50 protein-coding genes and 1 other annotated feature (2 of these 51 cut by a window edge) are annotated in these 57,671 nt (G+C 36.6%); of the genes, 6 read left to right on the top strand and 44 right to left on the bottom strand.

Annotated features, from left to right (window positions below; translation table 11 throughout):
* The 11 genes from CBF31_RS00855 to CBF31_RS00805 all read right to left on the bottom strand — a co-directional run.
* Positions 1 to 619, bottom strand: the 5' portion of a protein-coding gene (locus CBF31_RS00855) for a nucleoside hydrolase (RefSeq protein ID WP_126830018.1). It extends 305 nt beyond the left edge of the window; the window shows 619 of its 924 coding nt (coding positions 1–619); it begins with the start codon at positions 617 to 619; its stop codon lies beyond the left edge, outside the window.
* A gap of 676 nt (positions 620 to 1,295) precedes the next feature.
* Positions 1,296 to 3,023, bottom strand: coding sequence for an ABC transporter permease/substrate binding protein (locus CBF31_RS00850; RefSeq protein ID WP_126830016.1), 1,728 nt, complete (start codon positions 3,021 to 3,023; stop codon positions 1,296 to 1,298).
* Complete coding sequence (locus tag CBF31_RS00845) at positions 3,016 to 4,242, bottom strand: quaternary amine ABC transporter ATP-binding protein (protein ID WP_126830014.1); 1,227 nt, start codon at positions 4,240 to 4,242, stop codon at positions 3,016 to 3,018. The genes CBF31_RS00850 and CBF31_RS00845 overlap by 8 nt, the downstream gene beginning before the upstream one ends.
* A 129-nt stretch (positions 4,243 to 4,371) precedes the next feature.
* Positions 4,372 to 5,016 (bottom strand): GntR family transcriptional regulator, encoded by a 645-nt coding sequence (locus CBF31_RS00840; protein WP_126830012.1) that lies wholly within the window; start codon positions 5,014 to 5,016, stop codon positions 4,372 to 4,374.
* A 58-nt stretch (positions 5,017 to 5,074) separates the two neighbouring features.
* On the bottom strand, positions 5,075 to 5,215 hold the full coding sequence (locus CBF31_RS10990) for a hypothetical protein (RefSeq protein ID WP_170167829.1): 141 nt from the start codon (positions 5,213 to 5,215) through the stop codon (positions 5,075 to 5,077).
* A 55-nt stretch (positions 5,216 to 5,270) separates the two neighbouring features.
* The gene (locus CBF31_RS00835; protein ID WP_126830010.1) at positions 5,271 to 7,070 is read right to left on the bottom strand and encodes an ABC transporter ATP-binding protein/permease; all 1,800 of its coding nucleotides are present in this window, start codon (positions 7,068 to 7,070) and stop codon (positions 5,271 to 5,273) included.
* Positions 7,070 to 9,013, bottom strand: a complete 1,944-nt coding sequence (locus CBF31_RS00830; RefSeq protein WP_126830008.1) for an ABC transporter ATP-binding protein/permease — start codon at positions 9,011 to 9,013, stop codon at positions 7,070 to 7,072. Before CBF31_RS00830 ends, CBF31_RS00835 begins: the two co-directional genes overlap by 1 nt.
* 74 nt (positions 9,014 to 9,087) lie before the next feature.
* Positions 9,088 to 10,269 (bottom strand): sensor histidine kinase, encoded by a 1,182-nt coding sequence (locus CBF31_RS00825; RefSeq protein WP_126830006.1) that lies wholly within the window; start codon positions 10,267 to 10,269, stop codon positions 9,088 to 9,090.
* Positions 10,262 to 10,951, bottom strand: a complete 690-nt coding sequence (locus CBF31_RS00820) for a response regulator transcription factor (protein ID WP_126830004.1) — start codon at positions 10,949 to 10,951, stop codon at positions 10,262 to 10,264. The genes CBF31_RS00825 and CBF31_RS00820 overlap by 8 nt, the downstream gene beginning before the upstream one ends.
* 78 nt (positions 10,952 to 11,029) lie before the next feature.
* Positions 11,030 to 11,599 (bottom strand): helix-turn-helix domain-containing protein, encoded by a 570-nt coding sequence (locus tag CBF31_RS00815; protein ID WP_126830002.1) that lies wholly within the window; start codon positions 11,597 to 11,599, stop codon positions 11,030 to 11,032.
* A 459-nt stretch (positions 11,600 to 12,058) separates the two neighbouring features.
* A complete protein-coding gene (locus tag CBF31_RS00805; protein ID WP_126829999.1) occupies positions 12,059 to 12,787 on the bottom strand; it encodes a TerC family protein in 729 nt (242 codons plus the stop codon).
* A gap of 167 nt (positions 12,788 to 12,954) precedes the next feature.
* Between CBF31_RS00805 and CBF31_RS11165 the strand changes: the two genes are divergently transcribed.
* The gene (locus CBF31_RS11165; RefSeq protein ID WP_245977894.1) at positions 12,955 to 13,626 is read left to right on the top strand and encodes a YdeI/OmpD-associated family protein; all 672 of its coding nucleotides are present in this window, start codon (positions 12,955 to 12,957) and stop codon (positions 13,624 to 13,626) included.
* A gap of 45 nt (positions 13,627 to 13,671) precedes the next feature.
* On the opposite strand, the gene CBF31_RS00795 is transcribed toward CBF31_RS11165, so the two are convergent.
* From CBF31_RS00795 to CBF31_RS00790, 3 genes are all read right to left on the bottom strand, one after another.
* A complete protein-coding gene (locus CBF31_RS00795; RefSeq protein ID WP_126829995.1) occupies positions 13,672 to 14,778 on the bottom strand; it encodes a linear amide C-N hydrolase in 1,107 nt (368 codons plus the stop codon).
* A gap of 157 nt (positions 14,779 to 14,935) precedes the next feature.
* Positions 14,936 to 15,079: a hypothetical protein gene (locus CBF31_RS10985; protein ID WP_170167828.1), complete on the bottom strand. Its 144-nt coding sequence runs from the start codon at positions 15,077 to 15,079 to the stop codon at positions 14,936 to 14,938.
* Positions 15,063 to 16,361, bottom strand: coding sequence for a Y-family DNA polymerase (locus CBF31_RS00790; protein ID WP_126829993.1), 1,299 nt, complete (start codon positions 16,359 to 16,361; stop codon positions 15,063 to 15,065). Before CBF31_RS00790 ends, CBF31_RS10985 begins: the two co-directional genes overlap by 17 nt.
* Before the next feature lie 242 nt (positions 16,362 to 16,603).
* On the opposite strand from CBF31_RS00790, the gene CBF31_RS00785 reads away from it, so the two are divergent.
* Positions 16,604 to 17,014, top strand: a complete 411-nt coding sequence (locus CBF31_RS00785; RefSeq protein ID WP_126829991.1) for a helix-turn-helix domain-containing protein — start codon at positions 16,604 to 16,606, stop codon at positions 17,012 to 17,014.
* A 35-nt stretch (positions 17,015 to 17,049) separates the two neighbouring features.
* On the opposite strand, the gene CBF31_RS00780 is transcribed toward CBF31_RS00785, so the two are convergent.
* From CBF31_RS00780 to tyrP, 8 genes are all read right to left on the bottom strand, one after another.
* On the bottom strand, positions 17,050 to 17,454 hold the full coding sequence (locus CBF31_RS00780) for a hypothetical protein (protein ID WP_126829989.1): 405 nt from the start codon (positions 17,452 to 17,454) through the stop codon (positions 17,050 to 17,052).
* Positions 17,438 to 17,653, bottom strand: coding sequence for a helix-turn-helix transcriptional regulator (locus tag CBF31_RS00775; RefSeq protein WP_126829987.1), 216 nt, complete (start codon positions 17,651 to 17,653; stop codon positions 17,438 to 17,440). Before CBF31_RS00775 ends, CBF31_RS00780 begins: the two co-directional genes overlap by 17 nt.
* Before the next feature lie 108 nt (positions 17,654 to 17,761).
* Positions 17,762 to 18,214: an aminoglycoside 6'-N-acetyltransferase gene (gene aac(6') / locus CBF31_RS00770; protein ID WP_126829985.1), complete on the bottom strand. Its 453-nt coding sequence runs from the start codon at positions 18,212 to 18,214 to the stop codon at positions 17,762 to 17,764.
* Positions 18,215 to 18,242: 28 nt separating this feature from the next.
* Positions 18,243 to 18,890 (bottom strand): hypothetical protein, encoded by a 648-nt coding sequence (locus CBF31_RS00765; protein ID WP_126829983.1) that lies wholly within the window; start codon positions 18,888 to 18,890, stop codon positions 18,243 to 18,245.
* A 92-nt stretch (positions 18,891 to 18,982) separates the two neighbouring features.
* Entirely contained in the window at positions 18,983 to 19,315 is a 333-nt protein-coding gene (locus CBF31_RS00760) for a YerC/YecD family TrpR-related protein (protein ID WP_126829981.1), read from the bottom strand.
* Between the two features lie 19 nt (positions 19,316 to 19,334).
* The gene (gene nhaC / locus CBF31_RS00755) at positions 19,335 to 20,705 is read right to left on the bottom strand and encodes a Na+/H+ antiporter NhaC (protein WP_126829979.1); all 1,371 of its coding nucleotides are present in this window, start codon (positions 20,703 to 20,705) and stop codon (positions 19,335 to 19,337) included.
* A 91-nt stretch (positions 20,706 to 20,796) separates the two neighbouring features.
* Positions 20,797 to 22,677 carry a tyrosine decarboxylase gene (gene tdc, locus CBF31_RS00750; protein WP_126829977.1) on the bottom strand — a complete coding sequence of 627 codons (1,881 nt, stop codon included), beginning with the start codon at positions 22,675 to 22,677 and terminating at the stop codon, positions 20,797 to 20,799.
* 35 nt (positions 22,678 to 22,712) lie between these two features.
* Positions 22,713 to 24,110, bottom strand: a complete 1,398-nt coding sequence (gene tyrP / locus CBF31_RS00745; RefSeq protein ID WP_126829975.1) for a tyrosine-tyramine antiporter — start codon at positions 24,108 to 24,110, stop codon at positions 22,713 to 22,715.
* Positions 24,111 to 24,491: 381 nt separating this feature from the next.
* Positions 24,492 to 24,700: a binding site (T-box leader), on the top strand.
* Positions 24,701 to 24,760: 60 nt separating this feature from the next.
* On the opposite strand from tyrP, the gene tyrS reads away from it, so the two are divergent.
* On the top strand, positions 24,761 to 26,023 hold the full coding sequence (gene tyrS / locus CBF31_RS00740; RefSeq protein WP_126829972.1) for a tyrosine--tRNA ligase: 1,263 nt from the start codon (positions 24,761 to 24,763) through the stop codon (positions 26,021 to 26,023).
* Between the two features lie 101 nt (positions 26,024 to 26,124).
* On the opposite strand, the gene CBF31_RS00735 is transcribed toward tyrS, so the two are convergent.
* The 11 genes from CBF31_RS00735 to CBF31_RS00685 form a co-directional block, all read right to left on the bottom strand.
* A complete protein-coding gene (locus CBF31_RS00735) occupies positions 26,125 to 26,295 on the bottom strand; it encodes a transposase (protein ID WP_126829970.1) in 171 nt (56 codons plus the stop codon).
* Between the two features lie 99 nt (positions 26,296 to 26,394).
* Positions 26,395 to 28,941, bottom strand: coding sequence for a peptidoglycan recognition protein family protein (locus CBF31_RS00730; protein ID WP_126829968.1), 2,547 nt, complete (start codon positions 28,939 to 28,941; stop codon positions 26,395 to 26,397).
* A 121-nt stretch (positions 28,942 to 29,062) separates the two neighbouring features.
* Positions 29,063 to 30,961, bottom strand: coding sequence for a ferrous iron transport protein B (feoB, locus tag CBF31_RS00725; RefSeq protein WP_126829966.1), 1,899 nt, complete (start codon positions 30,959 to 30,961; stop codon positions 29,063 to 29,065).
* Positions 30,962 to 30,964: 3 nt separating this feature from the next.
* Entirely contained in the window at positions 30,965 to 31,195 is a 231-nt protein-coding gene (locus CBF31_RS00720; RefSeq protein ID WP_126829964.1) for a FeoA family protein, read from the bottom strand.
* Positions 31,196 to 31,336: 141 nt separating this feature from the next.
* Positions 31,337 to 33,166: a hypothetical protein gene (locus CBF31_RS00715; RefSeq protein ID WP_126829962.1), complete on the bottom strand. Its 1,830-nt coding sequence runs from the start codon at positions 33,164 to 33,166 to the stop codon at positions 31,337 to 31,339.
* Positions 33,167 to 33,243: 77 nt separating this feature from the next.
* Positions 33,244 to 33,927, bottom strand: coding sequence for a GntR family transcriptional regulator (locus CBF31_RS00710; RefSeq protein ID WP_245977914.1), 684 nt, complete (start codon positions 33,925 to 33,927; stop codon positions 33,244 to 33,246).
* 191 nt (positions 33,928 to 34,118) lie between these two features.
* A complete protein-coding gene (gene addA / locus CBF31_RS00705) occupies positions 34,119 to 37,913 on the bottom strand; it encodes a helicase-exonuclease AddAB subunit AddA (protein WP_126829958.1) in 3,795 nt (1,264 codons plus the stop codon).
* Entirely contained in the window at positions 37,894 to 41,469 is a 3,576-nt protein-coding gene (locus CBF31_RS00700) for a PD-(D/E)XK nuclease family protein (protein ID WP_126829956.1), read from the bottom strand. The genes addA and CBF31_RS00700 overlap by 20 nt, the downstream gene beginning before the upstream one ends.
* Before the next feature lie 112 nt (positions 41,470 to 41,581).
* Complete coding sequence (lepB, locus tag CBF31_RS00695; RefSeq protein ID WP_126831153.1) at positions 41,582 to 42,157, bottom strand: signal peptidase I; 576 nt, start codon at positions 42,155 to 42,157, stop codon at positions 41,582 to 41,584.
* Between the two features lie 278 nt (positions 42,158 to 42,435).
* Positions 42,436 to 44,433: a transketolase gene (gene tkt / locus CBF31_RS00690; protein ID WP_126829955.1), complete on the bottom strand. Its 1,998-nt coding sequence runs from the start codon at positions 44,431 to 44,433 to the stop codon at positions 42,436 to 42,438.
* Between the two features lie 110 nt (positions 44,434 to 44,543).
* Complete coding sequence (locus CBF31_RS00685; RefSeq protein WP_126829953.1) at positions 44,544 to 44,795, bottom strand: DUF896 family protein; 252 nt, start codon at positions 44,793 to 44,795, stop codon at positions 44,544 to 44,546.
* A 146-nt stretch (positions 44,796 to 44,941) separates the two neighbouring features.
* Between CBF31_RS00685 and lexA the strand changes: the two genes are divergently transcribed.
* Entirely contained in the window at positions 44,942 to 45,562 is a 621-nt protein-coding gene (gene lexA, locus CBF31_RS00680) for a transcriptional repressor LexA (protein WP_126829951.1), read from the top strand.
* A gap of 38 nt (positions 45,563 to 45,600) precedes the next feature.
* Here lexA and buk read toward each other — a convergent pair whose 3' ends face one another.
* From buk to lpdA, 7 genes are all read right to left on the bottom strand, one after another.
* Positions 45,601 to 46,671 (bottom strand): butyrate kinase, encoded by a 1,071-nt coding sequence (gene buk, locus CBF31_RS00675; RefSeq protein WP_126829950.1) that lies wholly within the window; start codon positions 46,669 to 46,671, stop codon positions 45,601 to 45,603.
* Between the two features lie 12 nt (positions 46,672 to 46,683).
* Complete coding sequence (locus CBF31_RS00670; protein WP_126829948.1) at positions 46,684 to 47,589, bottom strand: bifunctional enoyl-CoA hydratase/phosphate acetyltransferase; 906 nt, start codon at positions 47,587 to 47,589, stop codon at positions 46,684 to 46,686.
* Positions 47,590 to 47,608: 19 nt separating this feature from the next.
* Entirely contained in the window at positions 47,609 to 48,874 is a 1,266-nt protein-coding gene (locus tag CBF31_RS00665) for a dihydrolipoamide acetyltransferase family protein (RefSeq protein WP_126829946.1), read from the bottom strand.
* Positions 48,875 to 48,900: 26 nt separating this feature from the next.
* Positions 48,901 to 49,878, bottom strand: a complete 978-nt coding sequence (locus CBF31_RS00660) for an alpha-ketoacid dehydrogenase subunit beta (protein WP_126829944.1) — start codon at positions 49,876 to 49,878, stop codon at positions 48,901 to 48,903.
* Between the two features lies 1 nt (position 49,879).
* Complete coding sequence (gene pdhA, locus CBF31_RS00655) at positions 49,880 to 50,989, bottom strand: pyruvate dehydrogenase (acetyl-transferring) E1 component subunit alpha (protein ID WP_126829941.1); 1,110 nt, start codon at positions 50,987 to 50,989, stop codon at positions 49,880 to 49,882.
* A gap of 33 nt (positions 50,990 to 51,022) precedes the next feature.
* Positions 51,023 to 52,063, bottom strand: coding sequence for a PTS sugar transporter subunit IIC (locus tag CBF31_RS00650; RefSeq protein ID WP_126829939.1), 1,041 nt, complete (start codon positions 52,061 to 52,063; stop codon positions 51,023 to 51,025).
* A 66-nt stretch (positions 52,064 to 52,129) separates the two neighbouring features.
* On the bottom strand, positions 52,130 to 53,536 hold the full coding sequence (lpdA, locus tag CBF31_RS00645; protein ID WP_126829937.1) for a dihydrolipoyl dehydrogenase: 1,407 nt from the start codon (positions 53,534 to 53,536) through the stop codon (positions 52,130 to 52,132).
* A gap of 230 nt (positions 53,537 to 53,766) precedes the next feature.
* Between lpdA and CBF31_RS00640 the strand changes: the two genes are divergently transcribed.
* Positions 53,767 to 54,654 carry a LysR family transcriptional regulator gene (locus CBF31_RS00640; RefSeq protein ID WP_126829935.1) on the top strand — a complete coding sequence of 296 codons (888 nt, stop codon included), beginning with the start codon at positions 53,767 to 53,769 and terminating at the stop codon, positions 54,652 to 54,654.
* A 114-nt stretch (positions 54,655 to 54,768) separates the two neighbouring features.
* On the top strand, positions 54,769 to 54,993 hold the full coding sequence (locus CBF31_RS00635; protein WP_126829933.1) for a hypothetical protein: 225 nt from the start codon (positions 54,769 to 54,771) through the stop codon (positions 54,991 to 54,993).
* A gap of 41 nt (positions 54,994 to 55,034) precedes the next feature.
* Here CBF31_RS00635 and CBF31_RS00630 read toward each other — a convergent pair whose 3' ends face one another.
* The 4 genes from CBF31_RS00630 to lgt all read right to left on the bottom strand — a co-directional run.
* Positions 55,035 to 56,024, bottom strand: a complete 990-nt coding sequence (locus CBF31_RS00630) for a nucleoid-associated protein (RefSeq protein WP_126829931.1) — start codon at positions 56,022 to 56,024, stop codon at positions 55,035 to 55,037.
* Between the two features lie 70 nt (positions 56,025 to 56,094).
* Complete coding sequence (locus CBF31_RS00625) at positions 56,095 to 57,102, bottom strand: NAD(P)H-dependent glycerol-3-phosphate dehydrogenase (RefSeq protein WP_126829929.1); 1,008 nt, start codon at positions 57,100 to 57,102, stop codon at positions 56,095 to 56,097.
* Between the two features lie 168 nt (positions 57,103 to 57,270).
* A complete protein-coding gene (locus tag CBF31_RS11160; protein ID WP_245977893.1) occupies positions 57,271 to 57,429 on the bottom strand; it encodes an HAD hydrolase-like protein in 159 nt (52 codons plus the stop codon).
* A protein-coding gene (gene lgt / locus CBF31_RS00615; RefSeq protein WP_170167875.1) for a prolipoprotein diacylglyceryl transferase crosses the window boundary here: on the bottom strand, positions 57,426 to 57,671 show its final stretch. Its footprint extends 573 nt past the window's final position; the window shows 246 of its 819 coding nt (coding positions 574–819); its start codon lies beyond the right edge, outside the window; the stop codon is at positions 57,426 to 57,428. The genes CBF31_RS11160 and lgt overlap by 4 nt, the downstream gene beginning before the upstream one ends.

Here is a 57,671-nt window from a genome sequence, read left to right as displayed (position 1 = left end):
CTGGACCTGTTGTTGTAAATGCAGATATAACATTTTTACCTGGGAACTGAACTAGTGGGACACCAGAATCCATCAAAACACGTGCGGCTGCAACGTCTTGCCCAGAATTAAATGATTTGTTATCATGCCAATCATAGCTTAAACCACCTAACCATAAAATAACAATTCGATCAACAATTGTTGGGTCTAACAAAATCGCTGATGCTAGATTTGTTGCAGCTGCAATTCCAACAACATATAATGGGTTTTCTTCATTATAGTTTTTTGAACGTTCAACTAAATCTCTAGCAGCTTCTGAATCAACTGGTGTTTTTTCATCTGTTAAAAATTTTGTTGAGCCTCTGAATGTCACATCGTTATATCTTTCTTCTCTCATTAATTTATAGCAATTAAATATCTCTTGATAACTTCTTTCCATACCATCTTCTGGACTTTCTGAATGATGATTAAAAAAAGGTGCCGCATAAACCGCTTTCAAATCTAGTTTTTCATCTGATTGAATTAAATAAGCTAATGCAAACTGATCATCTATTTCATTATAGGTATCTGTATCAATCACCACATCTACTCTTCCTTTTGGTTTTTCTAAACGTCTAATAATTTTTGCATTGTCTATCATAACAGCCTCCTAAATTGTTTTTTTACAACTTTACACCCATATAATACAACTATATCCAATAAATGTAAACGCTTTATTTTATAATGTTGTAAAAAAACAACTATTTTAGTATTTTTATTGGTGAAAAACATCTTTCAGATAAAAAAAATCCCCACTACTTTTTTTGGGACTGAACCCTTAAAATGAGACAGTAATAAAAACACACAGGCAATATTTTGTTTGTCGCTAATTGTTTAAGCGAGTATTTCACCATTAAATAAGCCCATAATACTCGATAAATATATTAGTACAGCTCTTGATCCAGCGATAATAAGTGCTTCTGGCTACGCCAAAGTAATCACATAACCATGTGATAGATAATTTAATATTAAAAGCATTAACTAATTTTACAAACGCTTCTTTCTTCACAGCCTTTCCAATTCCTTGTATTTTTTTAAACTTCAATCTCCTGTCTTAAATACTTATTTTCTTAACGTAATTGTTCTTGTGGACTGAGTTCTTCTCAACCTTTGCCATAACTCTATTGTTTTCCAATCTTTTGTGAGAATCGGTAAGATTCTCCATTTAGGTACTATTTTTTTCATAGCAAAAAACACCTCCATTTTCTTCATTTCACATGAATTCAACGGAGGTGTTTTTATATTTATCTCAGTCTACGGGATCAGTTCCCAAATAACTAAGCTTTTTTCCAGCTCTCTACAAGTTCTTGATGATTGTCTATCCAGTGGCGAGCTGCTTCCACCGGTTTTTCACCTTTTTCAATAGCTAGCATAACCGACTCAATATCAGCTAACTCCCAATTAAAATTATCCAAGACTTGATACACTTCCGGACTATCTTTTTCTAATCCTTTACGTACCATCGTCTTAATACTTTCATCACCACCCATAGTTCCTTTTGGATCTTCTAAGTATTTCAAATCATATCTAGAGAACATCCAGTGAGGTGACCAGCCTGTAATGACGATTTCTTCTTTATTTTTAATCGCTTTTGCTAGTTCCGTTGTCATCGCTCCATTTGAGGATGACATCAGATTCCAATCTGATAAATTAGCATATTCAGCCATTGTCTCTTCAGCTGCCGCTACCACGCCGGCACCCGGTTCTATCCCAACAATTTGCTGATTCCCTTCAGTTGTTAGCTCATCAATTGAGTTAACATCCATGTAACTCGGAACAACTAATCCCAAGCGCGCACCACCATCTAAGTTAGGACCCAAGTCATCTAACTCGTCCTTAAATTTATCATATTGAGAGCCGTGAGTTCCTGGTAACCAAGCCGCTACCATTCCATCAGCTTCACCGTTGGCGACAGCTTCCCACATAATCGCACTATCAAGTGGTGTCATTTTCACATCGTATCCCATGTCTTTTAACACTTCAGATACAACAGTTGTTGAGGCAATTTCTGTATCCCACTCAACATAGGCTAGTGTCACTTCTTGTTTCTTCTTACTTACAAAAGATGATAGGGTTGCACCACCTATAGCAAAGATAACGACTAAAGCTAGTAAACGAGTTAAAATTTTCTTTTTCTTACTAGCTATATCACTTGTTGCACGACGTTCTTTTGGATTTAAATGTTGCGTAAAGCGATCCATAATAATAGCCAATATAACAAGCGCTAAGCCATTTACAAAACCATTTCCAACTTGTGACCGTTGAACTGCTGAAAGGACGCCTTGACCTAAACCTGGGGCTCCTATCATCGATGCAATAACAACCATCGACAAGGCTAACATGATAGTTTGGTTAATCCCTGCCAAAATTGTACTTTTAGCAAGTGGTAATTCTAATTTAAACAACTTTTGTTTACCCGTACTACCAAAAGAATCTGATGCTTCAACTAATTCAGTTGGTACTTGTCTAATCCCAAGATTTGTCATTCTGACCGTTGGGGGCAAAGCAAAAATTACTGATGCAAAAACACCTGGAACCATCCCAATTCCGAAGAAAGCAACGGCTGGAATTAGGTAAACGAAACCTGGCATGGTTTGCATGAAATCTAAGATTGGTGTGATAATGCTCTGTGCCTTATCACTTTTTGCCATTAAGACCCCTAGTGGCACCCCAATAATAATTGAGACTAAACTTGAGATAATAACTAATGTTACGGTACTCATTAATTCTGACCATAACCCTTGATTATAAATAAATAATAAGCCTAACAACGTAAAACTCGTTAAACCTATTTTACGTTTAGAAATAACATAGGCAACGACTGTTAAAATAGCAATCATTACTAGCGGTGGAACAAAGAGCAACGAATTCGTCATTAGTTCCATTACCCATTGACCTGATTTTTGTAAAACTGAAAATAAACCTGAAAATGTATTCGTTAACCAATCTGTTGCAGTCGTAACCCATTCTGCAACCGGAATAGGCGATTGTAAAATATTAAACATTTGCAACACCTCCCGCTTCCTCTACTGACACGTCAGCATCGTGATCTGTATCAGTTAAAGCACCAATAACACTCCCTCTGATAACCACTCCAATCAAACGATCTTCGTCATCAACTACAGCTAACGGAGTTGGTGAATCATAAATCAAATCAAACATATCTGTTATTAGTGTGTCTGGATGAACTTTTTTAACATTTTTATCAATGACTTCTTTAATAGTTAAATTATTTTTTCTAGCATCACGTGCTGACTCTGCCGTCAAACTACCTTTTAATTTACGTTTACGATCAACTGCTAAAAGCATACTCACTTCTTCTTTACGCATTCTTTGTAAAGCAACATTTGGTCCATCAATTTCAACATTCGTTGTTAAAGCCGGCACCATAATATTTTGAGCTGTTAGGACTTTAGAGCGATCAACATCTTCAACAAATTCACGAACAAATTCATTAGCAGGGTTTGTAAGTATTTCTTCCCCTGTTCCAATTTGCATGATTTGACCATCCTTCATTAAGGCAATACGGTCACCAATTCTTAATGCCTCATTTAAATCATGAGTAATAAAGATAATTGTTTTTTGGACTTTTGCTTGTAACTCAATCAATTCATCTTGCATTTCACGACGAATCAAAGGGTCTAACGCAGAAAATGCTTCATCCATTAATAAAATTTCTGGATCGTTAGCTAGAGCACGAGCCAACCCAACTCGTTGTTGCATTCCGCCTGATAATTGATCAGGATATTGATTTTTAAACGATAGTAACCCTGAGTTATCTAGCGCCTTCTCCGCCTTAGCAGTTCGCTCCGCTTTAGGAACATCACGTACTTCTAACCCATATTCGGTATTTTCCAAAATCGTTCTGTGGGGAAATAAACCAAAGTTTTGAAATACCATGTTGATTTTATGACGACGCACATCACGTAACATGTCTTTATTCATTTTAGAAACATCTTCACCATCAATATATATGTGTCCTGATGATGGTTCAATTAAACGATTCAACAATCTGATTAGTGTGGATTTACCACTTCCTGACAGACCCATGATAACGAATATTTCTCCTTCTTCAACTTCGAAGCTGGCATCATACACTCCCACTGTTGCACCAGTTGCATCCATAATGTCATCTTTACTCTTATTTTCTTTAACCATCGCTAACGCTTGTTGACTTTTTTTACCAAAAACTTTCGTTAGATTCTCCACTTTTACTTTACTCAAAAAAACACCCCTCTTAAAACTTACTTCTGATTTCTAAAAATCAAAGTGACCATTCAACCGTAACATTGTATGGTCACTTGTGTCAAAAGAAAAAGACTTGTAAAAACCGCTACAAGTCTTAGGTTTGGTTTATTCATTTGGATAAAAGTAACTGGTCATGCGTTGTAAGGCGCTTTCATCTCCGACAAAATAAATTGTATCATTTTCTTTGATTCTAGCATACGGTCCCGGCGAGACTAACAGTTCTGTCCCTGTTTGAATGGCTACAATCGTCGCACCTGTTTCTTGCCAAATATTCAATTCCACGATGCTTTTTTCAATCAGCACAGCTTCTGAATTGATGACTAGCTCATACGGGGCAAAGGGTAATATATGGTGAACTTTACTTGTTTGACTAACAAGGTCATTTAATAATTTAGAAAAATGGTTTAACTCTTCTTTTTGTCGAGATACACTTTTCAAAATATCTATTTTTACTTCCTGAACCGACTGAACATCTTTATATTTATCGACAAATCGTTGGGCATTTTCACGAGAGGCCACATAAGAACCACTCCCATGACGAACTTCCATGATATCCAAATCAACCAGGACATTGATGGCTTTACGAGCAGTCTCAGGCGATACATTAAAATTACTAGCTAACGTTGATCGGGCATGTATTTTTTCTCCAAATTTATAGCGATTTTCAACAATTCTTTCTGCTATTTCTAACGCTACTTGTTGATACTTTGGAAAGGCTACATGTTTTTTTCCATTATTTTTCTCTTCCATTATCCGCACATTTCCTTTATCTTTCTGTCATCATTTCGAAATTTATTGTATCACTATTTTAAAAACAAAAAAAGCCAAACATAATGGGGACTGAGTTCTTCACGACCTTTGCCATAATCTCACATGTTGTTTTACCTTCTAATTTCATTTTAATAGTCGCTTCTTTTACTTCAACTGCATAAGTTACTCTTTTTTTCATAGCAAAAACACCTCCATTTTCTTCATTTTACATGAATTCAACGGGGGTGTTTTCCTTATTCTCTTAAATCCATAAGCAATTGCGCTTGTTTGGGTACTTTTTTCATTAGCCAACTGATTATTAAAACTGTCCCTGCCGTCACGGCTATGATACTCAACAGTTGTGACAGACTTAGCATCAGTGGGATATTGAACCCTTTACTAATGGCATAACACCCTACAAGACTTAGACTGGTTAAGACTACTGTCCCTAATGTTAAGATAACATTTTCCCAGTCTATTATCCTTGATAGCAAAGCTCTATTAAATCCTAAAGCAGCTAAGATACTCAGCGTTTTCTTTCGTGTTGCTTGAAGTTTCATCATCATGACACTGACTAAAAATAAACACACGAGTAAAACTAAACCTGTTATCACTAAAAATAATGATTTCAACTTAGCAAAGGACGCTAACATTGCTTTTACTTCTTCAACTGCCATCTCTGGCTTTAACTTCTTAGCCATTAAGTCCTTGTAGACATGAGGTAAACTATCAAATTGTGTCACCTCAAATGAAACGGCGTACCATTTTTCATTTTTTAATGCCTTATAATAAGCTATCTCACTATCAGAACTCAGGTAAATATCATCATAACCTGCGTTATAAATGCCACTTACCTTATAAGACTCTGTCTGATTATTTACAGTTAATTTTAAGGTCTCACCAATCAATTCGTTAATTTTAGGTGCAAACTGTTTGGCTAAAGTCCCACTAAGGGCCACTTCATTTTGACCTTTTTTAGGCATTCTCCCATAAGAAAACCCTTCTTTTGATTTTGCCATTGGGTATTTTTCGGCAAGTTTTACTGTTTTACCTTGAGACTCTAATCTTAAGTTTTTCAAGACATACTGCTTGTATACCGTATCCAATCGTGGGTCTTTTTTCAATTCGCTGATAACCTTATCTGTTGCCCCGTCTTTCTTATTAAGATAACCATTTGCTAGAGCTTCATTTTTATCTTTAAACTTAGCGATAGAATTATCTACCACACCTCCTGCTGACAGAGCAAGCATAATACAGGTACTAGCAATCGCGAAACATAACGCTAATAAAGCATAATGACTTAGCCCTACTTTGACTTCCTTCGCCGCCAATTTAGCAGTATTAACCTTTGGATAATCTGTTAAACGAAACGTGGGCGCCTCATGTTGAACGGTTTTGTCCATAGCCCTTGCCACAATGAGTTTGTGCTCTTGAATAGTTAAGACCTCATCTGCGTACTCACAAACCTCTGGATCGTGGGTGATTAAAATAACTAATCTCGTCTTCGCTATCTCTTGAAGTACTGTTATAATTTCAGTCATCGTCTCATGATCTAGTGCACCTGTCGGCTCATCTGCAATAATCACCTCTGGTTCATTTAATAACGCTCTGGCGATTGCGACACGTTGCTTTTGACCACCTGACAATGCTTCTACTTTAGATGACGCTTTATCGCTCAAGCCCACTTCTTCAAGCAAAGCTAGAGCTTTTAATTCTGCAGATTGCGTTTGTTCCTTCAAAACACCTGGATACACCACATTTTCTAAAGCAGTATACCCTTCTAATAAGTGATACTCTTGAAAAATAAAGCCAATATAGTCTTTGCGATATTGGGTTAAGGCCTTATCACTCAACTCATGCAGGGATTGTCCAGCTAACTGAATATCGCCCTCATAGTCACGGTCCAGTCCTGCAATAAGAGAAAGGAGGGTACTTTTACCACTCCCTGATTCTCCCATCACACAAAGTAAACCCGAGGTCGGTGCCGTGTAATTAACATCTTCTAGGACTACTTTTTTATCGTATTTTTTTGTTACATTTTTTAACTGGTACATTAGTTTTTCCCTACCTTAAATGCTCTCATTACCGTTGTTGTTCTTAAAATAACTTCTCTTACAATACCACCTAATAGTCCTAATACCGTCACAACTAATAACGTTTGGCTGACTGGTTGTTGGACAGGTTCTTCTACTCCCATTACACTTCCCATAACGTTAGTCAGCATAGGTGCTAGTATGACTAATAACACTCCTGCCATAACTATTTCAAATACTGTTTCGACAGTATTTAACAGAGTCATATTCACTCTATCGTAACCATTTAACTTATAAATGGCATACTCTTTACGACGTAACAGACTACTAATCAAGTAAATAGCGGCTATCATTACCGTTACCACTACAAGCATAATCCCTTGAACGTTTGATTTTTGCTCATCTGTTTCTTCTGACAGATTAACTACGTCTTCCACCACTTCAAAATTGCCTAATGGTACAATGCCTTCGCTCGTCATTTCATCTCTAAGTTCAATCAAAGTTTGAGGTGTTGTCGCACGTAAGATAAAATTAGACTCACTGACTTTTTTATCTGAAACACTCAGCAGTTGTGTTAAAGCTGACTCACTAAAGAAGAACGAATCTTCTATTTCATACGTGAAAAAGTCCGCGCCTGTCCCCGTTGCAATGGTCGTATCGATTACGCCAACAATCTTAGCTTTGGTTTCAGTCGGTTTAAAGATTGGCTCATCGCCTTTCCAAGTGGTTACTTTTGCTGAAAAATCAATTTCTTTTCCTAAAGCATCTTCGTTAGAAAGCCCCATTTTTTTAACAAAACTGACAGGGACCACGACTTCATTTTCTTTGCCATCTGCTATTCTTCCAGCTAAAAATTTATTAATAACTGGAGCATTTCCAGAATTCGTAACATCGTATTTTTTTCCTTCGACTGTTATATTAATTTCATTAAATGCTTCACTATACGCTACAAATTGCACACGTTTGTCATCTTTATAGCGCGTGTATAAACTACTTACATCTTGTTTTACATCGGCTGATGGCCCTTGATCATCCTCCCCACCTGTTCCAGCAGCACCCGTAAAGCTTCCAACTAAATTCATGTCTAATACAGTATCGCCATATGTCTCCAATACGTTATCTAATCCACCTTCTTTTGACTCTTCTACTGTGCCACTTGTCGCACCTAGAAGAAGAGTTGTACCCAGAATTAATGCTAAGATTGCAGTTAAAAATCGGCCTTTATGGGTCATTACCATTGTTTTTAAAAGCGTTGCTACTTTTCTAAAGGGTAACACTCTATTTTTCTCTAATTTCAAGGCTGGATTAACGGCAGTCTCATCAAGATTGCGAGCCTCTTTTACTCGTCCTTTAGCTAATTCCACCACTTGGTCCGTCTCTAATAATTGTGTTTTATCATGGGTTACAATAATCACATTTCTTGTTTTCGCTAAGTCTCTAAAAATTGCCATAACGTCTGCAGCTGTTTCTTTATCAAGAGCACTAGTCGGCTCATCGGCTAACAGATAATCTGGATCTTTCATTAATTCTCTAGCAATTGCGACACGCTGGCGCTGTCCACCTGATAAGTCACGAACTTTCGTACCACTGTTCACGGATAGCTTTAACTGATTCATTATTTTTTCTGCATTAGGTACTTTCCCTTTAGCTAAATGAGTGGGCATCATCATGTTTTCGTATACGGTCATCTCATTAAATAGTTTATAGTCCTGCCAAATGAAGCCTACTTTTTGATTTAAAAGAAAGCTTTTTTCTTTGCCTTTCAACTCCGATAGGACCTGCCCACCTAGTTTGATTTCACCTTCATAAGCCTTATCAATTCCTGATAGTAAGCGTAATAAAGTAGACTTTCCACTTCCTGATGGTCCTGTTAAGAAAGTTAGACCTTCACCTAATGTAAGTGACATTCCATCAAGTATGCGGTCCCCTTCGATTGTTTTTGTTAGATTTTTTAATTGAATCATATTCTTCCTCCTATTCTTACTTTGCCACTGTAACAAAAGAGGTGTTAAATTTATGTAAAGAAAAAAGGAAACGATTAGCTCGCTTCCTTTTTGTTTGGTAGTGTTAGACTAAATAGTGTTCCTCTACCTGCTTCTTGATTATCTTCTACAGTAATAGTACCTTGATGGGCCTCTATAATTTTCTTCACAATAGCTAATCCCAAACCGACACCTCCGACTTTACGGTCTCTTGCATCGTCTACACGGAATAACGACTGAAAAACCTCGTCCTGATATTCTTTCGGAATGCCAACACCCGTATCCGCAATTACAAATTTGGAAAACCCCTGCGTTTCACTTCCTGTTATAGTTAAACTGCCACCTTGTACATTATATTTCAACCCATTTTCAATCACATTATAAAAAGCACGGTACAGTAATTCTAAGTCACCCGTTACTTCCTGTTCACCTAACTCAACCGTTACGCTTATCTCTTTTTCTTGAATACCGTCCGAAAAATCTGGCAAAATGCTATTGATTAAATCCTCTGCTAAAATCGTGCTTTGTTCTTCTAACTGGTACTCATGCGTCAATTGCAACAACTTCTCCACCATCTCAATCAAACGTCCTACTTGTAGACTTAATTCATCTATAAAACGAGTACTCTCCTGATCCAACTCTGGATTCTTACGTTTAATGACCTCTAATTTTGTATTAAGAACCGTCAAAGGTGTGCGAAGTTCATGGGCTACATTGGCTGAAAACTGCTGTTGAAAATCAAAGGATTCTTTCAACTTGCGTGTCATATTATTAAAAGAGACCGTTAATTCAGCTATCTCATCATGTGTAGGTGGAACTTCTAATTCATCTGCTAGTGTATCGACAGAGCTATTTTTAATCTTGCTATTCAAATCTACCAGGCTAGTCATCGCACGCCCCGAAAGGTAGTACGCTAATAAACCACCCACGATAATAATCCCAACCATATAACCAAAACTACTCAGATAATACTGTTTTAAAATCTGCTCCTGCTTCGCTTTGACTTCCTCTTGGTCCGGCATAATATTCGCTTGAGTCATAGGGATAGAGGGAAATACATCTTCTTTTGTTTCCTCAGAAGGATTAATCTTAATTGCTGGTATGGTTGTTGAAGCAATCTGATGTGACATTCTTTTGGCTGATAATGTGGTAAACACCGTTAATCCTAGACAACAAATGAATAAGACACTCATGGTTACGACCATCAACTTCACTCGAATTGGCTGATTTTTAACCATTGTCCTCACCTACTTTAGACGCCAAAGCATACCCTACGCCGACTTTTGTCACAATAATATCGTAGCCTAACTGTTCTTTTAATTTCTTACGAAGAGAAGCTATATGCACTCGAATCGAATGGCTAAACGGATTAGCCTGACTGTCCCACACATGAGAAATCAACTCTTCTTGGCTAATTACTTTAGTTGAATGGGTCATTAAATAACGCAAAATAGAGAATTCTTTCTTTGTCAGTTTTAATGTCGTCCCTAAAACCGTCACATCATTCTTAGCCGTACTCAACACTACATTATCAAAGCATAATTCCTCTGGTTCTTGAATAAACTGACGTCGTAATAAATTACGAATTCGAGCCTCTAACTCATTAAAATCAAATGGTTTTGTTAAATAATCATTCGCCCCAACATCAAGTCCCATAATCTTGTCCTCGACTTGAGAACGAGCACTTAACATTAAAATTTTTGTTTCCAAATCAGACTGCCGAATTGTTTCTAATACCGAAAAACCATCACGCTTCGGTATATTAATATCTAAAATGATTAAATCATAACCTTCCGTTTCATAAAGAAATAACGCTTGCTCTCCGTCTTCCGCTTCATCTACCGCATAGCCAGACAAACGCAATCCTTCTGCTAACGTTGAGCGTAAATCTGCCTCATCTTCTACTATTAGTACTTTCATATGTCACATCACTTTCTGACTTTGACCTTGTCTCATATCTCTCTGATTAAAACACAAGCTTTAACCCTATTGCAAGAGTTAATCGGATAGTAAGCTTGGAATCTTATACATTAAAAAGCACCCAATTATCGTCACTAATACGATAAAAACAAGCCTTGCGTTATTTTTAAAACGACTCGTTTGACCGCTGATATTTTTTACCTGTCCTATTTCCTTTTTCGTTAAACTATACAGTGGGACAAGATTTAATACAATTGCTAGACTAATTAAAAGACTCACCTCTTCTGAAAGTACTCCCCACCATTTTTGCCCTAATAAAATAATTACCAATACGATAGTTGTGAAAAATGGGAAAAGTGATAGCTTTTTTAATACTGTTCGCTTCGTTTGCTCTGTACTCTCCTCGACTACCTTTGGTTCTTCTAGCAGTAAATGGTCTAAAGATAACTCGTATAGTGTTGCTAAGCGAACTAGGCTCTCAATATCAGGGTAGCTTTTACCCGTCTCCCAATTTGAAACAGATTTCTGAGAAACGTAAATCTTCTCTGCTACCTGTTCTTGCGTTAAAGATAATTCTTGACGTTTTGCTTTCAACTTTTTATTTAGTTCCATGATAATCATCCCTTTAGTTAATGTAGTTACTATCATTTATTCTCTCACGTTACTGCAAAAAGTCCATAGAAAGAGATTACTAAGCCTATGTTATCAAGGTTGTCTTACTATTTCTTTAAGTCTATACTACTTGGTAACAGAGCCTCTAAACAAGAAAGGGGAATTAACGATGACAACCGAAACTATCACTACTCTCTTAATCACTCTCTTACTTATTTCTGGTGTCTTTACTTTAATTGCTTTCGTTACCACACTAACAGGGGGCTTATTTTTCAGTCGAACACCTGATCGATTTAAGCGAGACCTTAATGACCCACGCTATGATAGTGAAAAAAGAATAGGCCTTCGCTTTTCTAAGTTTATCTTTACCTACATCACACCTTTTTTTATAGCCGCTCTCATTCTCCTTATCTTTTTCTATTTCTTTATGTAAAAAAGTCCTCATACGCAGGTTAGTCTATACAGACGTCTACATATGAGGACTTTAATTTATAATTAATTTGAAACTTTTTTACTCTGACGGTATTTATTAAGTGCAATCGTTACGATAAATGATAATGCTACAACACCTGCAAAGACACTCGCTGGAATTTCAAAATCAATCATTGGGATAGATAAGAATAATTTAATTCCGATAAAGAAGATTAAGAAGTATGCCATGCCTTCAAGTTCTGGGATTTTATCCATCCAACGGGCAATCACCTGAGCGATACCACGCATACATAGAATCCCTATAAAGCCACCTAATAAAATAACAACAGGGTTATCTGCTACAGCAAGTGATGCTAATACAGCATCTACTGAAAATGCGATATCCATTAATTCAATAGATAACACGGTTTTCCAAAAACTCTTAGAACTTGCATTTTCGTTAACTTGAATTTCTTTTGTTGGTTTGAAAAAGTGAGCATAGGCTAAATAGATTAAATATAACGCCCCCGCTACTTTGATTTGCCATAAATTAATTAAATACGTTCCTAAACCAATCGCGATAAATCTAAATAAATACGCACCCCATAGTCCATAAGATAACGCCTTACGACGATCTGATTCATTATCTAAAGTTTTAGTTTGTGCTGCCAGTACAACTGCATTATCAACAGATAATAAGCACTCCATAACAATCAATGATAACAACAACATCCAAGAACTTGATGAACTAAAGAAATTTACCCAGTTCGTTTTATCAAAAAAAGGTTGATACAATTCGACTAATATATTCACACACTACGCCTCTTTCACTTGTCTATAAAATTTTTTAAATCACAAGAAATAGTATCTCATATTTTCTGTAAACTTTCACTAATTAAATCTCATGATCTAGTTTATTTCTCAAATCTCACGATTGTGCTAAACTACAAGTAACAACTTAACTTATGGAGGGATACTCTGTGACACCACATCCGATAATCAAGAAACTAAATCTGACGAAATATCCTAGTAAACTGATTCTTAAACAACCTAAAGGCTATACTTTAGACCTAGAATTAACCAACTGTGATCGTGATGTTTTAGAAGCTTCTTATGATTTAATTATTGCTTTTGCTTTAACGATGGATGACATGAAAGAATTGATTAGACAAGTCAATTATTCACAACTTTTAAAAGAAAATGGCTATCTCTTTATTGCCTATCCCAAAAAAGGAAATAAAATGTACGACACCTATGTCCATCGAGATGAAATTTTACCTAGCTTAGAGGTAGATGAAGAGGGGTATATCCCAAACAGTCTACTTAAATTTTCTAGAATGGTTAGCCTCGATGACACTTTCACAATAGTTGGACTTAAATACATTACCAAACAACAGCTAAAATCGCCTACTAAGAGCCAAATCGCTTCTGATTATGATCACTTAGTTCCCGATGTTATAAACTTACTTGATGCCCACGAAGATGAACGATTATTTTTTAAAAGTTTAACTCCTGGTTATCAGCGAAGTTGGGCACGTTTTATTTTTAGCGCTAAACAAGAGGCGACTCAACTGAAACGAACAGATACCATGATCACCTGCCTCAAAGCAGGTTTTAAAAGTCACGACCTCTATAGACAATCATTAAAATAAAAAAACAGCTTAGAAGTTGGGGCTTCTAAGCTGTTTTTTTATTAATTAATTTGCTGATAAAACGTTGTAAGTTTGTTTTCTTGAAACAGTAGCACGTAATACTTTATCGCCTTCGAACATATCTGGTGTCATCTCTAAACGTTGGATTTGACCATCTTCAAATGTTCTAACTGTTAAAACAAGTTTGTTAGGGTCTAAGCTATAAGCTGATGTGTATTCTGTATAATGAACCGCATCTTCCCCTTCAATCATTTCACCTGGTGTACGAACGATACCGTACGGTAAATCAAATTGGTTTAATAAGTTGTAAATACGGTGTAACCCTTCTTCAGCATCTTTGGGTTGAACCATTAAGTTTCTTAAAACACCGGCACGCGCAAAACGAGATTGTGGTGTAAAATCACCAGGTAAACCAAAGACGCCGCTTCCTTTACCTGCTGACATTGCCATAGTTGTTCCAATTTCACGAGGTTCATTTTTATAGTAATCAAGACCTACATAATTTTGTAGATTTTTTAAATGCCAATCCATATGTGGTGTATTTGTAAATACCATGGCTGTATTTTCAGTAATAGTGAAACCGTTATAGTTATCAGGTTCTACTGCGATTGACGCACCAGTATTATCATAGAATACGTAATGTTGTGGTTGTGCAACACCTAAAACATTTTTCACGTTTGCAGCTTGAACATCGTTATTAATGTTAGCTTTAATATCTTCTACTGAGCTATAGTTAGCCAATACATAAGTGACAATCTCTTCTCCACGCATTGGTGTTTTGCCTGCAGCTTTAATATCTTCAACTTCAGCATATTTGTTATAGCCGTTACCAAAGTAAAATGATCCACCGGCTAAGCCTTTTTCATTAACACCATCCATGATCATTTCTGTTTCTTCAGATTGATCAACTAAAGCCGCCATTTCTGGGTTGAATGCTTTTAATTGTTCAGCTAAATTCATATCTTTCATTTTACCATCCATAACAATTGCGACAGTCGCATACTTAAATGTCACTGGCGTTAGCAATTGACTAGTTGAAACATGTCCTCTTGGAATGATTGCCCCTTGAACTGGTAATGGCATCGCATATTCTTGCGTTCTACCAAATACTGTATTGCCATCTGTTGTAATAAATCCTACACCTGTACACATATAAAAATTCCTCCTTGTTACTATTAATCAAACCTTGTTATTAACGAGAGTTATTCGTACACCCTTCCCATTTATTTTACCACTTTACCTTTGCTTTGTGTTGACTTTCTTAAATATAATCAATTATTTAAAAAACTTAATAATCTATTTTATAAATTTAATCCCAATAAGTCTCAACTTTTTCAACAACTTCTTTGAATTCTGGCAAATTTAGTAACTCTTCTTCATGCTCAGTTAAGATAAACCCTTGCCACTTCATCATCCCTCTATCTTGATACTCTTCGTCAACTTGTACTATCACGCTGATGCCCTCCTAATAACTGACTTCGTTTAATGTATGTCCCTGATTCTTGCAGACTGCTAGCAGGAAATAAGGCCGTCTTTCCGTAATGACTCTTAACTTGATCAACCACCTTATCTAGCTGACTTGTTTTGACTTGACGCTCCGGTTCATCAAATAGATTGAGCTGCTGATAAGGCTGGTTGACTAATTTTCCAAAACTGAGTCCAATTGTTCGTACCGCCCCGTCTGCTTCATGCTCTCTAAAGAGATAAAGTAATGTATCGCTTAAAACTTTAGTCTGATCTGTGGGACTGATGGTCATTTGCTTGGTCCAACTTTTCGACCGTTCTTTTCTAGAATAGCTAATCGAAAGAGACACGCAACTGGTCTGTTTCTCTAACTGTCGTAATCGCTCTGATAAAACAATCGTCATTTCCCTAATAATCAGCTCTATGTCTTTGGATTTAGTATAGTCCCGCTCTAGCACTTGGCTTGTACCTATCGACTTAGAACTTGGTGGAATAATGTGTTTTTGAGAAATTCTACTTCGGTCTATCCCATGTGCATGATAATAAAGCTGACTACCAATAACACCTAGTCGTTTTTTTAGTAAAGCAGCATCAGCTTGGGCTAAATCATAGACCGAATAAATCCCAAGAGCATTTAACCTTTTGGCTGTACGTTTCCCAATTCCCCACATATCGGTTAGATTAGGAATCTTCCAAATCGTATTAGATACAGACTCGTACGACCAATAGGCAATATGTGAGAGTGTATCTTTCGCTTCATTATCTAAAGCTAACTTAGCAAGTAATGGGTTATCACCAATCCCAACCGCTACAGCTAAACGTAATTCCTCCCAAATTTGACATTGAATTTTTTGAGCCACTTCAAAAATAGTGTCACCGAACAAATGATAACTTGCTGTTATATCAACAAATGACTCGTCGATTGAATAGGTATGGATATCCTCTTTAGCCGCATATTGCTGAAAAATTTGATTAATCAGTCCATTGACTCTAACATACAGCCCCATCCTTGGAGGAACTATCAATATCTGGTGTTTCCTTGGAAATTCATATTTTCTTGAGCCTGTCTTTAGACCATATTTTTCTTTTACTTTTGGACTAGCTGCTAGGACTAATCCGCCGTTTTGGTTGCCTCTACTCATAACAACTACCTCACTATGAAGCGGATGCAAACCATGTTTCACTGACTCCACTGAAGCAAAAAAAGATTTCACATCAATACAAAGAACCGCACGGCGATTTTCCTTAGTATAGTCCATCATTACCGTCATCGTATCACCTTCTTGTTTCTTACACCTTCACTATACAAACGTATGTTCGTTTTGTAAAGGGGAACATCTATTATTTTTAGACTTTTTCGACGTTAGAAACAATTCTATGAAAATTATCAGTTAGTTTGTGACATTTTTCGAAAAGATTGCTATAATGTGCCTATAACGGTTATTGTTAATGTTAATCGGTTCGTTTTTATGCAACATGAACGCCATTATAATAAAGAGAGGGTCGATTTATTATGAGTATTTCAAAAAAAATAGAAGAATTACGGACAGAAGCTAATATGACACAAGAAGAGTTAGCGAATAAGTTAAATATTTCACCACAAGCAGTTTCTAATTGGGAACGCGGTGAAAACTTACCTGATATTCAAAACTTAAAATTGTTATCTAAACACTTTAGCGTATCAGTCGATGAGCTGGTAAAATCAGACGAACAGCTAGAGTCTGAATTAAAAATCAAAAAACAAAAGAAAACTCAAAATTTGATTTCATTTACAGCAATGTTAGTATCAGGTATTATCCTACTAGCCTTTAGTCTATTTATGTATTTGAAAAACGATACAGTATCATGGTTCACTTTAATTGTTGGACTATTCCTTGTCATCGATGGTAGTTTCTTAGTTAAAAAATATTTCTATCAAGATTAAAACAAAAAGAGCAGACTCTAGCGTCCGCTCTTTTTTTATATCTCATTATTTAATTGTTTAATGAAAATGTAAGTCATAACTTCATAAGCTAAAAATAAGACTATTAAGACCACCGTTAACCAGAAAGGTGCACTCGTAAATGGTAGTATTAGAACCAATAGTATAAGTGCTAGATCCAAATAAAAACCAGCTTTTGCTCGTGCTTTTGTTCTGATTTCAGTATTTCTAGGGTCTTCCATTTCAATTTGAAAGGCATCTCTTTTTTCTTCAGTTCCCAGTACTCGTTTGTACTTGATTAATTGGGCAATCCCACCGCCAATTACCCCGGCACCCAGACCTAATAAATAACTTTCATTTGTCACAAAGCTAGCTATAACTAATACTATTCCTACACCTAATAATAAATAGGTTGTTAATTTTTTTCTATTTAAATTCATCATCTTCGTCCTCCTCGTAAATAAAAATATCCTCTACTGATAAATCAAAACGCCTTGCAAGCCGCATGGCTAAAATAATTGATGGGTTATACTTCCCACTCTCTAACGAACTAATCGTCTGCCTTGAAACACGTAACTCTTTAGCTAAGGCATCTTGACTAAGATTCGCTTGCTTTCTTATCTCACTTAAACAATTTTTCATCTCTTCCCCTTCTCCTATATGACAAGTTAACTTTACATACATAGTATAGAATTTTCACGAAACAATGTCAAGTTAACTTTACATCAAAGTATAAAAAAAAGACGACGATTACTCGCCGCCATCTTCAATGTCTTTCTTAAAACAAATCACACGATTTGCCTCATTAAATCCTAATTTCAAATGCATCATATAACTTTCTGTATTAGTCAGTTCGCAGTCACTAGCAAATTCGCTACATCCTTTAACTTTCGCCCAGCTTTCACATGCTGTAACCAATCGCTTAGCTAACCCTTGACGTCTCGCTTCTTCACAGACATACAGACCTTCTAAATACCCTACAGGAGATGAACTCGTCCCCTCCACATAATCTGACCGAAGTTGGACTTGCGCGAAGCCAATCGTCCGATTTAGCGTATCTTTCTTAATAAAAAGAGCAGCATTAGAATCTTGCAGTAACTGTTCTAACTCTTTTTCAAGTGCTAGCTTATCTGAACTCGGCCATAATAAATGAGCCAGCTCTACACAGTCAGATAAGTCTTCCTTAGTTGCCTGAAATACCATCTAATCGCCTCTTTTCTATTTAAATAGTTTACTTGTCTATATCATCTTTAGCCACTTCTTCTGTTGTTGGCTTTAAGACTTCTTCTGAAATATTTTTTTCTGTCGGTTCCACTAAATCAGGCTGTAAGTTACTTGTTTTAGCAATTTCTTCTATCTTAGCCATGTGTGACGCAACATCTTTGTCCTCTAATACGTCTTCAACTTCCGCTTCTTCTAATTCATCATACGTATCAAAATGACGGTCATGATTAATCGCATAATAGAATAATCCGATTAGAATAGCAAACGGAATTAATCGAAGCAAAATCATACTTTCTTGAATCGCAATCGCTTTGAATCCCATTTCAAGTGTTCCCACTCTAATATAATGAGCCACCATAATCACAACATTAGCTAACATAAACAATCCTGAAATGATCATACTTTCTTTAACGATACTTTGGTAATGTTTGCCTTTAATTAATAAAGCCACGGCAATAAAAATGACAAAAATTAAGAAATGTTGCATCACACCATCCACTAAATTTTGTAGCAACGACTTCCAAAACAAGCTGAAAGGTCCGACACCTTCTGCTTCGTTAAAAGTTGTCATACTATCGTAAATACCGGTTCCAATTGACCATACTGATAATCCTAAGAAATAAGCAAGTATCGATTTTAATAGTGATTTTATCATTTTTTTCCTCCTAAAACATCTTGTTCTCTTATATCCTAAAGGAAATAAGACAGATTGTCAAAAAACAAAAAACTGATGGCTTTGGCCATCAGTTAATGCTTGAATCCTTGCGCTTCTTCTATTATCAGTCTATCTTGTTTTACCAAACGGTCACGTAAGAGTTGATACGACTGGTTCCCTTCTTCACACGAGCGTTTTACTCTTGAAATAATCGCTGTACTCGCATGCGTTTCTTCCTCTATCTCTTGATAGGTTTTACCATCAAGTAACATCTGTGCAACATTAAATCGCATCAGAAATATTTTCATTTCTTTAAGTGTCATTAAATCATCAAAAAAATCATAACATTCATCAACATTCTCTAGTGACATCACCGCTTTAAAAAACGTTTCGATGTCTTGCTCTTTTAATTGATCAATACGCATAAAATTCCTCCTTAGATAATTACGCCACTTTTTCTTTTTTATAAAGCGCTCCAAGTACAAGCGTTAGAAGTGGTAAAACATAACAGAAAATGGCATAAGGGACATAAGACAATGTTGGAACATCTAAGGCTCCTGCAATAAATACTCCGCTCACACCCCATGGGATAAGTGGATTGACCACTGTCCCTGCATCTGATAATGTTCGTGATAATAATGTCGGCTCTAATCCTAATGCCTCGTAACGATGACGGTAGGCCTTACCTGGTAAAATAATTGATAGATACTGCTCTCCTATCAATAAATTAACGCCTATCGCAGTCAATGCGGTTAAAATAATTAACTTATTCGGTTTAGATAACACGTCGTTAATGCGGTCTAATATCGTATCAATAACAGACATTTTAATAAGTAGACCGCCTAGTGTCAAGGCTAATATAATCAATGATACTGAGCCCATCATACTTTGAATTCCCCCACGTGACAAGAGAGGATCGATCATTTTATCGCCTGTTTCCGCCACAAAACCATCTTGTAACCAACTACCAAAATCTTGTATTGTCACGGCTGAACCTTGATAGATTTTTATTAAAACGATTGATAAAAGAATATTTAATAACAGTGTTGGAATAGCCGGGATTTTCTTCCAAGCACAGATTAATAACACTACTACAGGTAATAATACAACCGGTGTTACTGTGAAATTTCCTTTTAACACCGCAACCATCTGATCAATCTCGTTAGTATCTACTGCATTGGTATGATTTCTACCTAAGATAAAGAAGAAAATAAGCGACACAATAAAGGCAGGTACGACTGTTTTCAGTACACCTTTAATATGTTCAAACAAATCAACTTCTGCTGTTGCCGCTGCTAAATTAGCGGTATCAGATAATGGTGAAATAACATTACCAAGTAAGGCACCTGATACAATTGCCCCAGCCGTTACAGCTAGGTCAAAGCCCATCATTTTACCCATACCTACAAATGCAATCCCGACAGTTGTCACCGTCGTAAATGAACTCCCCACAGCTGCTCCAACAATCCCACAAATAATAAAAACCGCCACTAAGAAAAAGTTGGGTGATAAAAATGAAAAACCATAGACCATAATAGTAGGTATCGTTCCCGATGCTATCCAGACACTGATAATTGCCCCGATTAATATAAAGAGAACGATTGGGATTAATCCTGGTGTAATACCTGAAATAATGCCCTCATGCATGTCGTCCCAACTCATGCCTTTATACACCATAAAACTAATTAAGAGAAAAATAGCAGCTAAAATTGCAATATGTGCTGACAGATGAAAATATATAATACCTGAACCAATAGTTATCAAAATCAGAAGTAACATCACAACTGATTCTTTAAAAGACACGTTGTTATCCATACAATCCCTCTTTTCAGATCCATTAAATAAAATCGGAAAAAGATGTATAACTCAAACGCTATACACCTTTCCCGTCAAAAATCAGAAGTTTTTATTTTTCGTTGTAAATTGCTTCTAATTTTTCTTGAATTGCTTTTTTAATTTTAGCTGAGTATTCAGCAAATACTTTTTCGTCATGAGCGTATGGAGACATACAAGCAGCACGTAAGATTGTTACTTTTTGTTCTTTATCCCACTCAGCACGACTGAAGCCTAATCCTTCAACGAATGGGAATGGGCTATCGCCATAATCTGGCACAGCGAAATCAGTATGTGATGTGATAAATTCGTTATGGTAAGTTCCACCTTTAGCGTATGATGCATATTGATAGAATTCTTCATTTAAGTCATTCATCACTTTAAGGTCTGTATTTCCTTTTTCGTTGAATACATAGTCAACCATGTTAAAGTCAGGACGAGTTAAAGCATTCATTACAATTGTTTTATCGCCAACTTGGAATTCTAAACCATCGATGAAGTTGTAGAAACGGAATGCTCCTTCAATACTTGCCCCGATTAATTTACCAAACCCTTTAACATTAAGTGGTAAGATTTTGTGTGCTGTCCAAACAGCTGCTGCAGTAGCCCCTGCTTTAGATCCTTCAAGAATGTAAGCACCTAATAATGCTGGAATATCAGCACCTTTTTTAAATACATATGTTGCGAAGTAAGAAATTACGTCACGCATACGAACGTCTTTGATAACAACTCCACCAGCTGAATATGGAACATAACCCATTTTATGAGGGTCAATTGTTACTGATTCACATGATTCGATTGCTTTAAATGAGGCATGAACTTCAGGAGTTAACCAGTGGTTTTCACCTTGGAAGACACCATTTTCTTCATACGCCGCTTGAATTTCATCGTAAGGGATGAAGTTGCTGTTTTCATCTAAGAAGATTGAACGAGCATAACCACCGTAAGCAGCATCAACGTGGATGTAGAAGTAAATGCCTTCAGCAGCTAATTTTTCTCTTAATGCTACGATTTTATCAACACGGTCAATTTGACCTTCTTCAGTTGAACCGACAACTGCTACTACACCTAAAACTGGTGTTTCTTCAGCTGCTAATTCACGGATAAGTTTTTCTAAAGCATCAACATCCATACGGTATTCATTATCAACGTCACACGCAATAACTTGGTCTAACCCAACACCGATGATATCTGCTGATTTTAACCATGAGTAATGTTTTGTTTGAGGAACAATCCATTTACCTAATTTTTCTAAGTTTTTACCACTACGAGCTGAACGTTCTTTAATTTCATCCATGTGGTCTTGGTTTTCATCTAATACGTCTAGAATTTCTTCTGTAGACATGTTTAGTAATTCCCATTCAGTTTTACCTTCTACAGCTGCTGGGACAACTTCTTTAATAGCAAGTGGTAATGATTTGAAGTTACGAGCATACCAGATACCTTCTAAGTTAGCGATTGAACCATCACATGCGATGTGTCCCCAACCTTTATCGCCATAACCCATTAAAGCTGATAAATCTTGTCCTACTTCTTCTTCCATTTTTGATGTTGCTGGAGAAGATTCGTACGCTACGTTATTACCGTTCCATAACATTGCTGTATTGTAAGCAATAATTGAAGGCATTAATGTTTCTGAGTTCATATGACCCCAGAAGCGACCTGCTGTATGCCATGGTAATGAATCTGTACGTAAGCGAGAGCTTAAAACATTGAATACGCTGTTCATGTTATCTACAGTCGCTTGAAATGATTCTTCACGACGGTCTTGAGGTGTAATCACTGGTAAATCTTGAGGCATATAGTTTTGTCTCCAACCAACATGCTCATCGATCATACGGTTCATAATATTTTTATAGATATCAACGTTTTCACCTTTATCACCTAAGAATAACGCTTTTAAATTTGTTTCTGATGGATCAATGATTTCTTCTGAAATAATTTTTTCTGACATGTTAACTCTCTCCTTAATAGTAGTTTATCGTTTTATTATTTTTTCCACTCTGGTTTTTTATATTTATAAATTAACAATGCAATACCAACCATCACAACTGTTGCAATAACTTGATAAGCAAGATAGCCGATTTGGCTGTCTACCCCTTCAGGAGCGATTAAGCTAACTGCTATTGTTAAGATTACACTAATAATAGAAATACTTGCAACAAAATTCATTAAACCATTGCCTTTATTACCTAGACGGAATGGACGTTCAATCTCTGGTAATGTTTTACGAAGTTTCATAGCTGATATCGCAATTAACAAGTAAACTAAGCAATATAAAATTGTTGTAGTAATCGTAATAACTAAGAACGCTGCCCCTACATCTTCAATAAATAAGAAGGCTGTTGATACTAATGAAATAACAGTAGCTTGCACTAGCACGATATTAATTGGAATACCGTTGCCGTTACGTTTTTGGAAGAACGGAGGTAAGTTACCTTCTTCTGCTACTTTAATCATTGATTTACTTGGTCCAAGAACCCAAGCACTTAATTGAACGAGAACCCCAATTAAAATCATTAATGAAATAATATTATTAAAAATAGCTGGGATACCAAGATCTGTCGTCATTGCTACGAATGGCTGTGTAATATCTGAGTTGTTAATTTGACCTGCATCGATTGAGTTGGCAACACCAAGACCCGCGATTAAGTTAAAGACAACTAATACTAATACTGACGCAATAACAGCGATTGGATAATTACGTTTTGGATTATCAATATTGTTCGCATGTACTGAAGAAATTTCAACACCCGCAAAGATAAAGATAACACCTGTTAAGATTGGTAATGTTTTTAAATTAGTTAAATCTGGGAATAATTTACCTACTGTAAAATCAGCTAAGTAACCATTTGGGTTAATACCATTTTTAGCAAAGTAAGCAATGCTTAATCCAACTAAAGCGATAAAAGGAATATAAACACCGATGATTGCTCCCCAGTTACCTGCGATTTTTACCATGTCATATTTTAAGTTAAGTAATGTGATAACCCAATATGACAACACGATAGTAAAGAAGATGAAAATATTGTTACTCCCTAATTCCGGTTTATTAATAACATATCCGAATAGGACCCCTACTGTTGAAGCTACCATAACCATACCGAAAAACATTTGTACCCATAGTAACCAAGATGTCACAAAGCCCCATTTTTCTCCTAGTGCTTTGTTAACCCAAACTTGAGGGCCACCTTCTTCAGGCCATGCTGTTGATAGTTCAGCAGACATTAAAGCAATTGGTAAAGCAAACATAAGTGCTGCAATTAACATGTAGACAATTTGTGTCCAACCTGATGATGCTAATGTCGGAACACTACGAACGGTACCAAAGAATGCCATGGTAATACCGATCAAACCAAAAAGTGATAATTTTTTTCCTTGTGACATATATTGTTCCTCCTTATTAAAAAAAGATCGCACATTTTGTTTTTTAGGCCTAAAAAGCTAATGCAACTTTTTCACAAGTGAAGTATATCTCCGAAAAAACACTTTGTCAAAGCGATTTGTTGAGTTTTATTAAAAAATGATGAGTAAACCATTTCGTTAATTCTACGCTTGCATTCTTTAGTGCGTTAAAGCTTAAATCCGTTCTATAACAACTGATACTACAAACATTGTGTTATCAACACTCTAATTTTTTGTTACTACTTTTTTTTTCACTAATTCCACCACTTTTGTTTACCCTACCTTTAATTTCTCATCAAATTATAATAAAGGAAATTTGTGTTTGACATTTAAAATTAGATGGACTAGACTTGGTTTACATTCAAAAATAACTTGATTGAGCGAAGTAATTACCTGTCACTGTTTATAGAGAGCCAAAGGTCGCTGGAATTTGGCACACACATCGTAATGAATTACACTCACATAAAAAATCAAGCGTGCTACCTACGTTACAGGTTTAATAAGTGGTATGGTTAAGTTATTAATCATACAATCTGGGTGGTACCACGGAATCTGTTTATTTCGTCCCTGCAAGTTTCTAGAACTTGCAGGGACTTTTTTGTATGTATTAAAACTAAAAGGAGAGAAAAAGAATGAATATTATTGATGAATTAACATGGCGCGACGCAATTAACCAACAAACGGATGCTGACGGATTATACGAATTAGTATCTAACGAGAAAATTTCATTATACTGTGGTGTGGATCCTACTGGAGATAGTATGCACATTGGTCACTTAATCCCGTTCATGATGATGAAACGTTTCCAATCATTTGGACATCATCCATACATCCTAATTGGCGGAGCAACTGGTACAATCGGTGACCCAAGTGGCCGTACATCAGAACGTCAATTACAAACATTAGAACAAGTTCAACACAACGTTGACGCTTTAACTGCACAAATGAAGAGCCTATTCGATTTCGAAGCTAACCAAGATTTAACAATGGTTAACAACTACGATTGGACTCATGACCTAACATTATTAGATTTCTTACGTGACTACGGTAAAAACTTTAACATTAACACAATGTTAGCTAAAGATATCGTATCAAGCCGTTTAGAAGTTGGGATTTCATTTACTGAATTCACATACCAAATTCTACAATCAATGGATTACTTACACCTATTCCGCGAACATAACGTTCAATTACAAATTGGTGGCGCGGATCAATGGGGAAATATTACAGCTGGGCTTGACCTTATCCGTAAAAAAGAAGGCGCTGAAGCTAAAGCTTTCGGCTTAACTATCCCTCTTATGTTAAAAGCAGACGGAACTAAATTTGGTAAAACCGCCGGTGGCGCTGTATGGTTAGATGCTGAAAAAACATCTCCATTCGAGTTCTTCCAATTCTGGTTAAACCAAGATGACCGCGATGTTGTTAAATACCTTAAATTCTTCACTTTCTTAACAAAAGAAGAAATTGAAGCTTTAGCTGAAAAAGTGGAAACAGAACCTCACAAACGTGAAGCTCAAAAAACATTAGCTGCTGAAATGACTCGTTTCGTTCACGGTCAAGAAGCTTTAGATGAAGCATTAGAAATCTCTGCTGCCCTATTCTCAGGTGATGTGTCTAACTTAACGGCTGACCAAATCGAACAAGGCTTCAAAAACATGCCTTCAGCTGAAATGCCTATCGGCGAAAGCTTACTAGTAGATTGGTTAATCGAAGCAGGTATCGAGCCTTCAAAACGTCAAGCACGTGAAGATATTAAAAATGGTGCGATCACATTAAACGGTGAAAAAATCACTGATTTAGAGTTCACATTAACACCAGCTCACTCATTTGATGAGCGATTCGTTCTTGTCCGTAAAGGTAAAAAGAACTACACATTAGTAACATTAACTAAATAATAAAAAAATGGACTTTTTAGGGGTAGAGAAATCTACTCCTTTTTTATTTTTGTTTTATACGGATACTAGGTTGGACTCAAACCATCTAACCTAGTTTTAATTTAATCATTATTATAATAACGAATCCCTTTTTCAGAATAACTATTCACCCAGCGATAAGTTTGAGCCTTACTTTTAACACCACATTGTTTAACTAAATACCGATACCTTCCTAAACCACTAAGATAGGTTTCAACAGCTTTGAATTTAAATGCAAAACTATATTTTGTCATAAAAAAAACACCCCCAAAAGTAAGGTTTTTGGTCTAACTTTTGGGGGTGTTTTTTATTTAGTTAGGTCTATCAAGATTCATTAAATTCTTTATTCCTAGCTAGTTTAACGTGTTATGGTCTACATATTCATTCTCTGCTAGTTTATATACCACAACACCTTGTGATGTTTTTATTTCCTCTAAAACTTTTACAATCGTACCCTTTGGATATTTTTTAGACACTTTCAACACACGTTTTGACCCTTCTGTGTTAAATGGTTGGCTGTAAATATAAAAGCCATCGTCTACTACTTTCATATTTTTATTAATTGGTTTTCTTTCTGTAACTGTTTCAAAGTCTTTCATCGTGTTACGGTCTACATATTCGTTCTCTGCTAGTTTATATACCACAACACCTTGTGATGTTTTTATTTCTTCTAATACTTTTACAGTCGTACCCTTTGGATATTTTTTAGACACTTTCAACACACGTTTTGACCCTTCTGTGTTAAATGGTTGGCTGTAAATATAAAAGCCATCGTCTACTACTTTCATATTTTTATTAATTGGTTTTCTTTCTGTAACTGTTTCAAAGTCTTTCATCGTGTTACAGTCTACATATTCATTCTCTGCTAGTTTATATACCACAACACCTTGTGATGTTTTTATTTCTTCTAATACTTTTACAGTCGTACCCTTTGGATATTTTTTAGACACTTTCAATACACGTTTTGAGCCTTCTGTGTTAAATGGTTGGCTGTAAATATAAAAGCCATCATCTACTACTTTCATATTTTTATTGATTGGTTTTCTTTCTGTAATTGTTTCAAAGTCTTTCATTGTGTTATGGTCTACATATTCGTTCTCTGCTAGTTTATATACCACAACACCTTGTGATGTTTTTATTTCTTCTAATACTTTTACAGTCGTACCCTTTGGATATTTTTTAGACACTTTCAATACACGTTTTGAACCTTCTGTATTAAATGGTTGGCTGTAAATATAAAAGCCATCATCTACTACTTTCATATTTTTATTAATTGGTTTTCTTTCTGTAATTGTTTCAAAGTCTTTCATTGTGTTATGGTCTACATATTCGTTCTCGGCTAGTTTATATACCACAACACCTTGTGATGTTTTTATTTCTTCTAAAACCTTTACAGTCGTACCCTTTGGATATTTTTTAGACACTTTCAATACACGTTTTGAGCCTTCTGTGTTAAATGGTCGGCTGTAAATATAAAAGCCATCATCTACTACTTTCATATTCTTATTAATTGGTTTTCTTTCTGTAATTGTTTCAAAGTCTTGTAACGCTTTTTCGTCTACATAATAATTATTAACTTCTGAATCACCTGATAATTGATATTCAACAACACCTTGAGACGTTTTAATTTTTTTGATTACGTGAACAGTATCTCCGATATCTCTAACATATTTAATTGGATAAAGGCGAGCAGATCCTTTCGTTTTATAAGGTTGACTATAGAAATAATAATCTCCATTTTTAATTTTCATATTTTTATTAACAGTTTGGCTCTCTGTGACGGTTGCTAATTCTTTAGATCCTTCTTCTTCACCTTTTAAAATGTTGTATTTTTTTACAACTAAGTCATAAAACTCTGACATTGTATAACCCCATTGTGCAAAATAAGCAATTGGGTCAGTATGATCTGTACCACCCCAAAAATTAGCTATACCATTGTGACTAATGATAGATCCTAATCCGTCATTATCACCAAAAGAAGGTTGTAAATTAAACTCAACTAATTTACTTGCCACCCAGTATGAGTCACTGTTAACTGAACGAGCAAAATCATCAAATGATTTTGAACGACACAATTCAATATGAATATAATATGGATTGGCGTTTGGTCCCGCTCCCCATGATAAATAATCGGTTGGAGCTGTTTCAATTACTCTATTCCCTGAAGCATAGGCATGCACGAATGCATTTTGCCAGTTATTAAACATGAAGTTAACTTCACCATCAATTGTTGAATTCGGATTAGCTGTTTCATGAATCACAATACCAATGGGCTTCTCATATTTAAACTCATTTTTCGGCGTTGTTCCAAATCGACTATCTCTTGTAATTGTTGGGTTTTTAAACCCTTTTTCAGCTATATATTGATTTACATTTGGGTATTGACCAAAACCCGCTTTAACTTCAGGGATTACTTTCATCTCTTCCCCTAAACCATCAGAACCGACAGCTTTAGCTCTATCTTCTGGCGTTAAAGCATCAATCATTTTTTGAACTTCTGGGTTTGGACTTTTGAACATAGCTCCTCTCATCCCCGGTTGTTCAGCCACTTCTTGCTTTTCAGTTTCCTTTTCAACCGATTCTGTTAAATCCGATTCAGTTGCTACTGTTTCTTGTTCCCCAACAATTGGAGCCGTTTCACTAGTTACTGTTTCTTGATTCTTTTCTGATACTTTTGATTCGGTCAAACTAGATGCCCCATCTTCAGACGATCCACTTTGCTCTTCTTTTACTATAGCCTCAGTTTCTGGAATAACATCATTATTTTCAGATTCTACAAACTTACTTATTTCACTAGCACTAACTTCAACCTCTGTTGCAAGAACAGAACCTACCGATAATACATTTGAAAACAGTAAGCTTGAGACAACCAGCCCTGTTAAAAATTTAGTATTTTTCATAATTCCTCCTATTATTTACACTTTCATTAATTAACCCTAAGATATATTCTACCTCATTTTCTCCTCGTTTAAAATACATCACAAAAAAAAACAGGTTAAATGACCTGTTTTTCCATTTATTTTATACGAGATGGAATAAATGTGCTAAAAATGTTGTAAGCATACACGTTACAATCCCCATCACTGTTGGAACTAAGAAAGAAATCCAGGTCCATTTGGCACTCTTGGTTTCTTTATAAATCGTCATCAATGTTGTTGAGCATGGCCAGTGGTACAGAGTAAATAAGATGGTATTAGCCGCTGTTAACCACGTCCAACCGTTATCTAATAATAGGTTTTTAAATTGATCTAATGAATCGAACTCGAAAAGTGTTGATTTACTCAAATACCCCATCACCATAATAGGAATCACAATTTCATTGGCAGGTAAACCTAAAATAAAGGCCATTAAAATCGTACCATCAAGTCCCATCAAACGCGCAAAGGGATCAATCGTTGATGTTATCCATGTTAGGATACTTTGGTCACCCACCATAATATTAGCCATCATCCAAATAACAAGTCCTGCTGGAGCGGCTACAACCATGGCACGCCATAATACGAATAGCGTACGGTCAAAAATAGAGCGAACAATTACAGAGCCTACTTTTGGTTTACGATATGGCGGCAACTCTAACGTAAATGATGAGGGTACCCCTTTTAAAATTGTCTTAGATAATAATTGCGAAATCCAAAATGTTGTAAGAACTCCTAAAATAACAACAGCAGCTAATAAAAATGCTGACAATAAACTACTACCAAATGTAACCGAACTCCCTACGAAGAACATCGTAATAATCGAAATTAAAATAGGAAAGCGCCCATTACATGGTACGAAATTATTCGTCACAATGGCAATTAGTTTTTCACGGGGTGAATTAATAATACGTGTTCCTGTTACCCCTGCTGCATTACAGCCAAATCCCATACACATGGTTAACGCTTGCTTCCCACATGCTCCTGCTTTTGCAAAGAAGCTATCTAAGTTAAACGCCACCCGAGGTAAGTATCCAAAATCTTCTAATAAGGTGAAGATAGGGAAGAAAATAGCCATAGGTGGTAGCATCACAGAAATAACAGTAGATAATACATTATAGACCCCATCAATAAGTGGGGCACGTAACCACTCTGGCATATGAATAGCCGCTGCACCTTGATTTAGATAATCGCCAAGTGTCGCAAAAAGACTAGCTAGCGCATCTGACGGAACATTGGCACCTTGAATAGTAAACCAAAATACCAGTACTAATAATAAAATCATAATTGGTAAACCTGTACTCTTTTGCGTTAAGATTTTATCTAACTTACGATCTCGTTTGTTATAATCCTCATCTTTTAACTCTACGACGTCTTTTGCAATAACCGTCGCTCTATCAAGTAAGGCTTTTGTATTTTCCTCTTGATTCCCTTTTAAACTCTCAAGTGCTTCTTTCATATATGGGTTCATATTTACTTCTTCTGACACAACTTTTGAAAGTTGCTTCATCAAGTCATCTAGCCCTTCATTTTGTCTCGCCGCAGTTGCTACGACAGGAACCCCGAGTAATGATTGCAACTTCGCACAATTAATGGAAATCCCTTTTTTCTCAGCTTCATCCATTAAATTCACACATACCACTACTTTTTCAGAAATCTGCATCACCTGTAATACTAAATTCAAATTACGTTCTAGTGAGGTTGCATCACACACGCAAATCGTTGCTTCTGATAAATCAGATTGGATGAAATCTTGTGCGACCTCTTCTTCTTCAGAATTTGATGAAAGAGAGTACGTTCCTGGCAAGTCTACTAAACAAAAATTCTCACCTTTATACTCTGCATTTCCTTCTGCTATTCCTACTGTTTTACCAGGCCAATTCCCTGTATGTTGTTTTAGTCCTGTAAGTTGGTTAAACACTGTACTCTTCCCAACGTTCGGGTTTCCAGCTAAGGCTATCACATGACCTTGTTTTTCATTGATTAATTGAAATTCTTCTGCCATCTTCTACTCCTCCACTTCTACTTCAATATACTTGGCATCATCATTACGTATGGCAATGACGGTCCCTCTCACTTCATAAGCTTTTGGGTCTTTTTTAGGACTAATCAAGACCATCTTTACTCTTCCTCCTGCATAAAAACCAAGGTCTAATAAACGTTGATTCATTTGTTCATCAGGATGCGCTACTTTTTTAATAACGGCTTCTTCTTTTAATTTTAATTCTAACAATTTCATTATAACCCCTCCAAGAAATACTTTTCGGCAAACCTAAACTTTTATTTAATTATACATCAAACTCAAAATTTTGAAAAGGCTTTATTGTTATTTCACAAAGAAAAAAGCCCGTGATTCCTCACGAACTTCATTATATTTGAGTTATATTTTTAAGCCTGTATAAGCCGTTATTCCCTCTATAAAGCTGTAAACATCAAGATATGAGCGGTAATCTTTTTCATTATCTCGAATAAATCTAATTAAGGACAGTGCTTCCTTACTTACTTCCTCTTCTTGTCCTAACGCTTGATAAAATAATACTTTACACCATTTTTCACAAAACAAATCATGATAGCTTAGAACTTGCCAATAATTACGGTGAACTTTATTATCTAGCCTGAAATGAGAAACTTTAACCGGAGAAAATCGAATAATAACTTTAGAAACCTCTGTAAACTTACTTGCTAATTCATTGTCAATCCGAGTCCCTTTACCACTAACGTAATCCGGACTTGAGAGTTTAGATAACTGCTCCAGATAAGTGTAGACCTTTTTCCATTCTGACCCGTAGGCACCTTCAAAATACTCTTTAATCAAATCATCAAATAACAAAGACGGGTCCCAGCTCATTTTCGCCATGACATAGTTTGGAAAGTGATTGGGTAGCCCTACTCTTATTTCTTGGCAACTAATATATCCACTAATTCCTACTGTATCAAGACTTTTTAAATCCCCAGCTATCGTCTGGGACAAACTAATATAACCCAGATCACCAAAATGAGTAAATTTCAAAGGAGAATCATAGATTAAACTCTTAATCCGTCTTAATCCTCTTTTACTCTCTAGTACCCGTGCTTCTCCTAGTGTCACCTCAAAAGAATCTCTATTTGGTACCATAGTTCTCACAAAACGATTAGGAGTCTTAAGATTTTGAAAAACAGATACTTTAAAAATACCATAACGCTCCTCAAAGCAAAGATGTGTTGGCATTCCTTCTTCCGTCAAACGGTCGTCTAAACGATTAAATATCTCAGTATACCGGTCCGTCAAATCAACATTTCTGCACTTCTCACACTCACACTTACTGTCAAAAACATCTAATAACTCAATATGAAGATAGTCTATATCTGGTCTAGATACAGCATACGATACAATGCCTTCAATAAAAGCCTCACAAACCTTAGAGTCATGCAGACAAAGCCCCTCAACCTCCTTATTAGGACTATAAAGAGCACGTTCACTATTAAGTAGTGCTAATTGAGTATTGCTGGATGGCGTACTATGCTCATCATCATTCCAACCTTGTGTTGCTGAAAAGTCAATTTTCCCACCAAACCACTCATGGCTTAATCGACTACGAAGAAGTGCTCGCTTCGATAATTCATATTCTATTCGTTCAGTCATACATTCTGCTATATCCAGGCTAAAAGGTTCTGCTCCCAATTTTGGATTATGGTCATGCTCGTACCATCTCTTCAAAAAGACATATGGATTTTTTAAATGAATAAAAAAACTATTTCCACCTAATTTAGGTAGCCAGTCAATAAAATGCAAGACATCGTCTAATGAATCTGCCCCTTCTAGACTAACACCACGATTATTATAATGCGCTTGTTCAATTAGTGTAAAGCAGTGATTTTTCAGATCAATTTTATCAGGAACTTGCTCATGCTCAGGTCCTGGTCCTAGAAATAAATAACCACACTCTGTTAAATAACGATAAACACCTAATAAAACAGCACGATCTGAATTCCCAACAATCGCAATATCTGTCCCATTTGCTTCAATATTATAACAGTCCTTGGCTTCATGATTATCAGACTGTGCCTTAATTGATAAATTTGGATCAACTAATAAATGAACGCCTCGGTCATCTTTGGAAACAGTCGGCTCAAAACGAATTCCTTCTGTAATTTTCGTCATGTACCTACAAAATTCTTGACGAGCAAACAATAGGGTATCCGTTACTTTATTTACATAAACGAGAACCATTCTCTCACACCTTTCCTTTTCAATCTTTTTAACAACCATTAAAAGAACGACACTATAGTAAAAACGGCAAACCGATTTTACTTTTCAAGAATAAACTCAAAACGACTTCCCACATACTGAGAACGGACATACTCAAACGCACGCCCTTCTTCTAAATAAGAAATTTGTTTCAATCGTAAAATCGGATCACCTTTTTTTATTTCAAGATAATCTGAAATTTTTTCAGAAGCCAACATTGCTGTCACACGTTGCACAGCATGCCCTATTTTATGATTATTATTTTTAGTCACCGTCTGATAGAGAGACTGTGTGATTTCTTTTTTACTGTACTGGTCTACCAAATCATACGGGATCGTCGTTACTTCAAAACAAATAGGTAGATCGTCTGCATAACGCACACGCTCCATACGGACAACTTGGCTATCTTCTGATAAACCTAACTTTTCTATTTCACTAGCACTTGGTTTTGTTACAAAATAAGAAACAGTTTTACTAGATGGCTTTTTACCTTGAGCCGCCATAATTTCAGAAAAACTTGTTGTTCCTGTCATCGTTTCTTGGACTTTTTCTCTTGCTACATATGTACCAGAGCCTACTTTTCTTTCCAGTATTCCTTCATCAGCTAACGCTTGAACCGCTTGTCTTAATGTCATTCGGCTCACGCCGAACATTAATGATAATTCTCGCTCAGATGGTAATCTGTCTCCTACAGCCCATTTGCCGAGTTCTATTTCTTCTTGAATTTTATCGTGTATCTGCATGTATACAGGTAAATTCTTTTTGCTCACGATACTCATCCTTTCTAAATCCTATTGGTCTAATTACTTATTCTCTCTATAAAAACGATGATATCGTTTTATACTATACCTTTTCATTATAACTGGTCTAATTATGACTGACAACTTAAAAAGAGCAAAACAAGCGACTATTCGCCTGTTTTGCTCTTTTTATTCTAGTAAACATCGATTACTTGATCGCTTGATAATAAAATCAATTTAGATTGTGTAACTGGCTTATTTTTAGTTAAAGACAAAGCCCTTTCGTATAAGCTAATTTGACCACGGTATTTTTTAACTAATCGGTCTAATTCAGCTTCACTTGAAGTATCTTTTAGATGGTCTGTTTTGAAATCATATAAAATCAACTCATCTTCCGTTTCAAGAAACCCGTCAATAATCCCATGGACGAGTAATTGGTCTCCCGCAGCTTTTGGATAATCTTTAAAGACTTCTTCAGCACGAAGTAACATAGAAAAAGGCTGCTCACGGTATACCGTTTCACTATTTTCAATTAATTTTTGACCAAACTCTGATTGGAAAAAGCTGACAATTGATTCAATTGAAACAGAAGCTGCCAAGACTTCTGTTAACACCTGATTCGCTACTAAGTCGTCTAAAATAGATTGAATAACTTGTTCATTCGGTACTGTATTTAGTGGGATAAGCTGCATCACTAAATGGGTCGCTGTCCCGACTTCAGCCGCACTAGGCTTCGTTTCTTCTTTTAGGAAAGCAGGTTTAGCTAATTCATTTTCAACATATCGCCCGACTGTTTTCGCTTCTTCAGTTGTTAAATCTAAAGTTAGAAGTTGGCTATTATCAGGGTCTTCAAAGACGCGTTTAATCTCTGATACCGATTGATAACTTGTTGTTTTTGTTGCTTGTTCATAGAGATATTCATACGCTAAGTTGAAGCGGGCTTGTTTGACAAGCTCTGGCTCCGCTCGTTTTGCTCCTTTTTTTTCTGACTCAACAAGTAAGCCACTATCTACTTTAACGTCACCTTGGCTTGCTGCACGTAAATCTTCTAAATTACTAAAGGTAATCTTGAAGCGACCCGGATGATTATAAACCGTCTCTAACTTCGTAAAGCCATATTCCGTTTGATACTCTTCCATGTCACGGTGACGCATCAGGGTCATCCCAATCCAGTTCATTAGATTTTGATTTTTAAGACGAACACCATCACCTAACACAACGTTTGGCTCATCTGCCCCTAAGCTCCATTTTTTAATCGCTTCTTCTTTACTCTTATATGAGCCTACTAAGAACAACTTCTCTTCTGCCCTAGTTAGTGCCACATAAAGCTTACGCATCTCTTCAGATAAGAGTTGTTTACGCTTCTCTTCACGAATAGCCAAATACGGGAAGGTACGGTAAACCAAACGTTCTTCATTGTCTGTATACTTAACCCCTGCTCCTAAATCAACATCGAAAAGGTAGCTTTGATTTAAATCCATAAGGTTAAAACGTCTCGTCAAATCAAGAACGAACACAACTGGAAACTCTAGACCTTTCGATCCATGGATAGTCATTACTCTAACTGCATCTTCATTCTCACTTAAATCTGTTGGCTCTGCCAAATCTTTATCTTTCGCCTGCATTTTTTCAATAAAGCGAACAAACTGGAATAAGCCTTTAAAACTCATCTCTTCGTAACTTGTCGCACGCTCATATAACGCATGTAGATTAGCTTGACGTTGTTTTCCTGCAGGCATCCCCCCTACATAATCTAAGAATCCTGTATCTTGATAAACACGCCAAATCAATTGAACCAATTGGTCGCGACGGGCTAATTCACGCCAGTCTTGCAATTGATTGTAAAACACTCTCAACTTCTCGACCAACTCAGGATTATCCGCTTTATCTTCTTTAAGATAAGCTTCTACACCGTCATAAAAACTGCCTTTAGGATAATTTACGCGAATACGAGCTAAATCATTTTCTTTAATTCCCACAATCGGCGAACGTAACACCGACGCAAGTGGAATATCTTGATACGGATTGTCAATCACATTCAGGAGAGAGACCATGATTTTAATCTCAGTCGCTTGGAAATAATTTTGTGTATCATTTACTTGTAGCGGTATACCCAATTCTTTAAAAATATCTAATAGGACAAGGTTATTTTTCTTAGTAGGAGATAACAAGACAATATCACTGTATTTTAAAGCACGTGGTTCTTTCGTTTTTTTATTATAAACAGTCATACCATTTGCCATCATCTCTTTAATCTTATTCCCTACAAGACGGATTTCGCCCTCTGTCTTATCATCAATTTGAAAGGTATCAGAAACATCTTCCACAGGTTCGCTTGACTCTTCGTCACCAAAGGTCGTCTCTTCATTTTCATTCTCAAAAATTAAAAGCTCTGGCACCATGCGTTCATCTTCAGGAAATCCTGTAAAACCATTCACTAAACGAGCAGGCTCATCGTATTCTAACTGTCCTACCGATTTATTCATCAGTTGTTGGAAAATTAGATTAGTAAAGTCTAACACTTCGCGACGAGACCTAAAGTTCTCTGCCAAAATAATACGACGTCCTTCATCTGACTCTTCATAGCGTTCATATTTTTCAATGAAAAGTTGCGGATCAGCTAGCCTAAAGGAATAAATCGATTGCTTTACATCCCCTACCATGAATAAGTTTCCGTCCTCATCATTCGGCTGTCTTAACCAATACAAAATACTTTCTTGTAATTTATTGATATCTTGATACTCATCTACCAGTACTTCACTAAATAAGTCACGATAATAGGTTGAGGCTTCTGTCCCTTCCCACTGACCTTCAACTTGTTTAGCTAAAATCTGTAAGGTAAAGTGTTCTAAATCATTGAAATCAACTAAGTTTTTTTCTAATTTACGGGCCGCATACGCTTGCTCAAATTTATAAGCAACCTCAGCCATATACGTAACCATCTTCTCAGATTTTGCCATGACCTCCTTCATTACTTCAGGAGATAAGCTGAATAACCCTTCTTGCCAAGAGAGCACCGCTTTTTTATTCGCATCACGTAAAGCTTTAATTTGATTGTTCAACTCTTTTTCAGCAGGCTCAAGCTTAGTCAGCGTTGGATAGCGACCAAACTCGATAGTTTTAAGATACTCGTGTAAATTCCCAAGTTGATCGGTCATCACTAATTCTTCTAACATCTCATACATCGCTGCTTCTTCGAGCATTTTTTTATAAACTTTTTCAAATCGTTCATCCGCTTCAGATAAAGCTAACATTTCCTTCGCATTATGAATCATTTGCTTCACTTCTGACACAACACGAGGTTTTAAGATAGTCTGATAAATTGGCGTTTCTGCTAGCTCACCTGTAACGCGGTAACCCTCTGCTAATGAGTCTAACCATTCTTTCGGATTAGGGTTCGCTCTAGCAAAATCATACAGTGAAAAAATCAAACGAGTTAAGCCATCATCGCTACGGTCATTCGAAAAGTTCTCCGTTAAGTCATAAAACAATTCAGACTCTGATTCGTATAATTCCGAACGAACATCATCCCAGACGTCTTCTTTTAATAGAAGCATCTCTGTTTCATCTGTGAGTAGACGAAAAACTGGGTCAATATCAATCAAGTAGTAATACTTACGAATGACTTGTAAACAAAATGAATGGAGCGTACTGATAGAGGCCGTTGAAATTAAACTCAACTGATGGACAAAATGACGTTTTGTTTCATCATCAATTTCAGACGTTATTTTTTCTTGAACGGCATCTTGAATACGTTGCTTCATCTCTTTAGCAGCTGCCTCTGTATAGGTAACAATCAACAGCTCATCTACATTGACACGCGCTTCAATTTTCTCAATCACACGTTTAACAAGAACTGTTGTTTTACCAGAACCGGCCGAAGCTGATACCAAGATATTAGTACCATTGTCATAGATAGCTTGCCACTGGTCATCAGTAAACTGACTATTAGGGTCTCTTAATGGAATTTTAGTTGGTTGGTTCGGCATCACACAGACCTCCTTCAGCTTTTTCTTTCATCTTCTGTAAGACTTCTTTTTTCGTCATCGACGGTATTTTATTGTAACTATTTTCTTTAAGTAACACATCAAACTGACACACACTGCGGAATGGACAATATTTACATGCCACACGTTCTTTCCCACGGTAAGCAGGGTCTAACTTCACTTCACCAGCAAAGATTTCTTCTCCCGCTTTTCTAAAGTTTTCTTCATTGTGTGTCATCAGCAAATTAATCTCTTCTTCTGAGGCAAATTGTTTAGACGTATAGCTGCCATCTTTTTTCATACCAAATGGGTAGACACTTGATTTGGTCTTCTCTTCTAATGTGCGGTCCATTTGTGATAAGAGTTTTTCATCATCTAATAGCAACCCTTGATAGCCAAACTCTTTCAGTAATTCTTCTTCAGCTAACTCTTCTCCTAAGCTACCTTCTACTACTGGATTTTTAACTTGTAAATAAAAAGCACCAGCTGGTTTAACAGCTTCTTTGCCAACTAGTTTCGCCGCATTACGCATGGCTACATCTAAATACGTAATCATCTGCATCGCTAAGCCAAAATAAACATCTCGGTAGTCAAAGCTATGCTTACTTGATTTATAATCCACTACTGATAGATACGTCGTTTCTGCTACTTCCACGGCATCTAAGCGGTCAATTTTACCACGTAAGGCTAAATGCTTATCGTTTCCTAAATCAAAGGTCAGACTTGATAAACTTTCTTGTGCCATAGCTTGTCCGAATAACACTTCGGTTTGAAGCGTTGATAATCCTGTACGCTGACTTTGGCGTCTTAACGTTTGTCCCACACGTTCGATTGTACGGCTTAATTGATGTCTAATATACGCCATACGAGGGCTTGCTGAAAGGATTGAGAATTTTGATTCGCCTAATATTCCCTCTAAGACTTCATCCGACACCGCTTTTAATTCTGATTGAGTTAAATCACTTAACGTTAAGCCACGACGAATCAATGTTTTGAATAATTGGTCCAAAGTATCATGATAGAAATCACCTGTTGCGGCTGGGCTTAACTCAAACTTATCACGTTCACGTAAATTTAAGCCATAGGTCATAAAGTATTTATACTGACATTGGTTAAAGCTTTCGATTTTAGAAACCGATCCGTAAACTGTATCACCGTATAATGCGGTCACTAATTCAGGTGTTAACGTCTCAGGTACATTAAGATGAGTCAAACTTTCAAATAATTTACGAGCAAGTAACCCGTATTCGTCACTATTTTTCAAGTTTTGTTCAAGTAACTGCCATTCCGATGCCATCGTCAACTCTTTTTCCTCTGCTAAACGGTTCATCGCAATTAAGTCTGACAGTAATTGGCGATTCGATAGAATCTCATTTGGTTCAAACTGTTCAACTTCAGGTAAGGCGACTTTAGGAATTGGTTTTAAATTTAAATACTTCGAAATAATTCCTAAATAAGGTGATATTTTACTCTCTTTCACACGTTCACTCGCCTTAGGATAACTCAAATACAAGCGGTCTTTAGCTGAATGAAAGGCTAAATAAGCAATATACGGCTCTTTGGCACTATCGCGTTGTGTTTGTTTGGCTAAATACTTATCTTCTGGTAAGTTTTCAGTCATCAGCTCACGCTCATAATCAGATAATAATGTTTTATTTTCCACTTTTTGAGGGAAAGACTGGTCTGATGCACCGATGATAAATGTGACTTTATTTTTTTGTGCATGAATTAAATCAAGAGAAGCTAAACTGACCTGGTCAATCGTTGTCGGTACTTTACTATATGTTAAGCCCTCTAATCCTGTTTTTAAAATAACAACAAAGTCATCCAACTGGAAAGTTTCATCTCCTAGAATCGTCACGTAATCATCTAAGAGGTTCATTAGCGCTTGCCATGTTTGCTCATGAATCTTAGCTGTTTCTAAATCCCCTTGCTCAATGGCTTGCTGACGCCAGAATAACAGCTCACTTTCAACCCCACTTGTTTGTAAGAACGAATAAAGTAACGTTGCTGCCTCCCGACCTGTTTTAGCTTTCTTTAACTTATCAAAGAATGGGACTAACTGCTCACGCACATTTCGTCGCACGTCATTAGAGGTTTCTTGAATCACAACATTTTTATCTACTTTAACAGATTCGTCACGAAAATCGTATGAAATATATTCCCAATCTTTCTCCTGCGTCCAATACCACCCTTCATAACCATAGGCTAGGACAACATTTTCAGTTAAATCGACCTTCTTACGATACTCACGACGAGACTTTTGCCAATACTCTACAGAACTTGACTGTTCTAATACAGGAACAAATAATTCTGTTCTTAAAAAACGCATAATATCAGCATATCTAAATTGACGACGATTAATATCAAATAAACTTGTCAAAAACTCAACCAAGGGATGATGTGTCATCTCAAGTTCTGTATTCAAGTAATAGGGGATATCATAACGGTCAAAAATAGGGGCAATAATAAATTTATATGCATCCATCTCTCTCGTTAAGATTTCTATTTCTTTATATCGCGCTTCACCCGCAATCACTAAGCGTTTGATTTCCTTAGCCACTGCCGTTAATTCGGTTACGGGATTTGAGGCTGCCCATAATTGAATACGATCCGACTCAAGGGTCACAGGTCCTAATTTTGAGGATAAGGTTTGACTGGCACACCATATCGTATCCAGTTTTTCAAAATCATTCTTATCTGAAACTAAACGAGTATCTGTCATAATTTTAACTTTAGACCTTCTTGCAAAATTGTAAAAATCATAGTAGATTTTCCCTGCGTCAAAAAACATATTAAGCTTACTAGGATATTCCTCTAGGTAAGGCTTGTCTAGAACTAGATTAATAATCACACGCTCTGCCTGTGTGACAAGAACCTGAATCAACTCTTGTTCTCGTGCGGTAAATCGAGAAAATCCCGAAATAACAATCATCACGTTAGATAAGTCCTTCTCTTTTAAATACTCAGCTAAATACGTAATTTGTTGGGTAATCCCAACTTGACGAACTCCTAATTCTAAAATATAAGCTTGATACAACAAATAAAACTCTGACGCTTTACGCTTGAAGTCTTCTTCTTTTGAAGAATGACCTAAATTTTGAATTAAATTCTCGAAGTCAACTTCTTCAATCTTTCCATTTTGTAACTCATTAAATAAATCAGCCAACTGAGAAATAAACCCTGGTTTCGTTGTTTCACCTTTGAATATCGTTAACTGTGCTTCGTTATCTAATAATACTTTCCTAATTAACATATGACTACCTGCTTCAGAGATTTTCTCTTCTTGGTAGACTTTTGTATTTTGAAGGTAATACCATGCTAAACGCGTAAAACTAAACACTTGTAGGCGCGTGCTTGCCATAGTATCTTCTTTATTAAATGGAGGTAACTGATGTAAGTTTTTTAAAACGGATACCTCTGTTTCAAATTTTATATGGTTAGGAACTAAATAGAAAACTTCATGATTCTCATCTTCTACTAGCCAGTCCTTTGCTTTTTCAACTAATGCAAGCTCGTGATGACAACTTGCTGGACCGTATACAAATTCTAATGACATCTTCTCACACCTTTCCTTTTATGCTCTCCCCTATTTTATCATAGGCTACGGACATATGATGACACTTATTCAACAAACAAATAAAAAAAGCTCAGCAATTAAGCTGAACTTTTTATTCTACCTTACCAAATTTACTTGGTGGCCAGAATGAAAATTTGACATTTCCAGTAATATCTTCAATATCAATGTAGCCAATCATACGACCGTCTTTTGAAATCTGACGGTTATCACCCATTACGAATAACTTACCTTCAGGAACTGTATCATTGCCATCAAATAGGTTTTCAAGAGCAAATTCACTGTGAATTTTACCTTCTTGATCAAGAACTGTTGTTAAGTACTCGCCCTCTTTAAGTTTAGATTTAAATTCATCTAAGTAAGGCTCTTTGATTTCTTTACCATTGATAAACAATTGATCATTAACAAATTTCACTTTATCTCCAGGAAGACCGATTACACGTTTGATGTAGCTTTTTTTAGGCTCATCAGGCGCTGGGAAAGTTACGATATCAAAACGCTCAATATCTTTACTTCTTAACGCAAAAACACGTTCTCTATCTGCCATCGTCGGATCCATCGAATGACCTGATACTAAAACTGGTGTGAAAATGAATTGTCTCACTGCAATTAATACTGCTGCAACACAGACTAACCATACTATATTACCAATAATCTCTTTTTTAGTGATTGGTTTTTTCACTTTTTTCTCTTTATTTTTTTTCAAACTATTTCCTCCGCACTTTACACTTACATATTGTCATTATTTCTATCTTTTATTCTATCATATAAAAAAAACTTCTGCTTTAAATAAACCATTTTTATACAAAAAATTCACGGAAAATTCACTATTGAAATAGATTAATTAGATTAATTTCCAAACCGTTCACGCTACTATGCGGAACATCGATAAGAATAACAAACAAAAAGCAGTTCCACCTTTATCGGTGAAACTGCTTTAACATTTAATTATAAGCTATTGAAAGTAGCTACAACATTTTCAGTTGTGAAGCCATATTCTGGTAATACTCTTGAAGCTGGTGCACTTGCACCAAATTTATCAACAGTAACAGTTTTTCCTTCAAATCCTACATAACGTTCCCATCCGAATGATGATCCCATTTCAACTGCTACACGTTTAGTGATAGCTTTTGGTAGAACTGATTCACGGTAAGCCGCATCTTGCATTTCAAATAAATCCATACTTGGCATTGAAACAACTGATACATCTTTACCTTGTGCTGCTAATTCTTTTTGAGCTTCAACAGCTAGAGCAACTTCAGAACCTGTTGCAATTAAAATACCTTCTGGTTGGTCGCCTTTTTGAGCAGAGATAACATATGCCCCTTTAGTAACGCCTGCTTCAGCTAACTCTTTAGAGTTTTCTAAAACTGGTAAGTTTTGACGAGTTAACGCTAAAACAGTTGGACGGTCAGTAGATGATGCTGCAAGTTTCCAAGCTGCACGTACTTCGTTTCCATCAGCCGGACGTAGTGTTGTCAAGTTAGGCATGCTGCGTAAGCTTGATAATTGTTCGATAGGCTCATGAGTTGGACCATCTTCCCCAACAGCGATTGAATCATGTGTTAAAACATAAGTTACTGGCGCGCCTTGGATTGCTGCTAAACGAATAGCTGGACGTAAGTAATCTACGAATACGAAGAATGTTCCACCGTATACGCGAGTTCCGCCGTGTAATGCAATTCCGTTCATAGCTGCTGCCATTGCGAATTCACGAACACCAAACCAGATGTTGCGGCCTTCGTATTGACCAGGTTCGAAATCTTTTTCTTCTGCCATCATTGTGTTGTTTGATGATGATAAATCAGCAGAACCACCCCAGATAGTTGGAACAGTTTTAGCTAACGCTTGAATCATTTGTTTACTTGTAATACGACTTGCAAGAGCATCATCGCCTACTTCAAATGTTGGCATTTCTGAATCCCAGTTTTCTGGTAATTTGCCAGCATAAGCATCTAAGAATTGCTGTGCTAATTCTGGGTACTCAGCTTTATAGCTAGCGAATAATTCATTCCACTCCGCTTCAGCTTTTTCGCCTTTAGCATTAATTTCTTGTTTGAAACGATCTTTAACTTCAGCAGGCACTTCAAACTCAGGAGTATCCCATCCGTATGCTTTTTTAGCTGCTTCAATACCTTCAGCTCCAAGTGGGGCACCGTGAACTTTGTTTGTTCCTTCGTTTGGTGCACCGAAACCGATGATAGTTTTGATTTCGATCATTGTTGGTTTTGTAGTTTCAGCTTTCGCTTCTTCAATCGCTTTAGAAATAGCTTCTAAGTCGTTACCATCTTTAACTAAGATATGGTGCCATCCAGTTGCTTCAACACGGCCTTTCACATCTTCAGTAAATGATTTATCTAATGGACCATCTAATGAAATATCATTTGAATCGTATAATACGATTAATTTATCTAATTTCATATGTCCTGCCATACTCATTGCTTCTTGTGAGATACCTTCCATCAAATCGCCATCTCCACAAATAGCATATGTGTAATGATCTACGATTTTGAAATTAGGTTTGTTGTAAGTTGCAGCTAAATGAGCTTCAGCCATAGCGAACCCAACACTCATAGCAATCCCTTGGCCTAGAGGACCAGTTGTTGCTTCAACACCATCAGTATGATTAACTTCTGGATGTCCTGGAGTACGGCTACCCCATTGACGGAATCCTTTTAAGTCATCTTGATTTACATCGTAACCAGCTAAGTGTAATAAGCTATATAACATTGCTGAACCATGACCAGCAGAAAGGATGAAACGGTCGCGATCTACCCAGTTTCTTGACGTGCTTGGGTTGATTTTTAAATGTTTAGTCCATAAAGCATACGCCATTGGTGCAGCCCCTAATGGTAATCCTGGGTGACCTGAGTTTGCTTTTTGGATAGTATCCATACTTAACGTACGGATTGAGTTAACGCCTAATTCATCAATTTTATCGAACATGAATGTATTCCTCCTGTTGTTTAGGTTTTTTTTACCTTAATTGTTATAGGTCTATTTTACCTTTATTGGAACAGAAATGCAATGAAAACTTTTTCACTTACTCCTAATGACTAGTTTTCTTTGTGACGGTCATGAAGTCCTTTTTCTTTTTGGATACCTTTTAATTTATCAGGTGTTACATCGTTTCCTTTTTCGTCAACCACTTTCATTCCCTCGATATGATTACGCATACCCCCGCGGAAACGCTCTAAGTATTCTTGACGTAATTCTTTTTGTTCTGTTTGCTCTGCTAAAGTTAACCCTTCAGCTTTTGATTTATTTGCTAATTCATTAATACGTGCCATTTTTTCTTTTGATAACATAATAGTTCCTCCTAATTTTAAATACTCTTACTATACTAATCTATTATATTTTAAATAACAATTATTCTCAACTTACGAACATGCGTTTGATTTGTAATCTTACTTATGATAATATTAAAGTGTTAAATAAAGACTAGGAGGTTACTATGAGTACACCGAGAGAAACACGTCAATCCGACATTCTTAAGTACATACATACTCAAGTTTCTGAAAAAGGTTATCCGCCTACTGTTCGTGAAATAGGCTTAGCCGTAAATCTATCATCCACTTCAACCGTCCACGGCCACTTGTCCCGTTTAGAAAAAAAAGGATTCCTACAACGTGATCCTAGTAAACCTCGTGCAATCGAGCTTACTAAAAAAGGATTAGACTTTTTAGGCATCCAAGACAAAACAATCCCTTTACTCGGGACGGTTACTGCCGGTGAACCGATTTTAGCAGTAGAAGAAGCACTTGACTTCTTCCCCATACCGCCTAACTTATCGCAGGATGAAAACAATCTATTTATGCTAAAAATCAGAGGAGAAAGTATGATTAATGCTGGTATCCTTGATGGTGACCAAGTGATTGTCAAAAAACAATCGAATGCTTCTAATGGCGATATTGTGATTGCCATGACTGATGAAGATGAAGCCACATGCAAACGTTTCTTTAAAGAGAAGAATCATATTCGTTTACAACCCGAAAATGATTATCTAGAACCTATTATTCTAGACAATGTTTCTATTTTAGGTAAAGTAGTGAGTTTATATCGTGATACGATTTAAGTTACGCAAAAAGACCAGAGAATATTCTCTGGTCTTTTTTATTCTTCGAAAGTATGTCCTTCTTCTGTTCCTTCTAACACACGTTTTGCACCCATAGCTAATGCAAACATTTCATTTTCACCTGGTGATAATATAACTGGTCCTAAAAATGACACACGTTCTGTTACCCACTCCGTTAACATCTTAGAATAGCTAAGACCACCTGTTAAAACGATACCGTCTACATCCCCTTTAAGAACAGTCGCTAATTGTCCAATCCCTTTAGCGATTTGATAAGCCATTGCTTCAAAAATAAGCGCTGCCTCTTCATCGCCTTCTTTAATACGTTTTTCAACTTCAATTCCACTGTTCGTATCAAGATAAGAAATTAAACCACCATGTTTACGTGTTAAGCGTGTCACTTCTGCTTCTGATAATTTATAACACATTGGCACTAATTCTTTAAGCGACAAACCACCTGAACGCTCTACTGAGAATGAGCCTTCATCATCTAAGACTAAATCAATCATACGACCATTTTCGTGCGCACTAATTGAGAAGCCGCTGCCTAAATGAACTACAATTAAATTTAGGTCTTCATAATTCTTTTCAAGTTTTTCTGCTGTTTGCATCGCAACGGAACGCATATTTAACATATGACCCACACTGCGACGTTTCACACCTTTAAGTCCAGACACACGAGCTAGGTCTTGGAACTGATCGACTGTAATCGGATCATACACCATTGAAATCGCATCAGGCTTAGCTAACTTACGAACGCCATCTGCTAAAAGCGCCCCTAAATTGGAAGCATGTTCGATATCTGCTCTATTACTCAACCAATCAATCATCTCTTCGTTTACAAAATAGGCTCCTGCTTCAACGGGTGGTAACATCCCCCCACGTCCAACAGCCGCATCTACGTCTGCTAACTCAACACCTTTAGACATCAGAAAATCTAAAATAATCCCCAAACGGTAATCATATTGATCAACAATGCGATTATATTGAGCGAGTTCACTTGTTTCATGGAAAATATTTTCTTTAAAACGTTCATCATCATTTATAAAATAAGAAACTTTTGTCGATGTCGAACCTGGATTAATTACGACTATTTTTTTATCGCTCATAACACAACCTCCTTAAAGTGAAATCGCTAAAATCAGCGAGTTTAACTTTTCTTCTGTACTTGATCCTCTTGATGTTAAAACAATCGGACATTTCGCTCCTACAATCAGCCCAGCCATTTTACCGCCGGCTAAAGTTGTTAGACTCTTGCCTAAGACATTTCCTGTAATAATATCTGGTACTAATAAAATATCAGCTTCACCCGCTACAGGACTGTTATATTCTTTTTCTTTAGCTATTTCTTTACTGATTGAAAGGTCTAACGAGATTGGGCCTTCAATTACACTTCCAGCGAAATCCCCTTTACCACTTAACTTTTTAAGTTCAGCTGCATCCAATGAGGCTTGTAATTTAGGATTCACATTTTCAGTGGCATCTAACACACCAATTTTTGTTTCGTCGTACCCTAATGCTTTTGTTACAGATAAAGCATTTTTTAAAAGCTCTTCTTTAGTCGGTAAATCAGGTGTCAACATCATGCCACCATCTGTAATAAATAATAACTTGTGGTAACTAGGGACTTCATTGATTGCCACATGAGACAATACTTTCTGTTCTCTGATCCCATGCTCCTTATTTACTACAGCTTTTAGTAAATCACGTGTCTGAAGGTGCCCCTTCATCAGCACATCAGCTTTGTCTTCTTTGATTAACGTTACTGACTTTTGAGCTGTATCAGTATCATCGTTACCGTGAATAATCGCAAAATCTTTTGGTTCTTCTTTTAACGTTTCTAGTAAGCTTATAATTTCTTTTTCATCACCAACTAAAATTGGTGTGATTAAGCCTTCATGGTAAAGTGAAAGAACACTTTGAAGAGTATGTTCATCTGTCGCATTTGCTACGACGACTCTTTTTTTATCAACTGATTCTAAAGAGAGAAGGTCTCTCTTTAGATCAGCAAAACTTGGAATTGTCATGGTGTCACCTTTCCTTGTTTTAATTTTTTAATAACATTAAATCTGGATCAGCTAATGCTTTTTTGAATACACCTAACGCTTCTTGTGCTTCTACACCATCTACTAAGCGGTGGTCGAATGCGAATGATAGGCGCATGATTGGTGCAATTTCCATTTCACGATCTTTGTTTACAATCACTTCGTCAGCAATTCTAGCAATCCCCATAATGAATGATTCTGGGTAATTAATAATCGGTGTTGACCACACGCCGCCTGAATCTGGCATGCCACCAATATTTGTAATCGTTGCTGAACTTCCAGACATATCAGCTGGTGTTAATTTACCTGCTGCCGCTTTGTCGCCTAATTCTGTGATTTCTTTCGCAATTTCAAAGACTGATTTTTTGTCAGCATCTTTGATAACTGGTACATACAAGCCGTGATCTGTGTTTGTTGCAATCCCAATATGGATGCCACCTTTATGGACAATATCACCTTCAGCCATGTCAACATAAGCATTTAATGATGGGAATTCTTTTAATAACTGAACCATTGCTTTCACAATATATGGTAAGTAAGTTAAACGAACCTCTTCTTCTTTTGCGATTTCTTTATATTTCGCACGGTGTGCCATTAAATTAGTCGCATTTACTTTATCAAAAACCGTAACGTGAGGGATTTCTGTTCTACTTTGAACCATTGCTTTTGCAATCGCTTTACGAACAGGAGTCATCTTCTCACGCCAGTCCCCTTCACCTGGTTTAGGCGCTGGTGCCGGTTTCGGAGCTGCTGAGGCAACTGGAGCCGCTGCTACTTGTGTTTCTACTGCAGGAGTTGCTGTTGAACCACCGCCTTCTAAGAAAGTATCAATGTCAGCTTTTACAATTTTGCCTCCATTTCCAGTTGGTGTAACCGCACTTAGGTCCACACCTTGTTGTCTAGCATAACGTCTAACTGATGGAACCGCTTTAACTTTACCTGTCGAACTCACTGCTTTTTTAGTATCAGATGCTTCTTCAACAGCAACTTCAGCTTGTTCTGGTTCACTTGATTCCTCACTTGCTACAGTATCATCTGTTGCAATTTCAATAATGACTTGATCCACTAAAGCAATACCTTCTGGTACCAATATTTTCTCAACGCGACCTGAAACAGGTGATGGAATTTCCATGGTAGACTTATCATTTTGGATTTCAACAAGTGAATCATCCGCTTTAACGTCGTCTCCTTCTGCTACTAACCAACTAATAATCTCCGCTTCTGTTAAACCTTCACCCACATCGGGTAATTTAAATTTATATGACATACGATTATCCTCCAATATACTTAATTTTATTCTGTAAGAGTGCGGCGAACTGCTGCTTCAACATCTTTAGACGTTGGCAACCATACACCTTCTGCTGCGCCAAATGGGAAGTGACTATCTGGAGCTGCCACACGACCAATCGGTGCTTCTAAGTCATACATTGCTAGTTCTGAAATTTCAGCCATAATATGATTTGCTAGCCCTGTCATACGTTGCGCTTCTTGAACAACGACAGCATGACCTGTTTTTCTCACTGATTCTAAAATAGTATCGGTATCAAATGGGACAACTGTTCTTAAATCAATTAATTCTACTGAAATGCCTTCTTTTTCTAAAGTTTTAATGGCTTTCTTAGATTCATGAACCATTGAACCATACGTTACGATAGTAATATCAGTTCCTTCTTGAATGATATTCGCTTTGTCTAACTCAATTGTATAAAGCTCTTCTGGCACGTCTTCTTTAATCGAGCGGTATAATTTTAAATGTTCTAAGAAGTAAACAGGATCGTTATTTCTAATAGAAGAAACTAGCAATCCTTTAGCATCATATGGACCGCTTGGGATAACAATACGTAGCCCTGGAGTTTGACCAAATAATCCTTCTAAGTTATCTGAGTGAAGTTCTGGTGTTCCAACCCCTCCACCAAATGTCGAACGAATTGTAACAGGAGCTGAGCCAGTCCCACCTAGACGGTAACGGTGACGAGCTAACTGTCCGCAAAGTCCATCAATCGCTTCCATTGTAAAGCCTGAGAATTGGATTTCTGGAATTGGTCTAAAGCCACCAATTGCAAGTCCTAACGCCATTCCCATAATGCCTGATTCAGCTAATGGTGTATCAAAAATACGCTTGTCACCTAATTCTTCATGAATCTTATCTGTGGCGCGGAATACCCCACCGTTAATCCCAACATCTTCACCAAATAATAAGGTACGTTCGTCTCGTTTCATCTCTTGTAAAAGTGCTTCATTAATCGCTTGAACCATATTTTTCTCAGCCATTTTACTTAGCCTCCTTAGCTTTATACATTTCAATTTCTTTCTTAATACGTGGTGTTGGTTCTTCAAACACATTTGCTAGTAATTCAGATACTGTTTGTTTAGGTTCTGCATCTGCTTCATCTAATGCTTTATTTACTTCTTCAGTTGTATCAGCAATAACTTGCTCTTCCATTTCTTCTGTCCATAAACCTTTATCGCCTAAGAATTTACGCATTCTAATTAAGTAATCTTTTTCACGCCACTCCGCTACTTCTTCATCACTACGGTAACGAGTTGGGTCGTCTGATAATGTATGTGGACCGAAACGGTAGGTTAATGTTTCAATCAAGACTGGTCCTTTACCTGATAAAGCATGTTCTTTCGCCATTTTCGTTACTTCATATAAAGCAAGTGGGTCCATACCATCTACTTGAACGCCTGGAATACCTGCTGCTACCGCTTTTTGAGCTAATGTATGAGCTTTTGATTGTTTCTCACGTGGAACTGAGATCCCGTATTTGTTATTTTGAACAATAAATACCACTTGTGAGTCAAATGCTCCTGCAAAGTTGATTCCTTCATAGAAATCCCCTTGTGATGTTCCACCATCACCAATATAAGTCATGACAACTTTATCTTTACCATCTAATTTATAAGCTAATCCTAAGCCTGCTGCTTGCACATATTGTGATCCGATAATCGTTTGTGCTGGTAAGCCTTGTAACCCTTCTGGGAATTTATTAGCCGCAACGTGCCCTCTATACCAAAGAATTGCATTTTTAAGCGGCATACCATGCTTGACTAAAGGAATAACATCACGGTAAGTTGGAATTAAGAAATCCTCATCCGAAATACCAAACAATGTTGCAAGTTGTGATGCTTCTTGCCCTTCTGATGGCGGTAAGTTACCAATACGACCTTGACGACCTGCTAAAATCAAGCGTTCGTTAACTGCTCTTCCCCATACTAAATCTTTCATTAAAGCCACTAATTCGTCATCTGTTAAACTTGATTCTGCCCCTTTATTTACTAACTTTCCTTTTTCATCTAAAATCTGAACGTGTTTGATAATGTCTGTACTTTCTTTAACAATCTCATCAAAATTGATTGTATTTGTCTCTTTTTTAGCCATTTCTCGTCATTCCTCTCCAAATCATTTTTAGTTTTAGTTGAAATCTAATTTATAATCTTCTGGATCTGCTACTGCTAATTTTTCGTTAAAGATATAATTGAAAATAAATCCTAATGCAATTGGTACTACTGCAAACGCTAAAACTACTTTTATAATATTGCCAACAGACCATCCGCCATCAGCTAAGGCTAGAGCGTTAATCGGTCCAATTAAACCACTAAATCCAAATCCCGCACTAAATGATGTTCCTTGTAAATTCAAGAAAGCTGCTAAAGCACCTGTAATCGCTGCGTTACAAATAACAGGTAACATGATTTTAGGCTTCTTAAGCACATTTGCCATTTGCATTTTAGGTGACCCAATGAAATGAGCTAATGATGTTGGAATACTGTTTGTCTTCCACCCTGCAATACATAAGCCAAAACCAGCGGCACAAATCCCTAAGTTAGCGGCACCTGAGGCGACACCTGTTAGAGAAATCGCTGTAGCAATTCCTACAGTGGCAATTGGAGATACAATCATCATCGAGAAGATAATCGCAATCGCGATAGCCATTGGAATCGGTTGGAATTCCGTTAACATGGCTACGAATTGTCCAAGCATTGTTGTAATGTATTTAACGTAAGGGAGTAACAATAAGCCAAGTCCCCCACCGACTACCACTAAAATAGTCGGAATAACCAAAATAGTAAACGCTTTCAGTTTCTCACCAAGTACTAAGATTAATAACGCACCAATTGCTGCGGTCAATCCTGTATTAATAACATCTCCTGTTCCTTGGAAAATAAAACCTCCCTCTGGATTAAGTCTTGCCACACCTGATCCTACGACACAAGCCATACCCAGTGAACCAATTTGGATTGGTGTAAATTTAAAGTTTATTGCAACTGCTACACCAACGACTATCGGCATTAAGGTTTGCGCAATACCTGTTGCTGTTAATCCGAATGACCAATCTAAGGTTTTTGATAATTCACTTAATAAAGCACCTGGGATTAGTGATACCACAACCCCCATGGCCACACCATTCAAGACATTCATTGTAAAATCTTTTGGTTTAATATTTATTGCCATCCTTATTTCCTCCTAGTGATTATTCTTTATATTCCTTTTCCTTGTCATGCGTCACTCTTCTAATTCTTAAACATGTATTGGTAAACCTAAGCCAATCTCTGCTGCATCCATAATTGTTTCACTTAATGACGGATGTGGATGGATTGTTAAAGCTAAATCTTCTATTGTAAGGTCAGTTTCAATTGCTAACACTAGCTCAGCAATCATGTCACTTGCTCCTACACCTGCGATTTGTGCCCCTAAAAGTTTACCTGTTTCCTTTTCGCTCACTAATTGCATAAAGCCGTCTGTTGCACCTAATGATAAGGCACGTCCATTAGCAGCAAATGGGAATTTTGATACAGTTACAGCAACGTCTTGTTCTTTTGCTTCTGCTTTTGTTAAGCCAACAGATGCTAATTCTGGTTCTGTAAAGCAAACAGCTGGTATCGCTTGATAATCCATAATCACATCTTGTCCTGCAATTACTTCTGCTACTACTTTCGCTTCATAGCTTGCTTTGTGTGCCAGCGCTAACCCTGCTGTGACATCTCCAATCGCATAAATTCCTTTTGCAGTCGTTTCTCCGCGTTCATCTACTTTAATCAGTCCGCGTTCATCCATTTCAACACCAGCTTTATCTAAACCAAGCTCATCGGTATTTGGACGACGTCCTACTGACACCATGACATAGTCCGCTTCAATCGATTTTTCTTTTCCTTCTACTTCATAAGTAACCGTTACGCTATCTTTATTATTTACAGCACTTTTTGCCATTGCTTTTGTTTCAATCGTCACATTTTTCTCTTTAAAATTTTTTTCAACTAATTTCACCATGTCTTTTTCAAAGTTAGGTAAAATACTTGGTGCTCCTTCTAAAATGGTAACGTCAGTTCCAAGACTGGCATAAACACCTGCTAGTTCGCTTCCGATATAACCGCCACCGATTACGACTAACTTTTTAGGAATTTCTTTCAGATTAAGTAAACCAGTTGAATCTAAGATACGCTTTCCAAATTTAAATCCTTTAATTTCAAGTGGACGACTCCCTGTTGCGATAATGACATTTTGGAATGAATAGGTTTCACCACCAAATTCATGCATCACACGCAGACGATGTTCATCCATAAAATAACCGGCTCCATTTAAAATTGTTACTTTATTTTTTTTCAGTAGCATTTCTACGCCACCTGTTAATTTTGATACTACTTCTTTATCCTTCCACTCTTGAACCTCTTCAAAGTCAATCGTGACATCTTTTGCATGTACGCCTTTTGTTTTTTCATTTAAAGCGTGATAATAATCATGACTCGCATGAATCAGTGCTTTTGAAGGAATACACCCAACATTTAGACACGTTCCTCCAATAAAATCTTTTTCAATAATTGCTACTTTCTTTCCTAGTTGTGCGGCTCTAATCGCAGCCACATAACCACCAGGTCCTGAACCAATCACAACCGTGTCTAGTTCCGTTTCGAAATCTCCTACAACCATTAATTGCACATCCTCTCGTATACTTTGATTTGGACTTTTTCAATCTTATCTAGTAAGATTAAGGATAATCAGTCGTTCCTTTTATGGAGAAATAACTCTTCCACCCTTCACAAATGTAAGCGTCTTCTCTATGAACCAAGTATAGCCCGTGGTAACTATTATGTGAAATCGGTAGTTTTTATAGGGCTATAAACTTCATCTATACCAATCAAAAGAAAGAAGGCAAGTTTATGGAAATCAGACAAGTTAAATATTTTATTGAGATTATAAAAACCCAGAGCTACTCAATGGCGGCTAAGAATCTCTTTATTACCCAACCCACTCTTTCGTGGAATATGACTAAACTACAAGAAGAGCTGGGGACTAAGCTCATCTACCAAGTAGGAAATACAGTTATGCCTACTACTGCCGGAAGTTTGTTATATGACAAAGGTACTCAGATTGTAAATGATTTTGAAAAGCTTACTCAGGAATTAGGAGATGCCTCACTTCATCCTAATGATGAATTAACGATTGGTTCTAATGCTGTAATTTCTCCTTTCTTTATGCCACTTATCGAAGGCTTCATGTCCCAGTATCCAAAAACTAGCCTGACTATTGAAGAAGATGGTTCGATTAAGACACAAAAGAAAATTGCCAACGGCGAGTTAGAACTTGGTGTTGTTTCTTATCCAATCGTTGAAAATAACCTTAATGTTGAAAAGAATAGTCACCACCGTTTCCAGTATGATGCCTATGTCGTAATGCGCGCAGATCACCCTCTTGCTAAAAAGGAACACTTATCTTTTAAAGACTTAAAAGAAGCGAGTTTCGTGTCCATGTCAAAAGACTACGTCCTTTGGCATGTCCTCCAAACAAAAGCGAGAGAAAATGGCTATCAACCAACTATTAATTTTCTAAGTAATAGTCATGAAGTCCTAATACAAAATATCTTAAAAACAGGTGCTATTGGGATACTTCCTATCCAACTTCAATCCGAATACGCAACCGAAGAACTTGTTTGGATTAAACTTAAAGATAAAATGAAACCATTTGATATAGTCGTTGTCCATAAGAAAGAGGCGCCATTAAGTCCTACGGCAGCTTTATTCTTGGAATACATCATCAATAACAAATAAAAAAACTAGCATTTAGCTAGTTTTTTTATTTGCCTCTTTACAACACGAACAAATGTTTGTATAATATAAATATAGAACAGATGTTCGCAAAAACAATATATGAGGTGACATGATATGTTAGCAATCAGACGTATGGGATTTATTTTTACATTATTAGTTATTGGTATCTTATTAGGTACTTTAGGTATTAAAACAGCACTTATTATTATTTCTCTTCCATTTTTACTTTGGTACATGGTATGGGATGAAAAAAGTTACTATAGCTCAAAGATAGAAGCCGAAAGAGAGTATGAAGAATACCTTCACTATCAAGAAGAACAAACCTACACCTATCATTAACACTAAAAAAAGCCGACTTTCTTAGGAAAGTCGGCTTTTTTCTAAAATTTATTAATAATCTCATCTACATTTTTAATCATCACAGAAATTGTACCATCTGGATTATTAATAAATTCGATTAATTCTTTGTCCTGATACACATCAACAGGGATAATCATTTCAATCCCATTTGCTAATTTTAATTTTTGCTTACTATATTTCTTTTCATACTTAGGAACATTGACGGGAATATCTTCTACAAAATCGGTTTGCTCAACTCGTTCCAAGTATTCTGTTTTGGCTACATGGTTATTTTCGAAAACAGCCTCAGCAATTTTTTCATTGCTAATCTTACCATCTTCTTCTAAACTCTCATGTACCGCTTGTTGAATTTGAGACATACTCACATATTTTTCTTCATTATATTTATCTGCAATTTCCTTAACCGCTTTTTTAACGATTTTTATATTATCTTGAATCGTAGGTGTTGCGGCAGTTTTTAAAATAATATCAGATAGATAGTTCGCTTTTTTACCATCAAACATATATTTTTTCTCAACTAATTCAAAATCACCTGTTTTCATATTAATAAAAAAGGCTTCCTCTACTTTTTGAGTAAGGGCAGGTAAAATTGTTTTATTAATTATTAAGTTATTTAATAACATTTCACCCTCATAATCTACATAATGGGTATAGGCCGGCTTGTAGTTTAATTTAATAAACCCAAACAGCTCTTGTCCTTCACGCTCGGCTGTTAAACAAAGAATATCACCACTTAACACTTCTTGACCTTGGACCAAGCAATCAAAAACGATTTGAGAAAGCTCCTGACTTTTCTCTACAAAATTCAAATCCTCACGATTTATCAGCTGTAGAATAGTATGATCCGCATTCAATGTTCCAGTCTTTAAATCACCTTTTTCAAACTTCTTAACGATACCATTTAAGTAGGTTTTAACTGGGTAATCCGTTAGTGTCAGTGTTTGTTGCGAACATAGTAACGAACTCGATTCTAAATCTAGCACTTGTAAAACTGCCTCTTTTATTTCCATATTCCTAGCTCCTTTAAATCTCAATTAAAAAACCATACAGTAGTCACTGCATGGTTTTGATACGACTTTTTTAAAACTCTACTTCTGAACGTCCATCACGAAGCATGATGTTTTTAGCTGCAACCTTAACATCTTGATTGTTATATAAAACATCATAGATAGCTGTTGTGATTGGCATCTCTACATTTAACTCAGCTGCTAACTCATAGGCCGCTTTCGTTGTAGATACACCTTCAACAATCATTCCCATATTTTCAAGAATTTCATCTAAATTATGACCTTTACCTAACAAATCGCCAGCTCTCCAGTTACGAGAGTGAATACTTGTACACGTTACAATCAAATCACCAACACCACTTAATCCGATAAAAGTTAGTGGATCAGCTCCCATAGCAACACCTAAACGACTAATTTCAGCTAAACCACGCGTCATAATTGCCGCTTTTGCATTATCACCAAAACCTAAACCATGAATCGCTCCAGAACCTAATGCTATGATATTTTTTAGAGCAGCTCCGGTTTCTACACCAATTACATCAGTATTTGTGTAAATTCTAAAATAGTCATTCATAAAAATAGATTGAACATATTCAGCATATTTTAAATCTTCACTTGCTGCTGTAATCGTTGTGATATCTTTAACAGCAACTTCTTCCGCATGACTTGGACCTGATAAAACAACAACATCTTTACACTTGTCGCCAATCTCATCTTTTAAAATCTCAGAAATACGTAAATGTGTCCCTTGCTCTAGACCTTTACTTGCATGAATAATAACGGGTTTTGTATCCATAACTTCAACTAACTGTTTAGAAACAGAACGAATCGCTTTAGTTGGAACTACAAATAAAATTGCATCTGCTCCACTCACACATGTTTTTAAATCCGCATTTGCTTTTAGCCCTTCTGGAAGAGCGATATCTGGCAAGTAGTGGTGGTTAGTATGTGAGTCATTAATCTCAACAAGTTGTTCAGGATTATGTCCCCAAATAGTAACATCGTGACCATTTTCTACTAGTACCTTTGCTAAAGCTGTTCCCCATGAACCTGGGCCTAATACCGCAATCTTTTGTCTCATCATTGGCACTCCTCTTCATTATAGTTTATTAACCATTGGCTCAATTCTAACATAGACGAGACCATCTTGTAAGGTTTGTAAGGTTCAATAACTGACTTTTCTTTTCTAGACCATTTTACAAAAATAGGTTTAACCCCTACATTATGGCCTGCTTCTATGTCATGCCAGTTATCCCCCAACCATCATACATTCATCAGCTTTAACACCCAGCTTAGACATCGCTAAAAATAACGGTGTTAAGACATGTAGAAACGAATCCGTTATAAGTTGATTTGTATCTGCTAGAGTTCCATCGAAATCAAATAAAATTGCTTTTAAATTGCTCATTTAACACCCTCATTTCGATTATAAAATGGAGTACTGTCTTGTTTTCTACGGTATAACATCAAACCTAACGCTACTACAAAAAGAACAACCGATACAAGTTGTGAAATACGAATAACACCAAATGCCCATAGACTATCTGTTCTCATTCCTTCTATAAAGAAACGACCAAATGAATACCACATCACATACAAGAACGTAATTTCACCTTCTTTTAAAAAGTTTTTCTTCGCTCTAATCCACAG

This window comes from Vagococcus fessus (assembly GCF_003987565.1).
Lineage (GTDB): Bacteria > Bacillota > Bacilli > Lactobacillales > Vagococcaceae > Vagococcus_D > Vagococcus_D fessus.
The sequence above is the reverse complement of the archived record's forward strand: the minus strand, read 5'-3'. Positions and strand labels throughout refer to the sequence as shown.

Excerpts from the sequence above, each read along its gene's own strand:
- CBF31_RS00625 (WP_126829929.1), bottom strand. The coding sequence starts at position 57,102 with ATGAGACAAAAGATTGCGGTATTAGGCCCAGGTTCATGGGGAACAGCT.
- CBF31_RS00730 (WP_126829968.1), bottom strand. The coding sequence starts at position 28,941 with ATGAAAAATACTAAATTTTTAACAGGGCTGGTTGTCTCAAGCTTACTG.
- CBF31_RS00670 (WP_126829948.1), bottom strand. The coding sequence starts at position 47,589 with ATGACAATTCCAAGTTTTGCTGATCTAAAGAGAGACCTTCTCTCTTTA.
- lpdA (WP_126829937.1), bottom strand. The coding sequence starts at position 53,536 with ATGGTTGTAGGAGATTTCGAAACGGAACTAGACACGGTTGTGATTGGT.
- buk (WP_126829950.1), bottom strand. The coding sequence starts at position 46,671 with ATGAGCGATAAAAAAATAGTCGTAATTAATCCAGGTTCGACATCGACA.
- CBF31_RS10990 (WP_170167829.1), bottom strand. The coding sequence starts at position 5,215 with ATGAAAAAAAGAGTAACTTATGCAGTTGAAGTAAAAGAAGCGACTATT.
- CBF31_RS00635 (WP_126829933.1), top strand. The coding sequence starts at position 54,769 with ATGTTAGCAATCAGACGTATGGGATTTATTTTTACATTATTAGTTATT.
- lexA (WP_126829951.1), top strand. The coding sequence starts at position 44,942 with ATGAGTACACCGAGAGAAACACGTCAATCCGACATTCTTAAGTACATA.
- CBF31_RS00720 (WP_126829964.1), bottom strand. The coding sequence starts at position 31,195 with ATGAAATTGTTAGAATTAAAATTAAAAGAAGAAGCCGTTATTAAAAAA.
- CBF31_RS00735 (WP_126829970.1), bottom strand. The coding sequence starts at position 26,295 with ATGACAAAATATAGTTTTGCATTTAAATTCAAAGCTGTTGAAACCTAT.
- CBF31_RS00840 (WP_126830012.1), bottom strand. The coding sequence starts at position 5,016 with ATGGAAGAGAAAAATAATGGAAAAAAACATGTAGCCTTTCCAAAGTAT.
- feoB (WP_126829966.1), bottom strand. The coding sequence starts at position 30,961 with ATGGCAGAAGAATTTCAATTAATCAATGAAAAACAAGGTCATGTGATA.
- tdc (WP_126829977.1), bottom strand. The coding sequence starts at position 22,677 with ATGTCAGAAAAAATTATTTCAGAAGAAATCATTGATCCATCAGAAACA.
- CBF31_RS00665 (WP_126829946.1), bottom strand. The coding sequence starts at position 48,874 with ATGTCATATAAATTTAAATTACCCGATGTGGGTGAAGGTTTAACAGAA.
- CBF31_RS00815 (WP_126830002.1), bottom strand. The coding sequence starts at position 11,599 with ATGATAGTAACTACATTAACTAAAGGGATGATTATCATGGAACTAAAT.
- addA (WP_126829958.1), bottom strand. The coding sequence starts at position 37,913 with ATGCCGAACCAACCAACTAAAATTCCATTAAGAGACCCTAATAGTCAG.
- CBF31_RS00790 (WP_126829993.1), bottom strand. The coding sequence starts at position 16,361 with ATGACGGTAATGATGGACTATACTAAGGAAAATCGCCGTGCGGTTCTT.
- tyrS (WP_126829972.1), top strand. The coding sequence starts at position 24,761 with ATGAATATTATTGATGAATTAACATGGCGCGACGCAATTAACCAACAA.
- CBF31_RS00820 (WP_126830004.1), bottom strand. The coding sequence starts at position 10,951 with ATGAAAGTACTAATAGTAGAAGATGAGGCAGATTTACGCTCAACGTTA.
- CBF31_RS00640 (WP_126829935.1), top strand. The coding sequence starts at position 53,767 with ATGGAAATCAGACAAGTTAAATATTTTATTGAGATTATAAAAACCCAG.
- CBF31_RS00765 (WP_126829983.1), bottom strand. The coding sequence starts at position 18,890 with ATGATAAAATCACTATTAAAATCGATACTTGCTTATTTCTTAGGATTA.
- tkt (WP_126829955.1), bottom strand. The coding sequence starts at position 44,433 with ATGTTCGATAAAATTGATGAATTAGGCGTTAACTCAATCCGTACGTTA.
- CBF31_RS00650 (WP_126829939.1), bottom strand. The coding sequence starts at position 52,063 with ATGGCAATAAATATTAAACCAAAAGATTTTACAATGAATGTCTTGAAT.
- pdhA (WP_126829941.1), bottom strand. The coding sequence starts at position 50,989 with ATGGCTAAAAAAGAGACAAATACAATCAATTTTGATGAGATTGTTAAA.
- CBF31_RS00715 (WP_126829962.1), bottom strand. The coding sequence starts at position 33,166 with ATGGTTCTCGTTTATGTAAATAAAGTAACGGATACCCTATTGTTTGCT.
- CBF31_RS00780 (WP_126829989.1), bottom strand. The coding sequence starts at position 17,454 with ATGATGAATTTAAATAGAAAAAAATTAACAACCTATTTATTATTAGGT.
- CBF31_RS00700 (WP_126829956.1), bottom strand. The coding sequence starts at position 41,469 with ATGTCATTAGAATTTGTATACGGTCCAGCAAGTTGTCATCACGAGCTT.
- CBF31_RS00850 (WP_126830016.1), bottom strand. The coding sequence starts at position 3,023 with ATGTTTAATATTTTACAATCGCCTATTCCGGTTGCAGAATGGGTTACG.
- nhaC (WP_126829979.1), bottom strand. The coding sequence starts at position 20,705 with ATGGATAACAACGTGTCTTTTAAAGAATCAGTTGTGATGTTACTTCTG.
- CBF31_RS00795 (WP_126829995.1), bottom strand. The coding sequence starts at position 14,778 with ATGTGTACAGGTGTAGGATTTATTACAACAGATGGCAATACAGTATTT.
- CBF31_RS00760 (WP_126829981.1), bottom strand. The coding sequence starts at position 19,315 with ATGCGTATTGATCAATTAAAAGAGCAAGACATCGAAACGTTTTTTAAA.
- CBF31_RS00830 (WP_126830008.1), bottom strand. The coding sequence starts at position 9,013 with ATGATTCAATTAAAAAATCTAACAAAAACAATCGAAGGGGACCGCATA.
- CBF31_RS00775 (WP_126829987.1), bottom strand. The coding sequence starts at position 17,653 with ATGAAAAATTGTTTAAGTGAGATAAGAAAGCAAGCGAATCTTAGTCAA.
- CBF31_RS00825 (WP_126830006.1), bottom strand. The coding sequence starts at position 10,269 with ATGGTTAAAAATCAGCCAATTCGAGTGAAGTTGATGGTCGTAACCATG.
- CBF31_RS00785 (WP_126829991.1), top strand. The coding sequence starts at position 16,604 with ATGAGTATTTCAAAAAAAATAGAAGAATTACGGACAGAAGCTAATATG.
- CBF31_RS00660 (WP_126829944.1), bottom strand. The coding sequence starts at position 49,878 with ATGGCTGAGAAAAATATGGTTCAAGCGATTAATGAAGCACTTTTACAA.
- CBF31_RS11160 (WP_245977893.1), bottom strand. The coding sequence starts at position 57,429 with ATGAGCAATTTAAAAGCAATTTTATTTGATTTCGATGGAACTCTAGCA.
- CBF31_RS00630 (WP_126829931.1), bottom strand. The coding sequence starts at position 56,024 with ATGGAAATAAAAGAGGCAGTTTTACAAGTGCTAGATTTAGAATCGAGT.
- CBF31_RS00685 (WP_126829953.1), bottom strand. The coding sequence starts at position 44,795 with ATGTTATCAAAAGAAAAAATGGCACGTATTAATGAATTAGCAAATAAA.
- CBF31_RS00710 (WP_245977914.1), bottom strand. The coding sequence starts at position 33,927 with ATGCAGATACACGATAAAATTCAAGAAGAAATAGAACTCGGCAAATGG.
- tyrP (WP_126829975.1), bottom strand. The coding sequence starts at position 24,110 with ATGTCACAAGGAAAAAAATTATCACTTTTTGGTTTGATCGGTATTACC.
- CBF31_RS00835 (WP_126830010.1), bottom strand. The coding sequence starts at position 7,070 with ATGTACCAGTTAAAAAATGTAACAAAAAAATACGATAAAAAAGTAGTC.